Consider the following 46,449-nt stretch of genomic DNA (forward strand, 5'->3'; position numbering starts at 1 on the left):
GAGATCATGCAGTTCCGCGTCGGGACAGTGGTGAGCGATCCCAGCAACAACACCGTTCCCGCGACCCTCAGGGCGATCCCCACGTCGGCCCAAATGACGCCGGTGGCGAAAAGCAGGTCGATCCAGTTCACCCGTGAAGGCACGCACTGGACCCTCCAGGTCACCACAGGAAGCCGCCTTGGCGACGACCGGATCATGGACTGCGGACGCACGGACGCGGACCCGGAGGTCAACAAGGTAGAACAGTGGAACATCAGTAACCCGGGCAACTGGACCCACTCGATCCACATCCACGACGTGGATCAGGTCTGCCTGAGCATCAATGGGAGCGCGACGTCGACCGGCTGCAACTCGTACAACCAGTTGAAGGAGACATGGCCGTTCCCGCCGAACACCAACATCTCGATGCGGTTCAAGCCGACAGACTTCACGCAAGCGGCATTCGATCCCGATGCCACGGCCTGTAATTCCGCGGGCGCGGAGCAGCCGCCGAATCCTAATAATACCGGCGAATGTCAGGATGTCCAATTCGCCGACAACAACGGAGATCTCACCACGCCTACCTTTACTCCTGATAGGCATGGAGGAGACAACGTGACCGGGACTCAAACTGCGGCCGAGGCCGCCGGCGGAAGGTATATGATCCACTGCCACGTCCTCGAGCACGAGGATCTCGCGATGATGACCCAGTGGCGCGTGAGATCGTCGCCGACCGACGGGTCGGTCAGAGAGGTGCCTTGCGATCCGCCTGGTAGCTGCACCAACTGAGCTGTCGAGGCGAGTCCGAGTATGCCAAAAAAGGGGGCTCGCAAGAGCCCCCTTTTTTATCATCGGGCTTTGTAATGTTTTTTGTATATGCTATAGCGGGCTTGGCGCCTCACCTGGCGCGGATTTGATCGGTTAAAGGAGTTTGAAAATGCGTTTTAAAAGGTCGTTGCGCAACGCTTTATGGCTGATGCTTTTCGGGATAGGACTTTCTCTCCTCCCTGTTTCTTTAAACGCGCATCATGAAGTCCAAGAAGCTCAGAAACTGGTGGAGGAGTCGATCAGGAAGACCTTCGACGACTTCAACAGAGATGACTACACCGGCTTTGTGGATGGCTGGACCGATTTCGGCTTCTTCAACAAGGCGTTGTTTGTCATGCACGTGGATAGGCCCGTTCCCAAGGATGAGATATCGATATATTTTGGCGCCATGAGGCTCATGGGCGATGTGAAGCTACTTAACGTCTCCAATATCAAGATCTTGGATCATATGACGATCACCGCCTCAGCGGAAGTCGATATCCTCCAGGGAAATGTCCGGGAGCGCTATGAGCTCAAGATGGTCAAGCGGCCGGCGCTGGACAAGCGCTATAAGATTGCCAAGGACAAGCTGCTTCCTCTGTATCCCGATGGTTTTCCCGTCGTCGACGTGAAGATGACGGAGTACGCGTTCGAGTTCGACAAAAGCCGGGTCGCGCGGAACATGGTGTTGAAGCTCGCCAATCAAGGCAGAACAGAGCACGAATTTGTGCTCTTCCAGATAATGCCTGCGGGCTGGGAGAATTCAGTGGCGCGTGGGGCGTGGCATTTTGAGCCCGGTAAAACGATCGATGTGGTGCTCACGGGGCTGGAGCCGGGCAACTACGCGATGGTCTGCTGTCTAAGGGATACGGATGACCGGGCACACTGTGACAAGGGCATGCGGACAGAGTTTAAGGTCAATTAAGTCGGAGGCCTCCCATGGTTAAGAAAGCATTATTCTTGGGGGGGGTGGTATGTGTTGTTGTGCTGGTCCTATTCGGTTGGTGGAGCGTCGGCGAGAGGAAGAAAAGCAGCTCCCCAGCCGCCGGAAAACAAGAGTCCGTGACGTCTCGGACGGAATCGCGGTCGCGATTCAGTGACTGGGTAAGGTCGTGGATTCTACCCGACCAGGGATCACAATCCGCCGGTTGGGATCCGAAGGATGTCGAGGAGGCTATAAGAAAGACCTTTCTCGCATACAACCGGCAGGATCTACGCGCCTTCAAGGCGGGCTGGACAGCGAAGGGCTTTCAACAGGTTTATGAGCTTCCGAAGGAGAAAGTCATCGATTTTATCCCGTTGAGCCTTCTCAGTTTTCGGCCTTACAAAATAGGAGAATTCTCCAACACCACGATTGACGGACAGAGCGCCGCGACCGAAGTGGCGCTCGCGTACGGCGACGTCCAGGAAACGCACCGGTTTTCACTTGTGCGCGAGGAAGACGCGTGGAGGATTAATTATGATGAGAAGATACCCAACATTCCGAACAATCCCACGGTCAATGCCACGGTCATCGGCGTGAAGCTTCAATACCACAACATGCAAATGGAGCAAACCCGGCTGATTCCAGGGACGGTGATGTTCAAGATCACCAACACGGATACGCAACGGCATGAGTTTATCGTTAAGAAGATCATGCCATCGGACAACGAGGAAACGATCGGGATGATCAAACCGTTGGAGCCGGGACAGAGCGAAACCCTTATCCTGGCGAATCTCACGCGTGGACGCTATGTGGCCATGTGCAATATGCTCAGTCGCGATGGCGTACCGTTCGCCAACGGGATGCGCAATGAATTTACCGTAGAGTAAGCCCATGCTGTATCGAGTATTCAAACTGCTACTCTTTGTCGCCTTTGGCCTAATCAGCATCGGCAGCGCAGCCGATGCGCCTAAGCCCGCTGTAGCCGGTCGTCAGCTCGTCAACGGCCATGGCAGCCGCGCCCATATGAGCGCCGATGGCCGCTTCGTTGCTTTCGACTCATACGCCACGAACCTGGTGGCCGGGGATAAGAGTCAGACCAGCCGGGTTCTCGTTCACGACCGCTCCACGGGCGCAACGAAAGTTCTCAATGCGACGGGAGGCGGCACGCCCACCAACGGCGCCAGCGTATCCGCCGTCCTCACGGCGGACGGCCGCTATGTCGCCTTTGCGTCCGACGCCAACAATCTCATCCCCGGAGACAGCAATTTATTCAGAGACATCTTTGTCCGTGACCTCCAGACCGGAAAGACCGAGCGCGTCAGCGTCCACACCGACGGCACCGAGTCTGTCAACGGCCATAGTTCACATCCCTCGATCAGCGCCGACGGCCGCTATGCCGCTTTCGAGTCGGCCGCGATAAACCTCGCGGGCGGCGATACCAATGGACTCATAGACATCTTTGTCCACGACCGCGAGACCCACGTCACTATCCGTGTCAACGTCTCCACCGAGAGATACCAGGCGCTTGGCGGCCAGAGCTATCATCCCTCCATCAGCGCGGACGGTCGTTATGTCGTCTTCGTTTCCGACGCCACCAACCTTGTCCCCGGCGATACCAACAAAGTCACCGACATCTTTGTTCACGATAGGGTTAAGAGTACGACCCAGCGCGTGAGCGTAGCCAGCGGCGGCGCCCAAGCAGAGGGCGGCGCTTCTACTCAACCCGCGATCAGCGGCGATGGCCGCTATGTCGCTTTTGTCTCGGAGGCTACCAACCTCGTCCCTGACGATACCAACGGGTTGGCCGATATCTTCGTGCGCGATACGGTTAAGGGAACAACCCAGCGCGTGAACGTGGCGACGGGCGGCGCCCAGGCCATGGGCGGCCACAGTTTTTATCCCTCGATCACCCCGGACGGGCGCTTCGTGGCCTTTCTCTCAGACGCCACCACCCTTGTCCCCAAAGACACCAACAATAGTTGGGACATCTTCGTTCACGATCGCCAGACCGGTGCGACCGAACGAGTGAGCGTGGCAAGCGACGGTACTCAAGCCGATGCGGGCTCCGCCCGCCCGTCGCTCAGCGCCGACGGCCGCTACGTCGCCTTCGAGTCGGGCGCCTCGAACCTCGTCCCGGATGATACGAATGGGGTCGTGGACATCTTCGTTCACGACCGGCAAACGAAAAAAACGACGCGGGTCAGCATGTTGACCGATGAAACCACGAATAAAACAGCAGCGGGACCGCGATCGAAAGGAGAACCAAAAAAATGATTCCAATGAGGCAGGTGGCGCTTTGCCTCCTCCTTGTGCTGTCCCTTCCTTTCCTGGCTTACGGTAACGGCAAGGGAAAATGGGTGAGAAAAGAAGTCAAGGGAAACGCTCCCGAATTCAGGCTCACGAACATAGACGGGAAGAATGTATCGCTCAAGGATCTACGCGGGAAAGTGACCCTGGTGAGCTTTATTTATACGACCTGCACGACCGGCTGCCTCGTGGTAACGGCCAAGATGAAAGATGTTCAGAAGGCCTTCAAGGATAAGCCGTTTTCCCTAGTAAGCATCTCGTTCGACCCGGCCCACGACACTCCAGAGGCGATGAAGGAGTATGCGAAACGTTTTGGCGTCGACCTTAGCAACTGGTACTTCCTGACCGGACCCCCCGAAATCGTCGAAAACGTGTTGTTCGATTACAAGATCGAGGTCAGTCGAGTGGGCAAGAAAGGCCCTAGCGGCGAGGTCGTATCGGTCGAACTCGTAGACCACGGGGTAAAATCATACGTCATCGATAAGACGGGTGCGAAGAGATTCGAGTACTGGGGCCAGGATTTCGACACCAAAGTCGCGATCAAGGATATTACGAAAGTGATGAGCGAGGGACAGTGAATCGCTGGCGCAATCTTCTGTTCGTCGCTGCTCTCGTCCTGCTCTCGGTTGCGTCGACCGTGTTTCTCTGGACGGGCGCATCCCAACCGGCAGCGTGGGAGACTGTTCAGGTCGCAATCCCCTATGTCACGGCCTCATATGCGCGGGATTTCCGAGAAGCCTACGGTTTTATCTCGTCGGACGACCGGCGCGTGACCGATAAGGAGAGCTACGTTAGAGAGCGTGGAGCTTTCAGTGGATTCGCTTTAGAGCTGTCTAAAAAACTTGCAGGTTTCATCAAAGCTACGCCGGTCGAAGAAAAAATCGACGGTAACCGTGCTCACGTTAAGCTCCAACTAAGCTTCCCGGACGCTAATAAGCTTTCAGCCAATTTGCTAGGCTGGGACGAGGAGCGCCTCAACAAGCTGTCACCAAAGGAACGGAGCGAACTCATCGAGACGCTGGATCGTCGGCGCAAAGAAGGCAAGATCCCGATGGTCGAGGAAGTAAGGGATTTTGAGCTTGTAAGGGAAGACAGGATCTGGCGGATATTTCTCGACTGGGGCACGGGAGTCCGAGTCTCCTTTGATACTGTCGTCCCTGGCTCCTTACTTCTTCAAGCCAAGCCTGTGCTCAAGGAGGTTACCGTAACCAGGGGGAAGCTGTTCAATGTTTTCTTTAAGGTAAAGAATCTTTCAAACCGTGAAGTCACCACGTGGATTGTCCACCATGTGGAGCCCAAGGAGGTAAATGAGTACCTGGAACTAGTCGAATGCAACCTGCTCCTTCCGGTCAACCTTCAACCAGGAAGGGAGATGGAATATCCCTCGTCTTATCTACTGAGGGGAGATCTCGCAGAAGGCATGAAACAATTTAAGGTGACGTATGAGTTCAAGGTGGAAGAACGGTGAGCTCATCGCGACCGGGCTGCTATTGCTGTTCATCTTAGCGGCTCCCGCCATCTCACAGGTCCCAGGCCCGCCTAAAAGGGGAGCGGTGGGTCGAAAGGCCGTGCAAACACCGGTTCCAGATTTTAACCTGACGGATCAAGATGAAAGACTGTTCCGCTCAGGCAGCCTTCAGGGAAAGGTGGCCCTCGTTTCGTTCATTTACACCACTTGTGCAGACGTCTGCCCACTTCTCACTGCAAAGTTTGCCGGGATTCAGCGGAAGCTAAAGAGCCAGGGGCTGAACGATTATTTTCTTCTGAGCATCACGACCGATCCCGAGGCCGATACACCTAAAGTTCTCAGATCCTACGGCCAGCGCTTTGGAGCGGATTTTCGTTCCTGGGCCTTTCTGACAGGCGATAAGAGGGAGCTATCGGACGCGTGGCGCTTTTTTGGTGTTCGCGTCAACAAACGCGGCAAGGCCTTAACAGACCACACCGGGCTTACGACCCTCATTGACCGCCAGGGCATCCGGAGAATCGACTATTATGGTGATTCCTGGACAGAGAAGGAGGTGCTAAAAGACATCGCGGAGTTGATGGAGGGAAAGCATCACGTGGAGGGCATGCACGGACAGATGAGACAGGCAAACGGGGCGGCGTCAAAGACCGACCTGAAGCCAGCCGAGGGGGCAGGCGTCACGATCCTCACACCAAAGCCGGGTCAGGTCTTCAAGGGCGACCAAGTTCCGGTCCACTTCAAATTCTTCAAGGGTAAAAGAGGTCACCATCTCCACGTATATGTGGACGGGGAGCTGACGGGTATGTTTGAAGGCGAAAAAGGGACTCTGACCGGGATTGAGCCGGGTAAGCATCTATTGGAAGTTAGGATGGCCGTAGATCATCAAACGGAGTTGGACGCGATCGACAGGGTAAATTTTGTGGTTAAGTAAAGTCGTGTCATAGGAACAATCTTGAGACTTGGGGGTGCTGAAAGTGGTGGATCTTTCCATTATCATTCCAGCGTATAACGAGGAACGGCGTCTCGGCGAAACCCTCGAGGCGATTCTCGCCTACACGGCCCGGCAGCCCTATTCGGCGGAAATCATCGTCGTGGACGATGGTTCGCGCGATGCGACCGCTCGTCTTGTGGCGCCGTTGTGCGACCGCAAATCTCGGATACAGCTTTTACGGAACAGTAGCAATCGTGGCAAAGGGTTTAGCGTGCGGAGGGGGTTTTTACGCGCGCGGGGGAAATATTTGCTTTTTTCCGATGCCGACTTATCTACGCCGATCGAGGAGGTGGAAAAGCTCCTTGGGTTGCTGCGCAATGGCTATGACATCGCCATAGGATCACGGGCGTTGCCGGAGTCTCGCATCGAAGTGCGCCAACCCTGGCACCGGCAGCATATGGGACGTCTGTTCAATGTCTTAGTGCAAGCCCTGGTTTTACGAGGAATTCGGGATACCCAATGCGGCTTCAAATGCTTCACGCGAGAAGCAGCCCTCGATATCTGTCGTCGTATGACCCGTAAGCGATTCGCATTTGATGTCGAGATGCTCTACCTGGCAGAGGTGATGGGGTATCGGGTGGGGGAGATCCCGGTCGTTTGGCGCAATTCTCCCGAGACCAAGGTCCATGTCCTCCGTGATTCGACCTCGATGTTCTCCGATTTGCTGAGCATTCGATGGAATCGACTCCGCGGCCGTTATGACGTGAGGAAGACTGTAACCGGAGAGATCGCCGCATGATCGAAGCCCCAAAAACGTTTCGTAAACGGCAGAGGCCCACGGCTCATTTCGAGGACCTACAGAGCCCAGCAAAAAAGAGCGACGGGCCGGTGAAATCGAAAGTCGTGGTGGTCATGCCGGCTTACAACGCCGCCCGCACCCTGCGGATCACTTACAACGCGATTCCGATGGACAAAGTCGACCATGTCATTCTCGTAGACGACGGCAGCACGGATGAAACGCTCAGAATCGCCAGGGAATTGAATCTAGAGGTATTCGTCCACTCGAGAAACTTTGGCTACGGCGCGAATCAGAAGACCTGTTATACCGAGGCGCTGAAGTCAGGCGCCGATATCGTCGTGATGCTCCATCCAGACTATCAATACGACCCGAGGCTTTTGCCGAATCTGGTCGCGCCCATCGACTCTTTGGAGGCGGATATCGTTTTAGGGTCGCGTTTCCTGTATGGAAGCGTCGTAAAGCAGGGCATGCCATGGTGGAAATATCTCGGCAACCGCTTCCTTACCCTGCTTGAAAATCGGGTACTGGGATTGAAGCTCTTCGAGTACCATACCGGATACCGCGCTTACAGCCGGCGGGCGTTGGAGGCCATACCGTTTTTGTTGAATTCCGACAAGTTTGTCTTCGATCAGGAGATTCTCGTCCAAGCAGTCCATCTCGGATTCAGGATCAGAGAGGTGCCGGTAGCGACAAAGTACTTTTCCGAAGCTTCGAGCGCGGGATTTTTCACCAGCGCGATCTACGGGATGAGCATCTTGCGTCTTCTCGGGCGCTACGTGCTGCACCGGATGTCTCTGGCAAGCTTCATTCAATTTGATTCTTTCCCTGCGAGGTATCGGCGGGTTGGGTAAAGATCACCACCGGACGCCCTAGAGCTTAGTAGAAGGCCGTCAAATGCGGCCGCCGCTACGCGTCCGGCAGTTTGTTTCTGCCGACGCCGGTCCTTACAGGTAAGGATGAGGAAAGTCGGGCAGATGACGCATCCGCGCTAAGCGGTCTGAGATGAAGGCGCTTGTACTTGCGGGCGGTCACGGGACCAGGCTTCGTCCCCTCACGTATACCATGGCGAAGCAGATCATCCCCGTGGCCAACAGGCCGATTCTCTCATACGTAATACAGCATATTTCTGAAGCTGGTATTCGCGACGCGGGCATTATCATTTCTCCGGAAACCGGCCCGCAAATCCAGGCGTCACTGGGAAAAAATTCTCAGCTGAACTTCACTTACATCACTCAAGAACTTCCTCTCGGATTGGGCCACGCAGTGAAGGTGGCGCGCCATTACCTAGCGGATGACCCTTTCGTGATGTATCTGGGAGACAACCTCATTGGCCAGGGAATCCGGGAATTCGTGAAGGCTTTCCAAACTTCCAAGGCCGACGCGGTTATCCTTCTAAAGGAAGTCGATAACCCCGCGATGTTTGGCGTTGCCCAGGTGGACGGCAGAGGTCGAATCCAACGCTTGGTCGAAAAACCGAAGGAGCCTCCCAGCAACCTTGCTCTGGTGGGCGTTTACTTTTTCTCGCCGCGCATTCATGACGCCATTTCGCAAATCAAGCCTTCCTTGCGCGGAGAGCTGGAGATAACGGACGCAATCCAGAACCTTTTAGAGCAAGGATGCCTGGTCGAGAGTTTCCTCCTCAAGAGCTGGTGGCTTGACACAGGGAAAAAGGACGATCTTTTAGAAGCGAACCGCCTCGTGCTGGACGAGTGGGCTCAGCGGGAGACAAAAGGGGTTGTGGATGCCGAGAGTCGGGTGGTCGGGCGAGTGCGTCTTGAAACAGGGGTTCAGGTCATGAGGAGCGAGATCCGAGGCCCCGCTGTGGTTGGGCAGGAGACGATCATTACAGATGCCTTTATCGGCCCCTACACCAGCATCGGTCGCGATTGTTCCATCAAGAGATCCGCCCTCGAACACTGCGTGTTATTGGATGGCGTCAAGATCGAAGGAATCGAACGAGTGGCTGACAGCATTCTCGGCCGAAACGCGGTGGTGCGTGGCGTTAGGGGAAGTTACCAGGCCTTGCGCCTGATGATCGGCGATGATGCGGAGGTCCTGTTGTAGGTGATTTGTCGCTCGCGGAAGCTCGATATCCCTGATCTGGTCCTGCTGGAAGCTCAGCGCATTGCGGATCCCAGAGGCTCTTTCATGGAGATGTACAAGCGCTCCGAGTTTTCTCAAGTTGGAATCTCGGAACATTTTGTGCAAGACAATTACTCTCGTTCCCGCCGACACGTTCTTCGCGGTCTCCACTACCAAAAAGCTCCCAAGGCTCAAGCCAAGCTGGTAACGGTCCTGCGCGGTGAGATCTTTGACGTAGCCGTCGATATCCGGACGGGCTCTCCGACCTATGGCCGCTGGACATCGGTCGTCCTTTCTTCAGAGAACCCGGCGATGGTCTACGTCCCTGTCGGGTTTGCCCATGGTTTTTGTGTCTTGAGCGAGGAAGCCGATGTCCTATACAAGGTCAGTGAAGAGTATGCGCCGGAATTTGATCGTGGAATCGTTTGGAGTGATCCGGACGTCGGCATTCGATGGCCTCTTACAGAGCCGGTTATCTCGGTGAAAGACGCCCGGCTCCCGCAACTGAAGGACGCCGACAACGACTTCGTTTACGACGAGAAACGATGAGAACGCTCCTTATAACCGGAGGTTGCGGCTTTATCGGCAGCCAATTTGTGCGCGCGGCTCTTGAGGGAGGGACGTGCCGGGCGGTGAATCTGGACAAACTCACTTATGCCGGCGAGCCGGCTCGCCTCGCGGATGTCGCTGACCATCCTTCCTATCGATTCGTGCGTGGCGACATCGCCGATCGAGCGCTTCTGGAGCGGCTGTTCGAAGAGGAGAAGCCGTGGGCGGTGGTGAATTTTGCCGCCGAGTCCCACGTGGACCGAAGCATTCTCGATCCCTCGCCCTTCCTTCTGACGAACCTGATCGGAACTCAGGCATTGCTCGACGCGGCGCGCCATCATCAAGTGGAGCGCTTTCTCCAGGTTTCTACCGATGAGGTGTACGGAGACGCTGAAGGCAAGGCGCCTTTCCGCGAGGAAGATCCGGTCATGCCGAGCAGCCCATACGCCGCGAGCAAAGCCGCAGCCGATCTCCTTGCCCTGGCTCATGGCCGCACTTACGGCCTTCCGGTCCTCATCGTCCGCAGCAGCAACAACTACGGCCCTTTTCAGTTCCCGGAGAAGCTCATTCCTCTGATGATTCGCAATGCGATGGCGGGCGCGGAGCTTCCTCTTTATGGGGATGGCCTGCAACGCCGGGATTGGCTTCATGTCGAGGACAACTGCCGGGCGATCCTTGCCGTTTTGGAGCGTGGCCACACCGGCTCGATCTATAATGCCGCGGTCAGAAAAGACCGGACAAACCTGGAAATTGTGCGCGCCATATGTCGGCTCTTGGCGGAGGCGGCTGGATTGGAAGCGGAGTCGCTGCACGGGCGCATCCGCTTCGTTGCCGACCGCCCTGGTCATGACCGCTGCTATGCGGTTGATGCGGATAAGATTCAACGGGAGTTGGATTGGTCTGCCCGGGTTTCTCTTGATGAAGGATTGAGGCGGACGGTTCACTGGTACCTGGATCACAGAGACTGGCTGGAGCGGATGAATTCGTCCGAATACCGCTCCTATTACGAAACGGTTTACGTTCGAAATTGGGGGCAGTCTGGACGGTAATGCGAGTCGCGATCATTGGCGCTTACGGACAATTGGGGAGCGATCTTGTAACGGTCCTGCAGCAAGCCGGAGGCTATCACGTTTTCCCTCTCGCCCACTCGCAAGTGGACTGCGCGGAGGAGGGTTCTGTCCGGAAGGCTTTGTTGGAAGCGCAACCGGATGTCGTCGTCAACTCGGCGGCTTTTGTTCGCGTCGATGAAGCCGAAGACCGCCCCGAGGAAGCGTTTCGCACGAACGCGCTGGGCGCTCTTCGGGTGGCAAGAGTGTGTGCGGAGATGGGGGCTGTGTGCGTCTATGTCAGCACCGATTATGTCTTTAGCGGTGAGAAGAACGAACCGTACACCGAAGCGGATGCGCCGCGGCCCATCAACGTGTACGGCGCGTCGAAGTTGGCTGGAGAACATCTTACACAGCAATCTTCCCTACGCTGCCTGATTGTCCGGCTTGCCAGCCTCTTCGGCAGGGCGGGCGCTCGCGGGAAGGGAGGCAACTTCGTCGAAACTATTCTCGCTCAGGCTCGGAGCGAAAAAACGTTGCGAGTTATCGATGACGTCCGGATGTCGCCGACCTATATCTTCGATGCTGCTCAGATCATCGAAAGGCTCATCGGCGAAAAAGCAATGGGCGTTTTTCATGTGGCCAACGAAGGCTCTTGTACCTGGCATGAGTTTGCGCGCAAAATTCTCGATCTGGCGGCGGTCGATGCGACGCCAGAACGTATCTCTTCCAAAGATTTCCCGGCAAAAGCCCGGCGTCCGGCGAACAGCGCTTTAGCGAGCGTGAAAGTGATGCCCGCGCTTCGGCCCTGGCAAGAAGGTTTAAAGGCCTATCTTGAAGAAACGGGCCATATACAACGCTGAAGCCCGAGTTCTTCCGACCGAACGTCGTACTCGCCTCGTAGGGGAGGGAGGCAAAACTGAGGAAAAATTTTCTAAAATGCATTTGTTTCAGGCCTGCTGGATCGTATTCATGGTCCTGGCGGCTTCCCTGCCCTACGCGGTGAATTACGCAGCGACCCCCGAGGGTTTCCATTACACGTGGATCATCCCCCCTTATCACCAGGATTCCCTCGCCTACATGTCCTGGTCCCAACAGGCCGCTCAAGGCAGCATCCTCTTCAGGGTCAAATATACCGCGATCGCCCACGAAGCTTTCCTCTTTCACCCTCTCTTCCTTGTATGCGGTTGGCTCAAGGCTCTGCTCTCCTGGGACATAGGAATCATCCACTGGATGATAAAGGGGCTCGGGATCGTTCTCTTCTGGCTCGTCTATTTCAGGTACGCGGATTATCTCAAGCTAAATCTCCTCCAGAACGTGACCGCGGCTGTCCTAGTCGGCACCTCTTCCGGATTCGGCTGGTTTTATTTCCAATTTTTTGGCCTGGGGGAAAATTCCCTGAATCACCCGATCGACCTGTGGATGCCCGATGCCAACACTTTTTGGTCGTTGCTGTGGAATCCCCTTTTCGCCTACTCCCTGACCGTGCTGCTCCTTTCCCTCTATCTCCTCGATCGCGGCACCGGGGAAGGTCGTTCCGGTTGTCTATGGCTGAGTGGACTGGCGGCGGGTTTCTTGACGTTGATCCATCCGTACCATGTCCCGCTTCTCTTTACCCTGGCGGCCTGGGTGGCCTGGTTTCGCCTGCGCGGAAGGGCGCCCGGCATGCTGGCCCGCTATTACGGCGCCGCGCTCCCCTTCGTGGCCTTCGTCTTCCTGATATCGAGGCTCCATCCCATCGCCTCTCAGCATTCGATGTCGGGGAGCATGCCGAGCGCCCCGCTGGTGGCGCAGGCGCTTGGCTTTGGTCTTCCCTTTGTGTTGTTTCTGGCGGGCATAGTGGTGGGGCGGAGCGACTTCGTGAAAAAATACTTGCTCCCGGTATCGTGGGTCGTGCTTTCCCTGGTCTTTTCCCACCTGCCGTTTTGGTTCCAGAGGAAATTCATCTTCGGCGCGCATATCCCCTTGTGCATCCTCGCCGGAGTTTCGTTCGAGATGCTCGTCGCGCAGGTCGCCGGCCCCTGGCGGCGGAGAGCGCTCGAGGCGGCCGTGCTCGTTGCGGCGGCGGTTACGCTCCCCACCCAGGTATTTCACCTGTTTCTCCAACGACAAATCGTCGGGCACAACGACGATGGCGCCTACTACATTAGCCACAGCCTCAGGGAAGCTATGAAATATCTGGAACGAGAGAGCAGCTCAGCAGACCTCGTTTTCGCCGCCGGATCGACCAGTACCCTCGTGCCGGTGTATGCAGGCAATACAGTCTTATGGGGGCACTGGGCCATGTCCGTGGACCTGTCGGAGAGACTCGCATGGAAGGAGAGGGTGTTCGGCAGGGGGCCGACTGAAGAAGCGGGCCGCGAGCTGGTTAAGATGGGCGTGAAATATATTCTCATGGACGATGCATTCAGAGGGTCGTTCGGAGATCCGGAGCCCGGATTTCTCGCAGCCTACGGCAAGATTTTCGAAAGAGGGGAAGTGGCAGTTTATCGCTATGAAAAATCATCATGACCCTTCAAAGATAAATAAGCATGGCTGATACGCGAACCGCGAGAAAATCAAAGGCGCCCATGCAGGCTCGTCCCGGCGCCGAGGCCGGCGGTATTTCCCGGCTGTGGTCCGATGGCAGCCTCTTCGCCGCTGTTGTTGTCCTGGCTTTCGTCGTTCGCCTCGTCTATCTTTTTCAAATCGAGTCGATCCCTCTTTTCTATCATCTCCCTGGAGATCCTCGAACCTACGATGAATGGGCTCGACACATCGCCGCCGGGGAAGGGTTGGGTCAGGGTGTCTTCTATCAGACCCCGCTTTATCCTTGCTTCCTCGCCCTCCTTCAAATTATTCTGGGACACAATCTTTGGTCGATCCGCGTTGCGCAGATCGTATTGGGGGCTCTTTCCTGCGGTCTATTGTTTTGGGTAGGAAAGTCTCTTTTTTCTCGCGCCGCGGGAGTTGCGGCCGGCGTGGTCCTCTCGCTCTACGCGCCGGCGATCTTTTACAGCGGACTGATCGACAAACCTGCGCTTGATCTCTTCTTGGTCAGCTTGCTGCTCGTTCTCTTGGCCAGCGCGGTAAAAAATTTTCATTGGGCGAATTGGATTGGCCAGGGGATCGTCCTGGCTATGTTGGGGCTTTCGCGTGAGAACGCTTTGTTACTGGCTCCCGTCATCGTCGTTTGGATCTGGCTTGCCTTTCAAAATCACCCGCTGCGGACCAAGCTCAACTGGACGGGAATTTTCGCTCTGGGATTGGTACTCGTCCTCCTTCCCGTCGGTTTGCGCAATCTTTTCGTCGGCGGCGAGTTCACCCTTACTACATCGCAGCTCGGCCCGAACTTTTTTATCGGCAACAATCCCAAGGCCGATGGCACTTACGCCTCTATCCGAGCAGCTCAAGGCGTGTCGCAATTCGAACGGAAAGAGGCGACGCGCCTGGCCGAGCAGGCCGAGGGACGCTCGCTCTCGCCGCGAGAGGTTTCGCGCTACTGGTTGGCACGCTCGCTGGATTACATCCGCTCTCAGCCGCTCGGCTGGCTCGGCCTGGTGGGCAAGAAATGGCTCGTCGTGTGGAACGTGCGGGAGATCGAAGACTCCGACGATTTTTATTTGTACCAGCAGTGGTCCTGGCTGCTGCGACTCTTGGGTTCGGTCGGCCATTTCGGATTGTTGGCGCCGCTCGCCGCGATTGGAATTTTTCTCACGTGGAACGACTGGCGCAGGCTGTGGTTGTTTTACGCAATCATCTTAACGCTCGCTTTCAGCGTGGCCCTGTTTTTCGTCTTCGGGCGCTATCGGTTTTCCATGGTCCCATTTCTCGCGCTCTTTGGCGGCGCCGGCGTGGTTTCAGCTTTCGATTCGTTGCGGTGTCGCAGAATTCGCGAAATCCTGATATCCGCCGGTGTAGCCTTCGTTGTTCTTGTGACGGCCCACTTGCCCGTCGTTGACAAGGCGGGACTTTCGGCGCCCGGATATAATAATCTGGCCATCGCTTTCAGCGAGGAGGGCAAAACTGCGGAGGCGATAGAAAGCCTGCAACAGGCTGTGTGGCTCCAGCCGTCGTACGGCGTCGCCCATTTTAATCTGGCAAATCTCTACGCGAAGCTCGGCCGGCTCGAAGAGGCCGCGCAACAGCAACGGGAAGCAGTGCGACTTTATCCCCGCTTTGCCGAGGCGCGAAACAACTTGGGACAGGTCCTTGCCACGCAGGCTGAGATGGAAGGCGCCATCGAGCAGTTCCGTAAAGCCTTGGAGATCGATCCGGCTCTCAGCGACGCGCACTTTAATCTCGGCATCGTTTTGGGCAAGCAGGGCCGGCCTGAAGAGGCCCTCTATCATTTCCAGCAGATTCTCAAGAGGAGTCAGGCCTACTATTATTTAGGCAGAGTCGCGGCGAGCCAAGGCAGGCTGGATGAAGCGGTCGGCCATTTTCGCCAAGCGCTACTTATCGAGCCCGATTTTGCCGAGGTTCATGAGAGTTTGGCTCAGGTACTTGCGCAGCAAGGCAAGAAGGACGAGGCGCTGAAACACCGGCACGAGGAATTGCGAATTCGCCGACCAGGACCTAAGGGATCAGGTGGCCGGCTCGGAGCGCAAATGCCGGGTGCTGATCATCCTTGAAGACTGGACCGCGGCTTCGGAGCGAGGCTGGACATTCGCTCGGTCGTGTTGTAATGGGGCGGACTGGTATGAAGGAAGTTGTCTATATATGCACCGCAGGTTGCGGCGATAGCGCGACTGAGGAAGAATACCGGGGTGGAAAGGCGGTCTGTGCCGTTTCCGGTTGTGAGAAATTTGGCCAGCCCTTGGACCGGAAAATTTGGTGTTCGGAGTGCGGCGGATATGTCAATGATGCGCACGAGCACACCGAGAAATCGGCGCCATTGTTGTCTCGGCCAATGCTCTATGCCGGCGTTGGAGTGGGATTTGTATTGATCGTGTTGTACCTCTTACTCAATGGAGTTCAGAGCTATTTTCGTCCGCGGAGCAAGGGGAACGATTTGGCTGCCGCATTGCAGGTCTTTGAAAAGACGAAAACGATAGAGGTTACCGACTACGATTTCATGCCGAAAACCGGCGCGGTGAAGTTCGGGGACAAGGTGACATGGAAAAATCTAGGCACCCAAGCTCATACTGTGACGTTTCGCTTTCTCTCGAAGAATCTTTATCCCGGAGAGGAGTGGTCCTGGACTATCGGCCGAGATATCTTCACCCAGGGCGAAAATATCTACTGGTGTGATATCCACCGAGGAAAGGGAATGGATGGAGCCTCTCTGGTGGTGGCAGAATAGTGGATTCTCCGAGGAGGGCCTAAGGGATCAGGCCGCCGGCTCGGAGAACAAATGCTCGGGGCGGGCGGATGATCTTGATAAAGGGAATGGGATCGTCAAGGACTCTCTCTGGTACGATATTCGCCGGCGGGTCGGAGACAAGCCCTTCCGTCCAGTGATAGTTGAGGATGATCTCGTCGCCCTGAATGTTCGAGCCGCGTATGCGATTGAATCCGCCGGCGAGCTCGCCCTCCCCTTTGACAAACCAGCTCAGCGGCTGGTCGACTTTCATGAGATAGAGGTCGCTTATGCGGCGGTCGGTTGAAACGAGGCCTGGAACCGCGAGGAGGCGCTGGACCGAACGTGGGTGAAAAGCGATGACGGCACCGATGTTGTAGTAACGAAAATAGGCGCGCAGCTCTTCGTCCGTGAAAGTTGTGATGTCGCGCTTGAACAGCATTGCCGAATGAAACTCGGCAAAGTGGTGGCGGTCATTGTATAGGTTGATCGGTCCGCCGATGAGCTGGCGGCCTGTCCAATGCGGAATAAAAGAAGAGAGGTAAACGCCCTTGTAGAAGAACCCCGTTTCATCGCCCGACTCCTCGAAGAGGAGCCTGCCGTTCAGCGGTGCATCCTTGCGGATCCATTCAAGCACTGCGTCTATTTCAGGCGGCGCTTGAGTCCTGAGCCGCATGCCTTTTTTCGATTCGGTCTGGAGCAAATTTATGGAAAACGCCAGCACTCCGCAGATGAGCGCGATTCGGGAGAGGATAGGGAAGAGTTGACCCCCTGAACGCCGGCTGCTCTCATAAGTTGCTATGAAATGAGCCGCCGCCAAGACGAAAATAAAGTCGTAGGCGACTTTAAAGCGCAGCGGCTGCCAGTTGCTCATGAAGGAAACGAGCGATCCGAAATAGCTGAAGAGAACAAGGACAATGGCGCCTGAGGCGAGCGCGACTCCGACGTCTCTCTTGTTGCTTTTGATAAGGCGCTGAAGTCCTATGACGCCGAAAATCAAAAGCAACCATCTCAATCCCTTTTCCCACGCCGACGGCCTGAACGTCCAGTAGCCGGTTTGGCTTAGATAATCTTTTATGATCGTTGCGGGATCGGAGCTGGTAAACAGAGGAAGCTCGGCGACGATCGATGCGGAAACGTCGTCCCCTCTGTGAGATAGAAGGGGCAAGATCCAGGGGAGATTGACGAGTAGCGGAAAAATCAGGCCGGCGCCGAGCCAACAGAGCGTTCGCCACCCAAGCGACGTGAGATTCATGAGGAGCAGCGTCAGCGCCGGCGGAACGAAGATCGCAATGGATTGAAAGTGTAACGGCAGCAGCGCGCTCAGAGCTATGATCCAGGCGAAATGAACTCTCGTGAGCGCGCTTTCGCCGTTGATGACCCGGTAGAGGAGCGACACGGCTAACAGAGAGAGATAGACAGCCGGCGGGAAACCGAGAACGCCGTAGAAGAACATCTCGCGCGGGAGCGAGTTCCACCAATAAGCCGTGCCCAAGAGCGCGGCCAACAACGCGACCGATCGGGCGGTCGCTTCTCCGACAAAGAAATTTCGGGCGGTGAAATACAGGATCCACGGCAGAACCGCGGTCGAGAGGTCAACGATCAACTTGAACGACTGTATCGGAGCGAGGCCGAACATCGATGCCGGCAAAGAGAGCAGTTCGAAAAGTTTGATACTCAAGTCCTGAATGGTGTTCGACGGGTAGCCGGCCATAAAAAAGGGATTGTAACCCCATAGCGTGCGGTCGTTTTGCCAGAACGCAGCCATCGAGGTGAGATGGTGAAAGTGGAGCCCCCAATCCTGCTCTAAGATCGGCCGGCTGTCGTAAAGTCCGCTCATGGGATCGAAAAGGAACAGCAGGGCCAATGAATGAAGCAGAAAGAGCAAACCGACTAAAGCCGGTGCTCGCGTTTCCACCCATGCTGACCAGCATGCTGCTGGCGTGAAGTCCCGATCTTTTTTACGCGGCGTTTTCACGTATGGCTTTCGCTACGACGCGAACGTCAAATTTAAACACTTGGGTAAGGCACATATTAAGCTAACCCGAGGAAGAAATACACGGCGTTGAGTGAATGCTCGCCGCTACACAGGGAGTTGGACATTTGCAGGCCGTTGGAATTAAATTGGGGCTGTAACGAGAGGGTGCTCTGCTCACCTCCGCCATGAAAAAATCGCAATCTCCCGCTCGCCAACTCGCTTACGGCGGATCGCGCTGCGAGATCTTGCTCGCGCTGGCCCTGTTCGCAGTTGCTTTGGCGATTCGAGTATGGGGGCTTTCTTTTGGGCTACCGAGTTTTTTTTCTGGAGATGAAGTGAGCAAGCGCAACGACGCGCTTCAACTCGCGATGACCGACTTCGTTCACGACAGCCGTCAGCCGTCGTTCGTTTACAACTCGTTGTTCCTGATCTATTCCGCGGCGAAGGCAGTGAAGCCCGATTGGACACCGGTGGACTACCATTATATGGGACGGCTCTGGATGGCTGTTCTCGGCAGTCTCACTGTCGTCGCGCTTTGGCGGCTCGGCGCGAAATTCGACGATAACGGCAACAAGATCGGTCTAGGCTCGGCGCTGCTGCTCGCCGTCGTGCCGCTGCACACCGCCTGCTCCCGATACATAAAGGAAGACGCGCCTTTCGCCCTGATGGTAACGCTGACCGTACTGGCGATGGTCGCGTCTCTGAGAGAGCCTTCGCGAATGAAATGGATGCTCGTCGGCCTAGTCGGCGGTTTGACCTTTTCGACCAAGTACGCGGGCGTGGTTCTTCTCGCTCCCGTTCTCCTTGCCTTCGTCGTTTCTATGCGCCGGACGGAAAGAGGCATTCCCGCCGCCATCGTCGATCTCACAGCGCTCGCGGGAGCGTTTACTTTGGGTTTTTTTATAGTTTCTCCGATCTATCTGTTTCATCCCGAGAAGTTTGTCGCCGGCTTTCTCTTCCAGAGCCGATATTCGGTGGCGGGGCACGACGGGATAGTCATCGATCCTTGGCAACATTGGTGGACTTATTACATCCGCAATGGTTTGATCCCCGGGATGACTTGGCCGGTGTTCCTGCTCAGCGTCGCGGGTCTCGGGTTGCTGGCGCGCATGCGCGAGGGCTGGATCGTGAGCGTCACTGCCGTGTGGCTTTACATTATTTTTGAACATGCCCGCGCCAAGCCGTTGCCTTTTCCCGCGCGCTACCTGATGCCGCTGACGCCGCTGCTTTCCCTGGCCGCCGGCGTCGCCTTGGTCGAACTCGCGGCGGCTCTCAAGCAGAAACTGGCGGCGCCGCTTGTCTATGCCGTTTGCGGTTTGCTGTTCATAGCGCCGCCGCTGGTAAAATCATTGCTGATATCCGACGAAGCGCTGAACGACACGCGAATCATAGCCGGCGAATGGATGGAGCAAAACATCCCGCTTGGCGCGAGGATCGTCGTCACCGAAGATGCGACGGGACTTCCGGTTTCCACGTTCTGGCGCACTCGCTGGCAGGTGGAAGACCGCGACAAGAGTCTCGATACATCGTGGGCCGGCGATGCGCCGCCCTATTTCGTTTTCAGCTCGTTCAAGTTCCAGCGTTATCTCGACAGCCCCGACTCGGCGCCCGAGCGGACCGCTTTCTACCGCAAAGTGATGAGTGACTTCGCTCTGCTCAAAGAGTTTCGCCCGCGCTGGTTCACTTATGGAAAACACAGCCCGGTGATTCGGATCTACAAACCCGGCAACGAGCGCTCGCCGAACTCGGGACAGCGCCGTCCCGTCGAGAGCGATCAGCCCTTATGACGATTACGAAAAAGGTCCTCGTGTTGGTGCTGTTGTCGCTTCTGACGATCGGCGGCTGCTATTTCCGGGCTCAGCGGCTCGCCGGCGTAGAGGGCAAGCTCGGCGAGGACGAAACTCGCCTGATGCTCGCGGCCGAGGGCGTGTTGACTACCGGTCTCCCGACGATGCCTTCGGGAAAGATTTACTTGCGCGGCGCGCTCAGTTCGTATCTCACGGCCGCGTCGCTATGGCTCTTTGGCCGGGACGATTTCGCCGCCCGGCTGCCGAACGCGCTCGCCGGGGCATTGTTGATTCCACTGTTCTTCGTCTTCGGCCGCGCGCTCGGCGGGACGACCGCAGGCTTCTGTCTCGCGCTGTTTGCTGCCGTGCAGCCGGAGCTCATCAAGTGGTCGGCGAATGCGTGGATGACGATGCTCTTCATCGTCGTCTTCATAGGCGCCGCATACCTGTTGTATCTCGGTTACGAACGGGACCGGCCTCCGATGCAAGTGGCCGGCGCGGCGGCCGGGCTGTTCGCCGTGCTAGCGCACGAGCTTGGGGCATTGTTGGCGGTCGCCGTGGCTCTGGCGCTGGCGATCCGCGCGGCGCGGAGAGATTTCGGCTGGTTTAGCGGGAGCAGAAGCGTGGCCGCGCTCTTGATTCTGGGATTCAGCTTGATTCTAGTTGTGGCCCTCGGGCTTTTCCTCAGGTTGGGAACCGTGGTCGGATCAACGGGTGAGTTCAAGCACTACATCGATCCCTATCTGTCGCTCGACAGGCTGCTTATCGACTATAAGAGGTGGCGGGGTGGTTATCTGCCGCTCGCGGCGGCAGCCATACTTGGAATCCCTTTGTTGCTCCGTTCGCTCAGGTCAGGAGGGCTATTCCTTTACATGATAATGGCCGTTACGTGCATGACGGTCTGGGTGATAATCGGAAAGACAAGTGAGCGATACGGCCTCGTTCTGTTGCCGGTGCTGGCGCTTGCGGCGACCTGGGCCCTCGCCGAAGTCGCGCGTCTCGTCAGCGGCTGGCAGCGCATCGGAGCGCGCACCGCCCTGGCTTTTCGAGCCGTCGTGTTCGTCGTGGCATTCGGAGCCTCCCTGCACAGGGATCTGCTTGCGGCGACCCAGCGGCCTGACCCTCCTACTGAGACATGGCTCACTGAGTTTCGCTCGCTCGGGGCCGCTCCCGGCGATCTTGTGCTCTGCGACAATCCGGAAATCCCTGCCTGGTACCTGGGCCGAGTGGACTACTGGGATCGGGGGCCGAACTACGAAAGATACAGCTATATCTCCGGAAATCAGATTAGACACCTCTATACCGGCGCCGTGAGAGTCGGCAGCGAGGAGGACTTCTTCAGGCTGATAGAGGCCAACGAGACGAAGATACTCTGGTACCTAGGAAAAGAGCCGGCACTAAAAATCCTTTCGCCCCATGTTCGGTCTCGATTATTAGGCTCGCCGCAGCGTCTACGGCGCACGCGGGACGAGCAGATCATCTTGCGAATCGATCTAAGCGCCCTGGACTGGATGCGCGTGAAGGGAAACTAACCCGGATCTCCGCTGGCGCAAAGAAAACGTGAACAGATCTGTCTTCGGGGCGAGAAACAATCTTTGGTGGCATAGGTTGGATCTGCCGCTCGCTCTGATAATTCTTGCCGCCGCATTTCTTCGTTTCGCCAACCTTGCTTACTCCGAATTTCAAGGCGACGAAGTAAAGGCCCTGTATCCGGCGGGCGCTGCCTTCCCGGATTTTCTCTTCAGTCAAAAAAAGGGGCCGGTGCAATTTCTCCTAACCCTGTTGGTGCGTCTGGCGACCGGCGGATACGAAGAGTGGGTCACGCGAGTTCCGTTCGCTCTCGCTTCGACGGCAGCCGTCCTGGTGATTTTCTATGTTGCGCGCGACCACTGGGGCAGGCCCGTCGCATTGCTCGGAGCGGCGCTGGTCGGCACCTCCGGCCTGCTGACGGCATTCGGTCGTATTGTGCAGTATCAGTCCTTTTGCCTGTTGTTTGTCGCTCTGACGGCTTGGCTGCTGTTCAAGGCGCTCCGCGCCGACTCGCCGAAACTCATCTACATGGCTTTTCTCTGCTACGCGTTGGGGCTGTTGACGCATTACGACGCCTTGACTTTCGCGCCGACGCTCGCGCTGCTGGTTGCGGCGAGGTGCTGGAGATATCGAGACCCATTGCACCGCCGTATAAAACATGTGACTTTCGCTTCCCTGATCGCCTTATCGATTGCCGGGCTGTTTTATCTCCCGTATACGCAGCAGCCGAACTTCACGGGCGTAAGAACGTATCTCATCGAACGGGTCTCGTCCGGGCGAGGGCTGGATACGTTGGGCCAGGTCTATGAGCTGCTGCGGTTGTATTTTCCTCCGTTTTACCTGCTCTTCACAGTGCCGTTTCTTTTGCTGGGCATTCTCATCCTCATTTGGCGGAGGCGCGATGTCCCGTCGATCGCGCTCGTTTTCTGGTTCGCCTCGGTGTTCTCCTTTTACATGTTCCTTGGAGGCGATCCACGATCTCACGTCTACAACTACTTTGCGCCGGGACTGCTGCTGGCCGCATACGGTATGTGGGCTCTAGTCGAATTTGCTCGTAGCTCCTGGCTGCGGATCTACTTGCGAACGGCCATCTGGCTAGCGGTCGGCGTTTTTGCCTGCTTGGTTTATTACATGCTGGTCGATCACGCGATCGAGCATCCCTGGTATAGAAAAACTGTCCTCGGCTACCCCTTGCCAAATCTCGAACAACGAGACATCGCCGGAGTGTTTGGCTTTCCTTACCAAAGAGGATTAAAAGAGGTCGGCGCGCTCTTCGACTCGGGTCAGTTGAGAGGCACGTTCGACAGTAACGAGCGAGACGTGATGGCCGAGTACTATTTTCACAGCGCCCGATACCGGCGGCCGGATTATTACATTTACGTCCACCGTCCGCTTTCGCTCGATCGTGAGCTGCCTTTTTTTGTCAGCACGACTTACCGCCTGGTTCGAGAGATCTCCGTCCACGGTCGAAGAACGATCGGCATTTACGAGATCTCGTCGCGCGCACGAGGTGATCTGCATGCAGCCCGTTAAAGTCCCGGCTTGGCTAACGTTCTTGCTTGTGGTCGGATGCGCGCTGGTGGCCGCTGCCACGATGTTCCCAAACCTCTCCTACGGCCTGCCCTTTTATTATCATCCGGACGAGGTCGCCAAGCTGTTCAACGTCAAGGCGCTGCTTGGCGGCGCAGCCGAGCCGGATTTCAGGCATCCTCATTTCATGCTCTTTTTCAGTCTTCCTTATCTCTACGCAGGGAAGATCCTGGGCGCCGATCCGTTTCTCTTACTATTCGCGCGCGCTTCCGTGGCTACGTTGGGGGCAGCCACGGTCTGCCTATTATTTTTCACCGGCAGGTTTCTAGCCGGACCCCTGGCGGGTCTATCATCGGCCCTGATCTTTGCGACGGCGCCTCTGGCGGTGGTCGCCGCTCATGATTTCAAGGAAGACATTCCACTGGCCTTCTGGCTGACCCTCCAAACTTTTTTTCTCCTCCGCTATCTTCGCCGCGAGCGCGCACGAGATTTATGGTTTGCCGCTGTCGCCGTCGGAATCGCAGTCGGAACCAAATATACCGCCCTGCTCTCGCTCCCGCTTTTGATCGGCGTTGTCGTTTGCCGGCGGAAAGAAGGCAAACGCAGATGGCAAGGCATAGGAATAGTCCTGTTGCTGTCGGCTGCCGGGTTTCTGCTCTCAACGCCGGATATTTTGTGGCGGCCGGCGCGATTTTTGGACGGCGTCGCATACGAGTTCCGACATGCGATCGCAGGTCACCTCGACCCGGTGAGTGAGGCGGACAGATGGGAAAAACGTTTTAGGATCTCTCCCGTCGGATATCTATGGACTTATCATCTCCGTTACAGTTTGCTTCCCGGCTTGTCGACTCCCGGCCTGCTCCTGGCGCTCATAGGAGCTTTGCTAATTTTCAGACGGGACAAGGGCGCAGGCTGGCTACTGTGCGCGGGGCTGGCGCTTTACTATTTCGCGGTCGAAACCCTGCCGCTCAAAACTCCACCCTTCGCCGCCCGGTATATCGTTCCCGTCCTGCCTTTTGTCGCGCTCTTGGCGGGAAGCGCTCTCTCATTCGACCGGCAAGCACGCGCTTGGCTCAAGGGATTAGCGTGCTGCTTGCTCGCGGCGACACTGATCTCGAATGGTTATAGTTCCTACCGGCAGGTTCAGGCGATGCGTCCCGATACCAGGGATAAGGCACGTGTCTGGATTTTGCGCAATATTCCTTACGGCGCTCAACTCATGATTCCCGGTTTTGAAGCGTATTCCCCTTTTGGCGACGAGTCCGGTCCCGCGCCTGAGGCTAAGCGGGCGTATGAATTCGTTCCCGTGAGTCGCTCTGCGGACGAGGCTCTTCGTCAGGCGACTTCGGACCCGAGGAACTACGTCGTCGTGAGTAGCTTCACGTATCAGCGTTATCTCGAACGGCCCGAGATCAATCCAGAGATGTATCGATTCTACCGCGCACTGTTCGAACGGCACACGCCGCTGGCCAGGTTCGAGGTTCCGTTCGAGCCTTTGGGATTTCATAATCCCACCATACTCATCTATCATCCGGCCGAAACACCGCTCCGATGAAGAACGTTCTTGCGGGAATTCTCATTTCGATTTTCATTTTTGTCGCGATCGTGGAAGTTGCCGTCCGCGCCTATACTCACGCTTACATTTTTTACGACGTCGAGATGACCCGGTATGCAAACGAGTTAAAGGTCGAGGCTGACAGTGACCGAATCGGCCACCTCCATCGGCCTAATGCAAGGCTGGAATTGATGGGGGTCGAAGTCCGAACCAACTCCGACGGTTTGCGCGATGATGAATACACGAAAGAACGAAATCAGAAAAGACGCATTATCTTCTTAGGCGACTCGCTGACTTTGGGATGGGGAGTGAAGAAAGAAGAGACGTTCGAGGCCTTGCTCGAATGGCAATTGAGCAGCGAGACGCCGACCGAGATCATCAACTTCGCCCACGGTAATTATAATACGGACCAGGAGGTGAGCCTCTTTTTGCAAAAGGGATTAGCCTACAGGCCGGACAAGGTGGTAGTGTTCTATTTCATAAACGATGCGGAGCCGAGTCCAAGAAAATCAAAATGGGGGTTTCTTGGCCGGTCCCGATTTGTCACTCTATTTTGGTCGCGCCTCAAGGCCATCAATGCGAGATTCTCAGGAAAAACATCCTTCAAGAATTACTACTCCGATCTATATTCCGAATCTTCCGAAGGCTGGGCTGCGGCCCAAAAGGCATTGCAAAATTTAAAGACCGTATGCCATGAGCGTAAGATCAAAGTGCAGGTGGTTTTATTGCCCGAACTTCATTCGCTCGTAAATTATCCATTTGTAGACGAGCACAAGAAAATGGCTGCCGTTCTCACCGAGGTTGGAATTCCCTTTTTGGATCTGGCGCCTGAATTCCGCGGCATCGAGAATCCGCAGACGCTTTGGGTTGCGCGAGACGACGCTCACCCGAATAGCCGGGCTCATCGGATGATAGCGGAATTGACGCGAGACTTCATCGGGCAAGACAACTGAAATGATAATAAAGAAATTCTGGAAACGATACCGATTTCTGATCGTGGTCCTGCTATTGATCTATTCGATCTTCACCATCGTTATGATTTTCATTGCCGGCGATTCCCAGGACGAAGCTTTCCAGTACCAAGTGTTCTAAGACGCCGCTTTTACGTCGGGGTGTTTTTGAGCCCGGGGAAAAGACGGAAAACTTATAATGTGGCTGCAATTCCTTGATCGTTGCATAGGCCTTTGTGATATTTTGCACTCTCTCGGCGTCCTGATCGAGCCAGCGCCGGTAGGGACGACCGAAACCCAAGAGCCGAATTCGAAGCCATTTGGTGAGCGAGTACCAGAGATAGGGTCTGAATGCGGCGTTCTCAACATGGTTCAAAGAGGCGCCGTCCGATAGGCGCGTATCACAGGCTATCCTTGTCGTATGCTTTGTCAGCTCGACGATGATGGCATCAGGAGAAAATGAGAGCGCGCGTCGCTTGAGTATCCCGACCATGTCGCATAGGCCGTGATCTTCCACGCCGAAGTTTAGAACCTCGACGGTTTTTTCTGGCTTCTCGGCGTTGAGCTTCCGCTCAAGGTACTCAGGATACGATTCATTGTCGCCTACTTCGCTTCCCATGGCCCAAGAGCTGCCTATGACGGCTATGCGGAAGATGTTTTCGGGTTTCTCGATCTGGTAATTCGTGTCTCTCATGCCCAATGCGTTGGTGGTAAACCGACCTCCCTTGAAGCAGGATTGAACGTTTGGCCGCAGCTCGTACGCGACACCCTCCAAACTAGACGGTTGGGCCAGGTCGGAGCTCACGATATGATTCTGGTTACATTGGAGTTTCTTGTAACTGAAGACGGTTCCTGCCGGCAGGATAATCAGCCGCGCTGTGAACTCGAGCAATAGTAAAAACCCGACTACAAGCAGAAGCCCTACAAAGGCTCGACGAACTATCATGAGCGTTCGCTCCCGCGTTTCGCAGTATGGCTTCAACGTGCACGGCATGTCAATCGAACCACCCATATTAGGGCTGGACATCTATCCCCAATTGGGGCAGCATCGTCTCCTGCTGCGAGAGGTGACAGGAGGCCGATGGTGGCTGCTCGGTTTCCAGAGCGATACGAAAGTCTAAGCCACGGTTTTTTGTTGGCTGGCTTTATCTGCCTCGGAATATTCCTGCGGTTCTATAACTTCTGGTATTCGGAGTTGTGGCGAGATGAGTATCGGACATGGTGGGTCATAGCCAACGGTTGGAGCGAAGTCATCGAGCGCACCTTCCAGAGCGAAGGCCATTCGCCGCTCTACTTGGTCGTTGCGCCGCTCTCGACAAATTTATTCGGACAGGGGCCGGCTGCCTTGAGGCTTCCCTCGGTCCTGTCGAGCATCGGCATTCTATGTTTGGCTTATCCGCTCGCTCTCAGACTCTTCGATAACCGCCATCTCGCGTTGCTCGCTACCGCGGTTTTTGCCGTCAACGATAAGTTGATCTTCTACGCCCAGGAGGCGCGCCCCTATTCTCTCGCTCTGCTGTGCACGATGCTGTCGTTTCTGTGCTATTCGTCTCTTCTATCCGCCGAGAAGCTCTCCTGTAGGGTCGGCTATCTGGTCGCCACTGCCGGCGCCTACTACTCCCACTACGTTTTTGGCTCTGTGGCGCTGATCCAGATCCTTCATCTTTTCTTGAGGGAGGGATGGTCGTCGGTGAGATCAAAGGCTTGGATAACATCGTTCCTCATCCTTACGTTGGTCTGCCTTCCAGGGACCGCTCAAATCTTCCTCTTTACCAGGCGTGGGGGCCTCGATTGGGTTCAGCAACCGAGCCTCTTCGACCCCGTCAAGTTGGCGCTCGGTTTTCTCGGTCGCTGGTCGTTTTTCCTGAGCGTCGCTACGGTTGCGGTATTCGTCATTATTGATCGAAAGAAAATTACCCCCGCTTACCGCGGCCTGGACCTCGTTGCGTTATGGTTCCTCGCGCCGATCATATTGGTCGCGACGATTCCGTCACTGTTCGGCGTTTCTCTTTTTCAGGACAGGTTCGCTCTGCCTGCCGTGCCGGCGGCGGTTTTGTTGGTCGCCTGGCTTCTCGGCCTCGTGAAAAAAACCGCCTGGTCGAGATGGGCTCCGCTCACCGTATTCTTGACCGTGAGCTTTTTCACGCAGCTCATGCCCGCGGTCCGGAGCACCGCAACCTTTGCGGACCGCCTCGACGAAGGATGGAACAAGGCAGCCGGTTTTCTGGAAAGAAATGCCGAGGACGACGACCTGATTCTTTTCGGGACGGGATTTATCGAAGCGGATTATCTGTCGATCGAGCCGGATCCGGTGGTTTTTTCTTTTCTCCGTTGGCCGCTCGTCGCCAATCTATCATCGACCGCCAAATACAAAATCGTCGCCCTATCTCGCAACGAAATTGTTACGCCCTATATGGACACGGTCTTGAAGAATGCAGCGGAGAATCGTCGCGTCTGGGTGATCGGCAAGGGACGGGTGATAGATACGACTGCTCAGGTGTTGGTCAATCAAAAACGGTTTTGGACGCGCGAGCGAGAGCTGTACGGAAACGTACACGTCATTTTACTCGAGCGATGAGTCATCGACCGTTAATCATGGCGGTGCAAGCCAGAGCGCGCTGCCGTCGGACAGTTCTCTCTCGCGGTAGCCATGATTCCGCGCCATCTGCGTAAGAGGCTCCCTGAGGGATCTGGCTTCTGAAGTCGTCAATATCGCTAACGGCGGCTCTCTCTCGATGAGCGCTTCGATATCGGCGGGGCCCACGAGCGATTGCCGTCGCCGGTCGTCAGGTGAGACCAAGTGACTGATGCGCCACGCAAACTGGCCCGTTGCGAATTCGCGATAGATCGGGAGTCTGGTCTCGATCGCGTAAAGCGGGGACAGCGTTAGAATCTTGGTTCCTCTGCTATTACTTGCGGCCAGGTGCCGGGCAATTTCCGCCGATGCCTGATGCAGACGTACCGGAAACCACGAACCGGGACGGAAGACCGAAAGAAGCGCCGCGGGCTTCACGCTGAACGGGCTGAACGCGACAGAAAAAATCGCGGCAAGGACGAGCAAGCGGAGTCCCCCGCGACGATCGCCAGCTTCCCGGAAACATGCCAAAGCATGCGGAATTACCAATACAAGAAAAGGCAGGGGAGCAAAGAAATATTGATACTGAGACGGCGTTGGCGCGAATGAGCCGATACAGAGGAACGGCAGCAGGAGGAAGAGCAACGCGAATTCCAATCGCGATTCCAGTGCATGCCGAATTTCTTCGAGCTTCACGCCAAGGAAGCCATAGACAAACACGACGGCAATAAGGAGGTTGCCTGGCTTTGAGAAAACATTCTGAATGAGATAACTCAGCTTGCCGCCGAGCGTCATAGCGCTATCGTAATTCATCTCTTGACGGTAGAGCGTGTTCAAACTCGGGTACACGAAATTCCCGAACAGAAACTGTTCGGTAGACGTGGCTAAGAAGTACAAAGCCGGAAGATTGGCCGCCATTCCTCCGAACCCGAAAGCCGAGACTCCCCACCACAACTTCCTCAAATCGCGCGCGGGCGTCAGAAACATCACGGCTAAGAAAGGAACGATCAACGGAGCGAAGCTCAGGCGTATGCCGATGGCCAAGCCGAGACAGAATCCGCTCAGCAAGGAATATTTCCACGACACCGAGCGTCGAATCGCGTGACAATGGAAGACAAAGGCCGAGAGCGCGCAAAGGGTGGATGGAGTATGATTCCATGCCTGGCCTGTAGCGCTGGCAAACAGTTGGGAATTCGTAAGCAGAACGGCAGCACTCGCCGCTACCGTTAAGGCCGCGCGTTCGTCATCCTTCGACAATAAGGATCGTGATACCAGGAAGATCATCACAGAGATTCCCATTGCGCATAGCGCCGAGAAGAAGCGCGCCCATAAGAACGGGTAGTCGGTGAGGAGAAAGAAGAGGGCGTACACGTAAACCAGGTTCGGCATATGAAAGTAGGGAAAATCTTGATAAGGATGCAGGTTGTGCTCCGCCACCATGTAGGTGCTTGCCATGAACTGGTGCTCGTCGTGATCCAGTCCGGTGGAAACCGACGAAGAGAACGCAGCGATGGCGACATATGCCAATACTGCGGCGATTACGAGGAAGCGTCGAGGGTTCATGTCAGCTTGATTCTATATTATTGTTCATGATGGCTTCCAAGACTATTTCAGCCGGCCCGATGAGGAGGCTCTTTTTCTTTTGGAGGGCTTCAAGCTGCCGCCTAGTAAGACTGTTCCAACAGCGATCGTGATATTTTTTCTCGCGCTTGCTCCCCGTGCGCTGGCCTTGGGTAGCTTTCTCACGGTGGACGAAGCGTACCATTGGTTTGAGCGTGCCCCGCTCTTTCTACGCGCTCTCCAGCAGGGCGATTTCGCGGCGACGAATCTGATCGGGCATCCCGGCGTGACGACGATGTGGCTCGGCGCGCTGGGCGCGGCGGCGCACCGATCGCTCGCCGACACCGGATGGATCGCATACGGTGACCCGGCGCTCGAGCGCGCGTTCCTACGATTTCCGGTGGCGCTCGTGACCGCGCTCTCGGTCGCCCTGGCTTACCCGCTGCTCAAGCGGTTGCTTGGCGATCGGACGGCGCTGCTGGCGGCGCTCTTGTGGACGGCCGACCCTTTCCTGGTGGCGCACTCGCGGCTGCTCCACATGGACGCGCTGCTCGCGTCCTTCGTCGCTCTCGCGCTGCTGGCGGCTCTCGTCGCGTTCAGGTTCGATGACAGCGGGCCGGAGATTCGCCGGCGCATGCTGGTTGCTTCCGCGATGGCAGGCGGGCTGGCGCTATTGACGAAGTCTCCCGCAGTGATGCTGGCGCCGACGATCGGTTTACTGGCGATCTGGAAAGACCGTCGCTCGCCGAGATTCGTGCGCGACGCAATTCTGCCGGCGCTCGCGTGGGCTGGCGTGGCGGTGGGGATATGGATCGCGCTCTGGCCGGCGGCTTGGGTGGATCTGCCGGGAGCGTTCGCAAGTGTCGTTCAGTATACGGCGTTCAAGGTCGGGTCGCCGCACGAGTCGGGCAACTTTTTCATGGGGCGGACGGTCGATGATCCCGGGCCGCTGTTCTACCCGGTCGCCATCGCGCTCAGGCTGACCCCGTGGGCGGTCGTCGGCCTGCTCGGTGCAGCTCTACTGCGGCGACGATGCTCGCCGTGCGAGCGGCTGGCCGTGTGCGCGCTGGCGATCTTTGCCGTGCTTTTCGCCATCGCCATAAGTCTGCCCCCGAAAAAGTTCGATCGCTATGCGCTGCCGATCTTTCCGGCGCTCGATATCATCGCGGCGGTCGGACTCGCGTCAATTTTAGATTTTAGATTGCCGATTTTAGATTTCACTCAATCGAAAATCCAAAATCTAAAATCCAAAATCGTTTGGTCGGCGGTCGTTCTGCTGCTGGCGGCGAATCTGGCCTGGTATCATCCCTACGAGCTTGCGTACTACAATCCGTTGCTGGGTGGCGGGCCGGTCGCGGCGCGCATGATTCCCGTCGGCTGGGGCGAAGGATACGAGCAGGCCGGCGCCTTCATCGCCGCGCAGTCCGACGGCTGCGCGCGTCCGGTGGCCGCCTGGCTGGACCAGGTGTTACAACCTTACATTTGCAGCAGCGCCGTCCCGCCGGAGTGGGCGAGCCCCGGCAACGTGAACTACGCAGTATTGTCTATCGATCAGATCCAGCGCAACCAGGCGCCCGAACTGATCTCCCGGCTCAGCGGCGAGGCGACGCCGCTTCACACCGTCCGCATTCACGGCATCGACTATGCCTATGTCTACCAGATCGCGCCTCGGGTTAAGTATCCGGTAGACGTCGATTTCGGACCGGCGATCCGCCTCAGCGGCTATGACGCCGACGTTTCGGCGCTGCGCTCGAGCGGGATTCTGACGCTCACGCTAAGCTGGCACGTGCGGGCGCCGTTGAGAGAAGACTTCAACCTTTTTATCCGCGTGCTCAATTCGGATGGCGAGCGCGTGGGTGAGGTCGACGCACCGCCCGGCGGGTCTCGCGCGCCGACGAGCGGATGGCAAGTCGGACGCTATGTGACTTCGATCCAGCAGGTTTCCGTGCCGGCCCACTTGGAGGCGGGCGCATATTGGATCGCCTTGAGACTTTACAACCCGCGCGACTCGACCCGCGTGCCCATGCGCCTCCGGCCGCGGTCCGGAGCGCCAGACGCTGGGCCGGACGCGCTCCTCTTGTCGATGGAGGTACGGTAAATGGCCACGCCCGCGCCCGCGGCGTTTGTACTCTTGTCGGCGGGAAGGGAGTTTAATATACTCGTGGCCGCTTGGTTTCGCGCTCCCATCCGCTGAGTAAGCGTCCCCGTCTATGAAACCGCCTAAGGCTCGGAACCCGCAGCAAAAAAAGATCATCGCGCCAGAACAGACGGTCGTCCATCCCGCGCGGGACTTGTTCGCCGCGTGCGTTCTCCTGGCTCTTGCATGCGCTCTGATGAGCTACATCCAGTTCAATCCGAACAACCCTTACCTTTCAGAGCTCGACAGCTACTACCATGTAAAAATGGCGGAGCTACTGCAACAACACGGCGTGCCGCAAAAATTTCCTTGGCTTCATTTCACGATTCTGCGCGATAACTACGTGGATCATCACCTGCTGTTTCACGTTTTGCTGATTCCATTTACGAATCTGTTCGGTCCCATTCTAGGCGCCAAGTTGTTCCAGGTTCTGGTCGTCGGGCTGGCCTTTTTATTTTTTTACCTGGTGCTGAAGAACAATGATGTGAAGGGCGCTTTCTCGCTGTCGCTGTTCGCCCTTTTTACTATGTCCATGGATTTCTACTTTCGCATGAGTTTTATCCGAGACATGGCTCTGTCGCTGGTGTTTATGATGTCGGGCATCTACTTGATTTTGCAGCCCGAGTCCAAAGCTGGAGCCCCTGCCGCGAAAGAAAAGAGTTTTGCCCAAACGACGCTCGATCGGAAGCGTTTGATTCCGCTCGCTTTGGCCTGCGTCTTTTTCGCCTTTACCCATTTGAGTATTCTCATCCCTTTTAGCGTAGCCATCTATCTCGGCGCCTCCTGGATAGAATATTTGTGGGGCTGGCGCAGCGGAGCGGTTTTTCTTCTCTGCGCCTTTTATGTATGGGCCTACGGAGGCTTCATGTTCCTGCCCATCTTTGCAGTCACCTATTGGGTCGCGCAGATCATAATGGGGGAGAAGATAGAGTGGCAGATTTCCGTTGCCGCATTGCTCGGGATGATCGCCGGCTTGGCTTTAAACCCCTATTTCCCAAAGAATCTCGGTTTTCTCTTTCATCAAATTTTTAGAACCGGTCTGGGCGCCGAGCAGTACGCCGGGGGCGAATGGCAGCCCTACGATAGCTGGTTCTGGGTGCAAACCAACGCCTTGCCCATCATCGTCTTCTTTACCGGCGTGGTTCTGGCTTTAATGAAGCGGGTGGAACAAAGCGCCAAGACGATTGCCGTCTTTGTCTTCTCGCTGCTTTTCCTTGTCTTGGTTTGGAAATCGAAACGATTCGTGGAATATTCCTCCTTCTTTATGCCGCTGGCGGGCTTCACTCTCATCGGTCCTTTACTTCGCGCCAAAGTGGAAGAATGGAAAAAGGGCGGTTTTTGGAAACGCCCGGAGAATGTCTTATACGGCGTCGCTGCGATCGGGCTCTTTTGTGCCGCGTTTCTTTTTGCGCTCGTTCCGGTTAAAACTGAAAACCTCTTTCTCGGCCAGATCGATCGGGCGCGCAGAGACACTCAGACGCTGTTCAGCATGTCGGCTCTTAAGAAGGTGCACGGTTATCTGCTGCAACACGCCGACCCTGGAGAGATCGTTTTCACCGATGATTGGGACGTGTTTCCGCGGTATTTCTTTGCCAACACCAAGACGCATTATATCGTCGGCCTCGATCCCGAGTTTATGAATCAATACGCGGGAGAGCCCTATAAAAACCAGCCCGGACGGTTGTTTTTGGAATTCGCCCAGATTTCCTCCGGCAGTGATCCGACAAATTTGCAGCGCATTAAGACCGTCTTTAATGCCAAGTGGGTGATTGTGGGCACGGATCATCAGGAATTTTATCAAAATCTCAAAAAGGAATCCGGACTGTTCGAAGAAGTGTTTTTCGCCACCAACGACCCTCGCGTCGATAATTATCCCGCGGCTCAAGAGGATGGCTACTATCTGTTTAAGGTGATATGAGTATGGCGCGCGTCATTGAGGCGCGGCAGCAGATCCGGCACGACGAGGTCGACAAAAGATCGTGACGCGACCGCTCTCTGCGGCCGGGCCGAAGAGATAGGGGTACGAAAAAATGAGCATTAGACAAATCTATTCGGCGCTGCTTTCTCTCGGCGTCCTGACGTTGAGCTTTACCATTGTGCTCGGCCACGATGACACGCCGCAATCAAAGCAGGGCCAAAAGGAGTCGCGACCCGACGCTCCAGATACCGCGGCATCCAGCTCTCAAGGCACATCGATGAAATCCGATCCGGCGGCCGCCTTTGCCATACTCGTCGACAGCGTGATGCGCGGGAAAAACGCGGTCGAGGTCGAGCTTGCGGACCTGCCGCGATACCCGGATTTATTTCAGTTTCTTACCAAGCCTCCCAACGGCCGGTATGTGGTCAAGCAATTAATTTTGACAAAGGATGATGAGGTGCGGGCCTTGAGCGTCGCCCTTCATCCCCCTCATGATATATTTTTAACCCGGGGCAAGGAAGTTGGAGCCGCCGCCTTCGAGGGAATGTATTACGTTGTCGATCGAACCGGCTGGCTTCAAGGCGCAGCGGTCCGGGAAGGAAAGACGATTACGGAAGTTCCGATGGGCGACGTCTGGCAAGGATACGAGCGCGAAAAAGCCTTCTGGATCTGGCTGGCCGAACAAATCGCAGGGTCTTCCAAAGCCGGCCGCTGACGGCGCGTCGGCTTTCGATTCAAAACGGTCGATTCGGACTGCCGCCTCGACTTTTTATTTCGACGATGCTTGATCCGTACCCTCGAATTTGGTTAAGCTCGACACGGGGAGAAAGCCATGGCAAAGATCAAGCACATCGCCATAAGAACCGCAGACCCGGAAAAGACCGCGGTTTTTTACCAGGAGCTGTTCGGTCTAAAGAAGGCCGGGTTGGGACGCAATGGAATCTATCTCACCGACGGCCACGTCAACCTGGCTATTCTGAAAGGCGGCGACAGGCTCGGCATCGAGCACCTGGGCTTTCAAGTCGATGACGTGGACGCCACTCTCGCTAACTTGAACCGGCTCGGAGGAAAATCCTTGGCTGACCGCGTGAACGTCACTCCGACGGACGCTTCCGATCCACAGTCGTACTACGAGATCAAATGTGTTGGGCCTGACGGTCAGATTATCGACGTGTCGGGTTCGGGTTGGGTTGGCACGGACTGACTTACTTTTGCTCCTTCATTTCCTTCTTACCCGAAGGTTGCGGCTTCGCTTCCTCTTTCCGTTTCCGGTCGCCTTCGGGAATGATCAGCATTCTGCGATAGGCGCCGGCGCCGAGACTTTTCGTCGTCAGCCACGGGTCATCTTGCAGAGCGGTATGCACGACGCGGCGGTCGGCTGCGCTCAAGGGGTCGACCGTCACGGTTTTTCTTTGTCTTTTCGCTTTTTCACCCAGGCGCAGCGCCATGTCCTGGAGGCTCTTTCTGCGGCGGTCGCGGTAATTTTCGCTGTCCACCTCAAGCTGCACCCCTTCGCGCCCGCGGGTCTCGCTCACGGCGCGGGTGAGTAGATATTGCAGCGCTTCGAGAGTCTGGCCGTTGCGCCCGATGAGAAGCCCGCCGAAGTCGCCTTGGACCTCCAAAACCACCTCTACAGGCGTATCGCCCGGCTTGACCGCAATGGCGGCGTCGACCTCCAGCAGCCTGAGAACTTCTGCCAGGAACCGCTTGCCTTTCTCGGCCGCGGCGGCGACCTCGGCCGGATTGACAATTTTTTCCTTGATGGGCTCGGACCGAGGGCGTTCTTCCTCGGCGTCATCCGCAACGGGCCTGCGCAACGACGCCCGCACGCGCGCCTTCTTGCCGCCGATGCCGAGAACTCCCTTTCTTGCCTCCGCCAGAATATCGATCGTCACTCGATCGCGCTCCACGCCGAGCATTTTCAGAGCCTTGGCGATGGCCTCGTCGATGGTTTCGCCTTCGGCTTCCACGTGGTCCATGACCGAACACCTCCAGCCGCGCCGGCTAATTTTTCATGCGGTTGATCACGTATTGTTGTGCGATGCTGAGAAGGTTGTTGACCAACCAGTAAATAGTCAAACCGGAAGGAAAATTGATGAACATAAAGGTAAAGATAATCGGCATCATGAGCATCATGCGCCGCTGGTTGGGATCGCCGGCGGTGGGCGTCATCCACTGCTGCGCGAACATGCTGGCGCCCATCAGCAAAGTGAGAACCGGAATTCCCGCGTGGCAGCCGAATACGCTTACCGGAAGCGATTCCCAATCGGGTCGCGACAGGTCTTTGATCCAGAGGAACGGCGCGTGGCGCAGCTCGATCGGCGTCAAGAGCGCGTTATACAGACCGATGAAGACCGGGAACTGCAGCAGCATCGGCAGGCAGCCGCCGAACGGGTTAACTTTGTTGCGCCGGTAAAGCTCCATGATCTCTTTGTTCAAAGCTTCTTTGTTGTCCTTGTATTTTTCTTTGAGCCGCTCCATCTGCGGCTGCAATTTTTGCATCTCCTTCATCGAAACAAAACTCTTGTGGGTAAGCGGCGCCAACAAGAGCTTGATCAAGATTGTGAGCAGGATGATGTCCATTCCCCAGCTCGCCGTGACACGGTGGAAAAAATGCAGGACGTAGAGCAGCGGCATGGAAACGGGGCGGAACCAGCCGAAATCGATCGAGCCCTCCAGGCCGCGGTTCATGCTTTTTAAGACGTCGAGCTCTTTGGGTCCGATGAAGATCGTGTGGGTCGCTTTGGAGGTCCCGCCCCCTGCGGCTTGCGGCCCGACCTTCATGACGACCGCGGGACCGGTCTCTCGCACGGTGATCTTTTGCTCGGCGTTGTCCTCGGGCAGGAGCGCAAAGAGAAAATAAGTATGACCGAAGCTGGACCAGGAAACCTTGCCGATCCACTCTTTGCCCTTCAGAGCGTCGCCGTGCTCGCGAATCAGCTTGCCCCCGACGTCGGCCAGCAACCCCTCGAACGGGGCGTCGGTTTTGGGAACAAACAAAAATTTTAGCAACGAGCAGACGGCGCCGCCCCCGATCGGAGCGTTTGCGTTGGGCCCATTGGGCCTGGCGACCGAAGTGAGGATCACCTCGATCGGACGCGCAGGACCTTTCTCAACCGAGACTTGCATGCCGATCGCATAGCCGGAGCCGGTGAATGTGAATTCCTTCGTCAGAACTGCTCCGGTCGGGCTCTCTGCCCTGAACAGCAGGCGTCCCTGGTTATTCCCGGTCAGTTGGAGGTCGCCGCCCTGCGCCGAATATGCAAGTTCTTCGTCCTTTAGGGGAGTGGCTTCAGGGATCTCGACGCCGAAAGGGTAGGGGACTCCGGGAACGGACGGGACCATCTCAAAAGGAGGGCTCTTCTCGTCGAACGCCGCGCGGTAGTGCTTTAGCTTGAAGCTTTTGAGCCGCGCGCCTTGACTGGTGAAAAGCGCGACGTAGTCGTCGGTTTCGATTTTGATTTCTTTGATTGCCTGTGGCTTCGCGGGCGCCGGGAGCCTTGCCGCTTGGAGCGCCGGCTCGGGCTTAGGCGCCGGGGGCGCGGCGCTCTCCGGCTTTTTTTCCTCGCGCTCCGTTTCTTGCGGCGGCGGCGGGGCGGGATAATACCGCGTCATCCATTCCTGATAAAGGATGAGAATCACCAGCGACAGGACAACAGCTAAAAGCGCGCGTTTTTCCATGTGATGAATCTATGGCACGGGGTCATAGCCCCCCGGATGGCCGGGACGGCAGCGAAGTACTCGGCGCAAAGCGAGCCGGAGTCCCCTCCAGATGCCGCGGCGCTCGATCGCCTGCTCGGCATAGGCGGAACAGCTTGGAAAAAAGCGGCAGGAGCTTGGAAGAAAAGGAGAGAAAAAGACTCGGTAACCGCTTACGATTAAAATAAAGATTTTCTTGCCCAACCCAGCCACTACTTTTGCCGACTTCTCCCCTGTATGAAAATGTTCTGTAATTCGGCCGCAACATCGTTGAGAGAAAGTTTTTCAGCCCCTCTCTTGGCGATGACGACGATGTCTTGAGCCTGTGACATTGCGCCCCTCCGGCGGCGAAAAAATTCTCTCACCAGTCGTTTGATCCGGTTGCGGACAACCGCGTTCCCTACTCGAGTCGTGACGGTAATGCCCAGCCTGCTTTGCCCCGCGTCGCTGGATTTGCTGAGAACGACGAAGTGAGAGGTGTGAACCCGTTTCCCGAGCCGTGAGAGGGTGAGAAACTCAAAACGTTTGGTGAGACGGGATCGTTTTGGAAAACCTTCCCCTCCCTGAGAAAGCTCCATCCCATCCTTTAGGTCCGAGGACGCTTCGGCGGCACAGTCACGGTCAGCCGCTTGCGTCCCTTGGCCCTTCTTCTTCTCAATACGTTGCGCCCTCCCGGCGTCGCCATCCGGGCGAGGAAGCCGTGCGTCCGTTTGCGTCTTATGTTGCTCGGTTGATAGGTTCGTTTCATTGAGTTGTCCTTTAAGCAAGTCGTTGCAGGAATCTAGTTTGAATCATATGGGAATGTCTTTGTCAATTTCCGCTGGCCGTGTTCACAAGTTGTAGGGGCGGGTTTAAAACCTCCGCCTGGTTATGAGAGCTCCGCTTTCAGTGACCGTTGCATCAGGTCGCGCACCGCCTCCAGCGGTTTTTTCCCTTCATAGAGGACCCGGTGCATCTGCTCCACGATCGGCAGCTCCGCGCCGAGCCGTCGGGCGAGCAGATAGACCGAGCGGGTGTTTTTGATTCCTTCCGCCACCATGCGCGTGCCGCCGAGTATCTCATCGAGCCTCTTCCCTTGGGCAATCTGCAGGCCGACGCGGCGATTGCGGCTGAGATCGCCGGTAGAGGTCAGGATCAAGTCTCCCAGCCCCGGCAACCCCGAGAGCGTGAGCGGGTCGCCGCCCATCTTGACCGCCAGGCGGGTCATCTCGGCGAGTCCGCGGGTCACCAGCGCCGCGCGCGCGTTCAATCCCAGTTCCAGCCCGTCGCTGATACCCGCCGCAATGGCGATCACGTTTTTCACGACTCCCCCTATTTGGACGCCGATGATGTCCGGGGACGTGTAGACCCTGAAGTTCGGGCTGCTCAACATTTCCTGTATGTCTCTGCTTACGGTCTCATTACGGGCCGCGACCGTTACCGCGGCCGGCAGCCCGCGCGCCACTTCCAAAGCGAAATTCGGGCCGGACAGAAACGCGTGCCGCTCTTTACTGTTGGCGCCGAAGATTTCGCCCAGAACCTCGCTCATGGTGGCGAGCTTTTTTTCGTCGATGCCTTTGGTCGCGCAAACGAGGATCGCGTCGGGATCGACGTGCGTCGCGGCACTCTGCATGACTTCGCGGACGAAATGAGAAGGCACCGCTAAAAAGAGCGCGGTTTTTTTGGCGCCGGCGTCTCTTAGCGCGCGGCTGACCTTGAGGGAAGGAGGCAGCGGGATCCCCGGAAGGTAAGTACGGTTCTCTCTTTGTTGCTGAATTTCCCGATAGCTTTGCTCGCCGTGACACCAGAGGGTGACGTCATGGCCTTTCTCGCAAAGCAGTTTGGCGAGAGCCGTCCCCCAGCCGCCGGCCCCGATGACTCCAATGGCCCTGCCCATAACTCCAGCCAATTTTAGAATTCGAAAATCGGCTCAGCCAAAAAGAGAGGCTGATCAGCCTCGGGCTGAAATCGAAAATCTAAAATGAAACTACGCTTCCGCTTCTTCCTCTTCTTCTTTCTCCGCCAGCCGCGCCAAGGAGACGACCCTTTCTCCTTCTTCGAGACCGATGAGGTGAACTCCCTGGGTATTGCGCCCGATCACGCGAATGTCCTTCACTCTCAAACGGATGATTTTCCCTATGTTCGTGACCAACATCAGTTGGTCGTCGTCGGTGACCTGCTGCACGCCGACGACCCGCCCGGTCTTCTCAGTCGTCTTCATCGTGATGATCCCTTTGCCGCCGCGCGATTGCAGGCGGTACTCTTCCATCGGCGTGCGCTTGCCGTAGCCGTTTTCCGATACGGTCAGGATATTAGCGCCGAGGCTCAGAATCTCCATGCTGACGATGGCATCGTCCTTTTCCAGGTTCATTCCCGCGACGCCGTAAGTGTCGCGACTGGTGGCCCGGACTTGTTCTTCTTTGAAACGGATCGATTGGCCGTCCAGGGTGGAAAGGATGATCTCCTGATTCCCGTCCGTGAGCCGGACGCCGATGACTTCGTCGTTCGGCTCGAGCGCGATCGCGCGAATCCCGCTGGCGCGCGGATTGGCGTACGCCATCAGCTCCGTCTTCTTCACCAGACCTCGCTTGGTTGTAAAGACTACGTAGCGGCCCTCTTGAAACTCTTTGACCGAGAGGAAGGCCGACACTTTTTCTCCTGGCTCCAAGTGCAGCAGATTGACGATCGGCTTCCCTCGGGCGGCGCGCCCGGCCTGGGGCAATTCATGCACCTTGATCCAATAAACTTTGCCGATCGTGGTGAAAAAGAGGATGTACGAATGGGTAGAGGCGACGAAGAGATACTCGACGAAATCCTCTTCGCGCGTGGTCGCGCCGATCTTGCCCTTGCCGCCGCGCCGCTGCGCCCGGTAGAGCGCCGCGGGGTTGCGCTTGATGTAGCCCTCGTGCGAGATCGTGACCACCATGTCCTCTTCGACGATCATGTCCTCGATCGAGATCGCTTCGGTATGGTCGATGATCTGCGTGCGCCGCTCGTCGCCGTAGCTCTTTTTGATCTCCTCGAGCTCTTCGACGATGATGCGGTAGATCTCCTTTTCATCGGCCAGAATCGCTCTCAGCTTGGCGATCAGCTCCACGGTCTCCTTGTGTTCCTCCAGGACCTTGTCGCGCTCCAATCCGGTCAACTGTTGCAGACGCATTTCCAGGATCGCTTGCGCCTGGATCTCGCTCAGGGCGAAATTCTGCATCAGTCCTTCTTTTGCGACTTTGCGGTCCTGGGCGCGGCGGATCAAGGCGATCACCGCGTCGAGATGATCGAGGGCGATTTTTAATCCCTCTAAGATGTGCAGCCGCTCTTCGGCCTTTCGCAGATCATAGGCGGTGCGCCTCGTGACCACCTCTTTGCGGTGATCGATGAAGCATTTGAGCGCATCCTTGAGGTTGAGGACCTTGGGCCGTCCCTCGACGATCGCCAGCATATTGACGCCGAAGGATTCTTGCAGCGCGGTGTGCTTGTAGAGCTGGTTGATGATGACCTCGGCCACCGCTTCTCGCTTGAGCTCGACGACGATTCGCATCCCGTCGCGGTCCGACTCATCACGCAGGTCGCTGATCCCCTCGATCTTCTTCTCCTGGACCAGCTCGGCGATCTGGTCGATGATCCGGCCTTTGTTGACCATGTAGGGTATTTCAGTAATTACAATCTGCTCTTTCCCAGTGCGCTTGACGGTTTCGGTGAAAGCCTTGCCGCGCATCTGGATGATACCCTTGCCTTCATGGTAGGCCTGCGCGATCGCTTCTTTGCCGTGGATAAACCCGGCGGTGGGAAAGTCCGGGCCTGGAATGTATTGCATCAGCTCTTTGATCGGGATGTCCGGCTTCGCCACCATGGCGACCAGCGCGTCGATGACCTCGCCGAGATTGTGCGGCGGGATGTTGGTCGCCATTCCGACGGCGATCCCTGAGGATCCATTGATCAACAGATTGGGAATCCGCGTCGGCAGAACTAGAGGCTCTTGCAACGTGTCGTCGTAATTGGGGGCGAAATCGACCGTTTCTTTTTCGATATCAGCCAACATTTCCTCTGCCAGCTGAGTCATGCGAACCTCGGTGTAGCGCATTGCGGCCGGTGGATCGGGGTCAATGCTACCCCAATTGCCCTGCCCATCGGCGAGCGGGTAGCGCATCGAAAAAGCTTGCACTAGACGAACGATCGTATCGTAGACGGCGACGTCGCCATGAGGGTGGTAGTTTTTTAGAACTTCGCCTACTACGCCTGCACTTTTTCGGAAGCGCTTGTCATGCGTCAGGCTCATCTCATACATCGCGTAGAGGACGCGCCGGTGCACCGGCTTCAGCCCGTCGCGCACGTCCGGCAGTGCGCGGCCGATGATGACGCTCATCGCGTAGTCCATATAGGACTGGCGCATCTCGTCTTCGATGTAGACGGGAACTTTTTGCGGCTTGAGTGTGGCTTCCATATAAATAAGATCAGTTCCCGGTTTCGGTCCTTCGATTTCGCTCAGGACAGGGTTTCGAGTTTCGCGTCCGAAGCGGAGGGAAACTTAGAGCTCGCGGCTCTTCACCCATGAGTTCGGTTAGACGTCGAGGTTCTTCACCGTGAGCGCGTGTTCTTCGATGAACTTGCGCCTGGGCTCGACTTCGTCGCCCATCAACGTGGAGAAGATATCGTTAGCCTCGACGGCGTCTTCGACTCTTACCTGAAGCAGGACGCGGGTCTCCGGATTCATCGTGGTCTCCCAAAGCTGTTCCGGATTCATCTCGCCGAGTCCTTTGTAGCGCTGGATATCTTGGCCCTTTTTGCCCCCGTCCATAATGTATTCCAGCAGCTCTTTGAGCGATCCGAGCTTGGCGTTGTGATCGCCGTTTTCGAGGATAAAGGGAGGAAGCCCCGCGCCGGTCAGCTCGTCGAAACTCCGCTTGAGCTCTTTATACTCCGGGCTGCCGAGCAGCTCGCGGTCGATGACGATCCGTATCCCGCTGCCGTTGGCCCGCGTGGCGCAGACGAGCTTGTAGCAGTTGTGCTCCGGGTCTTCTTCGATCGTGGAGGAGAGTGGGGCCTCGTCCGGTGCCCTCAAGTTGATGTAATCCCGCAGACGCCCCCGAATCTGCTCTAACGTTTTCTTATCTTTGAGCGTTTCCTCGCTCAACTCCTCTTCGAGCAGCAACGCCTCCAGCAGTGACCTGCTCTTTTTTTTGCGCGCCGCCAAATTCATGAGTTTTTCCCAGCGCAGCACCTTTTTGATGAATGCTTGCAGAGGCTGGCCCGCCAACCCGCGGCCATCGTTGGTCGCGCGCACCCGAACGTTTTCCGTGCCCATCTCGATGAGATAGTCTTCCAGGCTGGTCTCGTCTTTGAGATAACGCTCCTGTTTTCCCCGTTTGATTTTGTAGAGCGGAGGCTGGGCGATCATGAGGTGGCCTTTTTCGACCAGATCGGGCATCTGGCGGTAGAAAAACGTAAGAAGCAGCGTCCGGATATGCGAGCCGTCGACGTCCGCGTCGGTCATAATGATGATCGAATGGTATCGGAGCTTCGCTGGGTCATAATCTTCCTTCACCCCGGCGCCCAGAGCCGTGATGACCAGGCGGATCTCTTGCGATGAAAGCATCTTGTCGAAGCGCGCCTTCTCGACGTTCAGGATCTTGCCCTTCAACGGAAGAATAGCCTGCGTGCGCCGGTCGCGCCCCTGCTTGGCCGAGCCGCCGGCCGAATCTCCCTCGACGATGAAGATTTCACTCAGCGCCGGATCCTCCTCCTGACAATCGGCCAACTTGCCCGGCAGCGAGCCGGAGTCCAAGGCGCCCTTCCGCCGCGCCAGATCTTTGGCCTTGCGCGTCGCTTCGCGCACGCGGGCGGCCTCGATTCCCTTCATGACGATCTTCTTGGCGTCCGGTGGATGCTCGGCGAGATAGGTTGACAGTCTCTCGTTGATCAAAGCCTCGACGATCCCCTTGACCTCGCCGTTGCCAAGCTTGGTCTTGGTCTGGCCTTCGAACTGGGGCTCCGGCACCTTGACGCTGATCACTGCCGTGAGACCTTCACGAACGTCTTCGCCCTGGAGATTTTCTTCGTCCTTTTTGAGCAGACCGCTGTCGATGGCGTAGCTGTTGATCGTCCGCGTCAGCGCGGATTTGAATCCGATCAGGTGGGTGCCGCCTTCGATCGTATTGATGTTGTTGGCGAAGGAGAAGATGTTCTCGGTGTAGCCGTCGTTCCATTGAATGGCGATCTCGATGTCGACGCCTTCTTTTTCTCCCTGGAGGTAGATGACTTGGGTATGCAAGGCCGTTTTCGCCCGATTCAAGTGCTCGACAAACGAGACGATTCCGCCTTTATAAAGGAGTTCGTGCTTCTTCTGGCTCCTCTCGTCTTCGATCGTGATCAGCACGCCCTTATTCAGAAAAGCCAGCTCGCGCAGTCTTTGAGAAAGGGTATCAAAGCTAAAATCGAGGGATGGAAAAATCTGCGAATCGGGCTTGAAGGTTACGCGGGTCCCCCTCTCCTTGGACCGGCCCACTTCCTCGAGCGCTCCCTGGGGAACGCCGCGCGTATAGCGCTGCTGGTAGACTTTGCCATCGCGTTTGATCTCGACTTCGAGCGATTCGGACAGCGCGTTGACGACCGAGAGACCGACGCCGTGAAGCCCGCCGGAGACCTTGTACGAAGCCTTGTCGAATTTTCCCCCCGCGTGGAGCTTGGTCAGAACGACTTCAGCGGCGGATATTTTCTCCGTCGGATGCATATCGACCGGAATGCCGCGTCCGTTGTCGATGACGGTCACGCTGTTATCGATGTGAATGTTGACTGTGATCTGATCGCAGAAGCCGGCAAGCGACTCATCGATGGAGTTATCCACAACCTCGTAGACGAGGTGGTGCAGCCCGCGCTCGCCAGTATCCCCGATGTACATGCCGGGCCTTTTTTTGACCGCGTCCAGGCCTTCGAGGACTTTGATATTGTCGGCTTTGTAGTCGGATTGGGACGGGGTTTCGTTGGAAGCCATACTTTACTTTAGGGTTAATTAGAAATTTCGCTGCAATGTCTAGGGGTTAGGTCAAATTTAAAACTATGACAATTGTACCTAAAACGGCATTCAAAGTAAAGCAAAAAATGGCCCGTTTTTAACCAGGTTTGGTGTGAGGTTTGAGCTGCTTCTCCAGCGGTTTATCGGAATAAAAAAAAAGTCCGATAACTCCACAATGGGTTCGTTCACGGAAGTACCTGAAGTGAGGATAGTGTATTTAGCCGCTGCAACCGCGGAGAGTTCCTTATTGACATTTCACCACCCCTTTGTTAGGGGAGGAACAGAAAAACCGCGGATTTTTCCCAAGGGAGGGCAAACTCATGGCCGACGAAACGGCTCAAGAGGTACTGTTAGACGTTAGAGTCGCCGAGGCTTCCTGGCTCTACAAGTTTTACCTCAATCAGGAGAAAAAAATACTCGGCACGGTTTCCGTGGCGATTTTTCTTACAATCTGGGAACTCACCGGCGGAGTGTACCAGGTCGTCAATCCGATGTTCATGAGCGCTCCTTCTTTTATCTGGAAAGCCGCAGTTCAGTTATTTGCTTCAGGAGAGATCTGGAACGATCTTTATGTGAGCGGCATTGAATTCGCTTGGGGTTATGCCCTTTCGGTTATGGTCGCTTTGCCGTTTGGAATCGCGGTGGGCTGGTATAGAAAGATGAGCTACATCTTCGACCCTTTCATCAATGCGATGAACTCGACTCCGCGAGTCGCTCTTTTGCCGCTGGTCATCATCTGGCTGGGGATCGGGATTTTGTCCAAGGTCGGCATCATTTTTCTCGGCGCAGTTTTTCCCATACTGATCAACGCGCGCGATGGAGTCAAAACCACGCCTTACAATCTCCTCAACGCCGCGCGGAGCTTTGGCGCTTCGGAATGGCAAATCTTCAGGAACGTGGTGCTGCCTTCTACGGTGCCTTTCATCCTGACGGGGCTGAGACTTGGAGTGGGCCGGGCGCTTATCGGGGTCATGGTGGGGGAGCTTTATGCGGCCACTGCCGGAATCGGCTTCATGATTACCGTCGCCGGCGCGACGTTCCAGACCGATAAGGTTTTTGTCGGCGTACTTATCTTTGCGATCTCCGGGATGATCTCCATGGAGCTATTGACCAAGCTGGAGCGTCGCTTCAGCAAGTGGCGGCCGAAGGTGGGCGCCGAAGTCTAACTCGGCGGATTCTGAGCCCAAGTTTATGAAGTGGCCTCTGCCCAAGCGGAGGCCACTTTTTTTTTGCTCGGCGATCGTCGCGACGCTCGCCATTATCAGGACCGAGTGAATGCGTATTGCTTTCGCCGCCTGAGTTCTATACCATCGCCGCGACTTGGCTTCCGGCCGGTGCTCTAGAGGGATCGGATGAAACGCGTAAGAGGCCTGCTGCTTTTTCTTCTGCTGTTCTTCGGCCTGTCGCTCGGCCAGGCCGTTTCGTTTTACACTGACTGGCTCTGGTTCGACGAAGTCGGCTTCACGCAAATCTTTACCACCACGCTCACGGTTAAGGTCTTCCTAGCTTTGTTATCCGGCGGGTTTTTTTTCCTGTTCCTGTATTTCAACCTCAAAGCGGCGGCACAATTGGCCCGCGGGGTGCGGTTTGTCGATCAGGATAACATCATCGAGCTGCCGAGCCCGGAGCTTCTCGATCCGCTGCTCAGGCGGATACTGCTCCCGGCCTGTTTGCTGCTGGGACTCCTGGCTGCGCCCCAAGGGGCCGGCCGTTGGGAGAGCCTGCTGCTTTTTTTCCACTCGGTTCCCTTTGGAATCAACGACCCTCTCTTCGCCCGGGATATCGGCTTTTACATTTTTCGCCTGCCGATGCTGGGTAGCCTGTACGATTGGCTCAGCATCCTCCTGACGCTCACGTTTTTGGCGACGGCCTTTCTTTATCTGCTGTACCGCGGGGTTCAATACACGCCGCGCGGGCTCTTTTTGAACCGGCGCGCCAAAATTCACTTACTGTCGCTAGCGGCGTTTTTTCTGGCGATCAAGAGCGCGGGATATTATCTCGACGGCTTCGAGCTTCTTTATTCATCCGGCGGCGCCGCCTACGGCGCCGGCTATACCGCCGTCCATGC

39 protein-coding genes are annotated in these 46,449 nt (G+C 56.5%); 28 read left to right on the forward strand and 11 right to left on the reverse strand.

What is annotated here, in order from left to right; translation table 11 throughout:
• Window positions 1–93 precede the first annotated feature (93 nt).
• The 16 genes from VGL70_19270 (at window position 94) to VGL70_19345 (ending at window position 16,177) form a co-directional block, all read left to right on the forward strand.
• Complete coding sequence (locus VGL70_19270) at window positions 94–768, forward strand: multicopper oxidase domain-containing protein (protein HEY3305671.1); 675 nt, start codon at window positions 94–96, stop codon at window positions 766–768.
• 148 nt (window positions 769–916) lie between these two features.
• Window positions 917–1,711 (forward strand): hypothetical protein, encoded by a 795-nt coding sequence (locus VGL70_19275; protein ID HEY3305672.1) that lies wholly within the window; start codon window positions 917–919, stop codon window positions 1,709–1,711.
• Window positions 1,712–1,725: 14 nt separating this feature from the next.
• A complete protein-coding gene (locus tag VGL70_19280; protein ID HEY3305673.1) occupies window positions 1,726–2,598 on the forward strand; it encodes a cupredoxin domain-containing protein in 873 nt (290 codons plus the stop codon).
• 4 nt (window positions 2,599–2,602) lie between these two features.
• Entirely contained in the window at window positions 2,603–3,985 is a 1,383-nt protein-coding gene (locus VGL70_19285) for a hypothetical protein (GenBank protein HEY3305674.1), read from the forward strand.
• Window positions 3,982–4,596, forward strand: a complete 615-nt coding sequence (locus tag VGL70_19290) for an SCO family protein (GenBank protein ID HEY3305675.1) — start codon at window positions 3,982–3,984, stop codon at window positions 4,594–4,596. Before VGL70_19285 ends, VGL70_19290 begins: the two co-directional genes overlap by 4 nt.
• On the forward strand, window positions 4,593–5,486 hold the full coding sequence (locus VGL70_19295; GenBank protein ID HEY3305676.1) for a cytochrome c oxidase assembly protein: 894 nt from the start codon (window positions 4,593–4,595) through the stop codon (window positions 5,484–5,486). The genes VGL70_19290 and VGL70_19295 overlap by 4 nt, the downstream gene beginning before the upstream one ends.
• Window positions 5,461–6,417 (forward strand): SCO family protein, encoded by a 957-nt coding sequence (locus VGL70_19300; protein ID HEY3305677.1) that lies wholly within the window; start codon window positions 5,461–5,463, stop codon window positions 6,415–6,417. Before VGL70_19295 ends, VGL70_19300 begins: the two co-directional genes overlap by 26 nt.
• 34 nt (window positions 6,418–6,451) lie before the next feature.
• Window positions 6,452–7,216 carry a dolichyl-phosphate beta-glucosyltransferase gene (locus tag VGL70_19305; protein ID HEY3305678.1) on the forward strand — a complete coding sequence of 255 codons (765 nt, stop codon included), beginning with the start codon at window positions 6,452–6,454 and terminating at the stop codon, window positions 7,214–7,216.
• 89 nt (window positions 7,217–7,305) lie between these two features.
• On the forward strand, window positions 7,306–8,067 hold the full coding sequence (locus tag VGL70_19310; protein HEY3305679.1) for a glycosyltransferase family 2 protein: 762 nt from the start codon (window positions 7,306–7,308) through the stop codon (window positions 8,065–8,067).
• Window positions 8,068–8,218: 151 nt separating this feature from the next.
• Window positions 8,219–9,280, forward strand: coding sequence for a glucose-1-phosphate thymidylyltransferase (locus tag VGL70_19315; GenBank protein ID HEY3305680.1), 1,062 nt, complete (start codon window positions 8,219–8,221; stop codon window positions 9,278–9,280).
• Window positions 9,281–9,847, forward strand: coding sequence for a dTDP-4-dehydrorhamnose 3,5-epimerase (gene rfbC, locus VGL70_19320; protein ID HEY3305681.1), 567 nt, complete (start codon window positions 9,281–9,283; stop codon window positions 9,845–9,847). It begins immediately after the preceding gene.
• Window positions 9,844–10,896 (forward strand): dTDP-glucose 4,6-dehydratase, encoded by a 1,053-nt coding sequence (gene rfbB / locus VGL70_19325; GenBank protein HEY3305682.1) that lies wholly within the window; start codon window positions 9,844–9,846, stop codon window positions 10,894–10,896. Before rfbC ends, rfbB begins: the two co-directional genes overlap by 4 nt.
• Window positions 10,896–11,756, forward strand: coding sequence for a dTDP-4-dehydrorhamnose reductase (rfbD, locus tag VGL70_19330; protein ID HEY3305683.1), 861 nt, complete (start codon window positions 10,896–10,898; stop codon window positions 11,754–11,756). The genes rfbB and rfbD overlap by 1 nt, the downstream gene beginning before the upstream one ends.
• Window positions 11,757–11,832: 76 nt before the next feature.
• Complete coding sequence (locus tag VGL70_19335) at window positions 11,833–13,404, forward strand: hypothetical protein (GenBank protein HEY3305684.1); 1,572 nt, start codon at window positions 11,833–11,835, stop codon at window positions 13,402–13,404.
• Between the two features lie 20 nt (window positions 13,405–13,424).
• On the forward strand, window positions 13,425–15,506 hold the full coding sequence (locus tag VGL70_19340) for a tetratricopeptide repeat protein (protein ID HEY3305685.1): 2,082 nt from the start codon (window positions 13,425–13,427) through the stop codon (window positions 15,504–15,506).
• A 68-nt stretch (window positions 15,507–15,574) separates the two neighbouring features.
• Window positions 15,575–16,177, forward strand: a complete 603-nt coding sequence (locus VGL70_19345; protein ID HEY3305686.1) for a hypothetical protein — start codon at window positions 15,575–15,577, stop codon at window positions 16,175–16,177.
• A gap of 19 nt (window positions 16,178–16,196) precedes the next feature.
• On the opposite strand, the gene VGL70_19350 is transcribed toward VGL70_19345, so the two are convergent.
• A complete protein-coding gene (locus tag VGL70_19350) occupies window positions 16,197–18,092 on the reverse strand; it encodes a hypothetical protein (GenBank protein ID HEY3305687.1) in 1,896 nt (631 codons plus the stop codon).
• Window positions 18,093–18,487: 395 nt separating this feature from the next.
• Here VGL70_19350 and VGL70_19355 point away from each other — a divergent pair, with 395 nt between their 5' ends.
• Genes VGL70_19355 through VGL70_19375 form a run of 5 tightly spaced genes read left to right on the forward strand, consistent with a single transcriptional unit; the run spans window position 18,488 to window position 25,507 of the window.
• On the forward strand, window positions 18,488–19,939 hold the full coding sequence (locus tag VGL70_19355) for a glycosyltransferase family 39 protein (protein ID HEY3305688.1): 1,452 nt from the start codon (window positions 18,488–18,490) through the stop codon (window positions 19,937–19,939).
• Window positions 19,936–21,471, forward strand: coding sequence for a glycosyltransferase family 39 protein (locus tag VGL70_19360; GenBank protein HEY3305689.1), 1,536 nt, complete (start codon window positions 19,936–19,938; stop codon window positions 21,469–21,471). Before VGL70_19355 ends, VGL70_19360 begins: the two co-directional genes overlap by 4 nt.
• 28 nt (window positions 21,472–21,499) lie before the next feature.
• Window positions 21,500–23,002: a glycosyltransferase family 39 protein gene (locus VGL70_19365; protein ID HEY3305690.1), complete on the forward strand. Its 1,503-nt coding sequence runs from the start codon at window positions 21,500–21,502 to the stop codon at window positions 23,000–23,002.
• Window positions 22,989–24,554, forward strand: a complete 1,566-nt coding sequence (locus VGL70_19370; GenBank protein HEY3305691.1) for a glycosyltransferase family 39 protein — start codon at window positions 22,989–22,991, stop codon at window positions 24,552–24,554. The genes VGL70_19365 and VGL70_19370 overlap by 14 nt, the downstream gene beginning before the upstream one ends.
• 50 nt (window positions 24,555–24,604) lie before the next feature.
• The gene (locus VGL70_19375; GenBank protein HEY3305692.1) at window positions 24,605–25,507 is read left to right on the forward strand and encodes an SGNH/GDSL hydrolase family protein; all 903 of its coding nucleotides are present in this window, start codon (window positions 24,605–24,607) and stop codon (window positions 25,505–25,507) included.
• A 52-nt stretch (window positions 25,508–25,559) separates the two neighbouring features.
• Here VGL70_19375 and VGL70_19380 read toward each other — a convergent pair whose 3' ends face one another.
• Complete coding sequence (locus tag VGL70_19380) at window positions 25,560–26,450, reverse strand: hypothetical protein (GenBank protein HEY3305693.1); 891 nt, start codon at window positions 26,448–26,450, stop codon at window positions 25,560–25,562.
• A gap of 135 nt (window positions 26,451–26,585) precedes the next feature.
• Here VGL70_19380 and VGL70_19385 point away from each other — a divergent pair, with 135 nt between their 5' ends.
• Complete coding sequence (locus VGL70_19385) at window positions 26,586–28,082, forward strand: glycosyltransferase family 39 protein (GenBank protein ID HEY3305694.1); 1,497 nt, start codon at window positions 26,586–26,588, stop codon at window positions 28,080–28,082.
• 15 nt (window positions 28,083–28,097) lie between these two features.
• Here VGL70_19385 and VGL70_19390 read toward each other — a convergent pair whose 3' ends face one another.
• The gene (locus VGL70_19390; protein HEY3305695.1) at window positions 28,098–29,642 is read right to left on the reverse strand and encodes a glycosyltransferase family 39 protein; all 1,545 of its coding nucleotides are present in this window, start codon (window positions 29,640–29,642) and stop codon (window positions 28,098–28,100) included.
• A 127-nt stretch (window positions 29,643–29,769) separates the two neighbouring features.
• Between VGL70_19390 and VGL70_19395 the strand changes: the two genes are divergently transcribed.
• The 4 genes from VGL70_19395 (at window position 29,770) to VGL70_19410 (ending at window position 34,898) form a co-directional block, all read left to right on the forward strand.
• Window positions 29,770–31,737: a glycosyltransferase family 39 protein gene (locus tag VGL70_19395; protein HEY3305696.1), complete on the forward strand. Its 1,968-nt coding sequence runs from the start codon at window positions 29,770–29,772 to the stop codon at window positions 31,735–31,737.
• Between the two features lie 112 nt (window positions 31,738–31,849).
• On the forward strand, window positions 31,850–33,694 hold the full coding sequence (locus VGL70_19400) for a hypothetical protein (GenBank protein HEY3305697.1): 1,845 nt from the start codon (window positions 31,850–31,852) through the stop codon (window positions 33,692–33,694).
• 112 nt (window positions 33,695–33,806) lie between these two features.
• The gene (locus VGL70_19405) at window positions 33,807–34,409 is read left to right on the forward strand and encodes a hypothetical protein (GenBank protein ID HEY3305698.1); all 603 of its coding nucleotides are present in this window, start codon (window positions 33,807–33,809) and stop codon (window positions 34,407–34,409) included.
• A 117-nt stretch (window positions 34,410–34,526) separates the two neighbouring features.
• On the forward strand, window positions 34,527–34,898 hold the full coding sequence (locus tag VGL70_19410; GenBank protein ID HEY3305699.1) for a VOC family protein: 372 nt from the start codon (window positions 34,527–34,529) through the stop codon (window positions 34,896–34,898).
• Window position 34,899: 1 nt separating this feature from the next.
• On the opposite strand, the gene jag is transcribed toward VGL70_19410, so the two are convergent.
• The 8 genes from jag to gyrB all read right to left on the reverse strand — a co-directional run bounded on the left by jag (window position 34,900) and on the right by gyrB (window position 44,360).
• Entirely contained in the window at window positions 34,900–35,673 is a 774-nt protein-coding gene (gene jag, locus VGL70_19415) for an RNA-binding cell elongation regulator Jag/EloR (GenBank protein HEY3305700.1), read from the reverse strand.
• A gap of 25 nt (window positions 35,674–35,698) precedes the next feature.
• On the reverse strand, window positions 35,699–37,375 hold the full coding sequence (gene yidC, locus VGL70_19420) for a membrane protein insertase YidC (GenBank protein ID HEY3305701.1): 1,677 nt from the start codon (window positions 37,373–37,375) through the stop codon (window positions 35,699–35,701).
• Window positions 37,376–37,384: 9 nt separating this feature from the next.
• Window positions 37,385–37,597: a membrane protein insertion efficiency factor YidD gene (gene yidD, locus VGL70_19425; GenBank protein HEY3305702.1), complete on the reverse strand. Its 213-nt coding sequence runs from the start codon at window positions 37,595–37,597 to the stop codon at window positions 37,385–37,387.
• Window positions 37,598–37,605: 8 nt separating this feature from the next.
• Complete coding sequence (gene rnpA, locus VGL70_19430; GenBank protein ID HEY3305703.1) at window positions 37,606–37,971, reverse strand: ribonuclease P protein component; 366 nt, start codon at window positions 37,969–37,971, stop codon at window positions 37,606–37,608.
• Window positions 37,972–37,979: 8 nt separating this feature from the next.
• Window positions 37,980–38,141, reverse strand: a complete 162-nt coding sequence (gene rpmH / locus VGL70_19435) for a 50S ribosomal protein L34 (protein ID HEY3305704.1) — start codon at window positions 38,139–38,141, stop codon at window positions 37,980–37,982.
• Between the two features lie 120 nt (window positions 38,142–38,261).
• A complete protein-coding gene (locus VGL70_19440; GenBank protein HEY3305705.1) occupies window positions 38,262–39,269 on the reverse strand; it encodes an NAD(P)H-dependent glycerol-3-phosphate dehydrogenase in 1,008 nt (335 codons plus the stop codon).
• 90 nt (window positions 39,270–39,359) lie between these two features.
• On the reverse strand, window positions 39,360–41,813 hold the full coding sequence (gyrA, locus tag VGL70_19445; protein ID HEY3305706.1) for a DNA gyrase subunit A: 2,454 nt from the start codon (window positions 41,811–41,813) through the stop codon (window positions 39,360–39,362).
• 117 nt (window positions 41,814–41,930) lie between these two features.
• Entirely contained in the window at window positions 41,931–44,360 is a 2,430-nt protein-coding gene (gene gyrB, locus VGL70_19450) for a DNA topoisomerase (ATP-hydrolyzing) subunit B (GenBank protein HEY3305707.1), read from the reverse strand.
• A 341-nt stretch (window positions 44,361–44,701) separates the two neighbouring features.
• Here gyrB and VGL70_19455 point away from each other — a divergent pair, with 341 nt between their 5' ends.
• Both VGL70_19455 and VGL70_19460 read left to right on the forward strand, forming a co-directional pair.
• On the forward strand, window positions 44,702–45,547 hold the full coding sequence (locus tag VGL70_19455) for an ABC transporter permease (GenBank protein ID HEY3305708.1): 846 nt from the start codon (window positions 44,702–44,704) through the stop codon (window positions 45,545–45,547).
• 186 nt (window positions 45,548–45,733) lie between these two features.
• The coding region (locus VGL70_19460; protein ID HEY3305709.1) for a UPF0182 family protein at window positions 45,734–46,449 on the forward strand (716 nt) is incomplete at its 3' end.

This window comes from Candidatus Binatia bacterium, assembly GCA_036504975.1.
Lineage (GTDB): Bacteria > Desulfobacterota > Binatia > UBA9968 > UBA9968 > JAJPJQ01.

What these genes read in the sequence shown, in the direction of transcription:
- VGL70_19270 (HEY3305671.1), top strand. Translation starts at nt 94, where the DNA reads ATGACGCCGGTGGCGAAAAGCAGGTCGATCCAGTTCACCCGTGAAGGC.
- VGL70_19275 (HEY3305672.1), top strand. Translation starts at nt 917, where the DNA reads ATGCGTTTTAAAAGGTCGTTGCGCAACGCTTTATGGCTGATGCTTTTC.
- VGL70_19280 (HEY3305673.1), top strand. Translation starts at nt 1,726, where the DNA reads ATGGTTAAGAAAGCATTATTCTTGGGGGGGGTGGTATGTGTTGTTGTG.
- VGL70_19285 (HEY3305674.1), top strand. Translation starts at nt 2,603, where the DNA reads ATGCTGTATCGAGTATTCAAACTGCTACTCTTTGTCGCCTTTGGCCTA.
- VGL70_19290 (HEY3305675.1), top strand. Translation starts at nt 3,982, where the DNA reads ATGATTCCAATGAGGCAGGTGGCGCTTTGCCTCCTCCTTGTGCTGTCC.
- VGL70_19300 (HEY3305677.1), top strand. Translation starts at nt 5,461, where the DNA reads ATGAGTTCAAGGTGGAAGAACGGTGAGCTCATCGCGACCGGGCTGCTA.
- VGL70_19315 (HEY3305680.1), top strand. Translation starts at nt 8,219, where the DNA reads ATGAAGGCGCTTGTACTTGCGGGCGGTCACGGGACCAGGCTTCGTCCC.
- rfbB (HEY3305682.1), top strand. Translation starts at nt 9,844, where the DNA reads ATGAGAACGCTCCTTATAACCGGAGGTTGCGGCTTTATCGGCAGCCAA.
- rfbD (HEY3305683.1), top strand. Translation starts at nt 10,896, where the DNA reads ATGCGAGTCGCGATCATTGGCGCTTACGGACAATTGGGGAGCGATCTT.
- VGL70_19335 (HEY3305684.1), top strand. Translation starts at nt 11,833, where the DNA reads ATGCATTTGTTTCAGGCCTGCTGGATCGTATTCATGGTCCTGGCGGCT.
- VGL70_19340 (HEY3305685.1), top strand. Translation starts at nt 13,425, where the DNA reads ATGGCTGATACGCGAACCGCGAGAAAATCAAAGGCGCCCATGCAGGCT.
- VGL70_19345 (HEY3305686.1), top strand. Translation starts at nt 15,575, where the DNA reads ATGAAGGAAGTTGTCTATATATGCACCGCAGGTTGCGGCGATAGCGCG.
- VGL70_19360 (HEY3305689.1), top strand. Translation starts at nt 19,936, where the DNA reads ATGACGATTACGAAAAAGGTCCTCGTGTTGGTGCTGTTGTCGCTTCTG.
- VGL70_19370 (HEY3305691.1), top strand. Translation starts at nt 22,989, where the DNA reads ATGCAGCCCGTTAAAGTCCCGGCTTGGCTAACGTTCTTGCTTGTGGTC.
- VGL70_19380 (HEY3305693.1), bottom strand. Translation starts at nt 26,450, where the DNA reads ATGATAGTTCGTCGAGCCTTTGTAGGGCTTCTGCTTGTAGTCGGGTTT.
- VGL70_19385 (HEY3305694.1), top strand. Translation starts at nt 26,586, where the DNA reads ATGGTGGCTGCTCGGTTTCCAGAGCGATACGAAAGTCTAAGCCACGGT.
- VGL70_19390 (HEY3305695.1), bottom strand. Translation starts at nt 29,642, where the DNA reads ATGAACCCTCGACGCTTCCTCGTAATCGCCGCAGTATTGGCATATGTC.
- VGL70_19400 (HEY3305697.1), top strand. Translation starts at nt 31,850, where the DNA reads ATGAAACCGCCTAAGGCTCGGAACCCGCAGCAAAAAAAGATCATCGCG.
- VGL70_19405 (HEY3305698.1), top strand. Translation starts at nt 33,807, where the DNA reads ATGAGCATTAGACAAATCTATTCGGCGCTGCTTTCTCTCGGCGTCCTG.
- VGL70_19410 (HEY3305699.1), top strand. Translation starts at nt 34,527, where the DNA reads ATGGCAAAGATCAAGCACATCGCCATAAGAACCGCAGACCCGGAAAAG.
- jag (HEY3305700.1), bottom strand. Translation starts at nt 35,673, where the DNA reads ATGGACCACGTGGAAGCCGAAGGCGAAACCATCGACGAGGCCATCGCC.
- yidC (HEY3305701.1), bottom strand. Translation starts at nt 37,375, where the DNA reads ATGGAAAAACGCGCGCTTTTAGCTGTTGTCCTGTCGCTGGTGATTCTC.
- rnpA (HEY3305703.1), bottom strand. Translation starts at nt 37,971, where the DNA reads ATGGAGCTTTCTCAGGGAGGGGAAGGTTTTCCAAAACGATCCCGTCTC.
- rpmH (HEY3305704.1), bottom strand. Translation starts at nt 38,141, where the DNA reads ATGAAACGAACCTATCAACCGAGCAACATAAGACGCAAACGGACGCAC.
- VGL70_19440 (HEY3305705.1), bottom strand. Translation starts at nt 39,269, where the DNA reads ATGGGCAGGGCCATTGGAGTCATCGGGGCCGGCGGCTGGGGGACGGCT.
- gyrA (HEY3305706.1), bottom strand. Translation starts at nt 41,813, where the DNA reads ATGGAAGCCACACTCAAGCCGCAAAAAGTTCCCGTCTACATCGAAGAC.
- gyrB (HEY3305707.1), bottom strand. Translation starts at nt 44,360, where the DNA reads ATGGCTTCCAACGAAACCCCGTCCCAATCCGACTACAAAGCCGACAAT.
- VGL70_19455 (HEY3305708.1), top strand. Translation starts at nt 44,702, where the DNA reads ATGGCCGACGAAACGGCTCAAGAGGTACTGTTAGACGTTAGAGTCGCC.